Genomic DNA, 43,075 nt, shown 5'->3' with positions numbered 1-43,075 from the left:
TTTTAAATTAAGGTTATATCAGGTAGGAGGTTTGATTCATTCGATTCCATAGGAGCGGATCAAACAAAGCATAAAAGCCAGCGTTTCTAACGCTGGCTTTTATGCTTTGTGATATATTAACTTTATATTTAAACTTAATATTATAACTTTATATTTCAATTTATACTAATTTAGATAATTTTTATTAGCCAAATAGAGTTAGATTCTTCTTACTTTTCTTTCAACATACGAAAGGATTCCATATAATGCTGTTGCAACGATGCATAGTATAACAATACTCATAATAACCCAATCTAGTTTAAAGACTTGTGAACCGTAGACAATGAGATATCCTAAACCAGCCTTCGCTGCAAGGAATTCTCCTATGATAACACCAACGAGAGACAGGCCAATATTGACTTTCATACAGCTAATAATTGAAGGAAGGTTACCTGGAAGAACTACTTTAAATAGGACATCTTTTTTGGTACCCCCCAAGGTATAAATGAGTTTGTATTTATCTTGCTCTGTAGAGTTGAAGTTGGTATATAACGTTATAATTGTACCAAAGACTGCGACCGTTACCGCTGCTACAATAATTGTCTTCATATTATTCCCGAGCCAAACAATAAAAACTGGTGCAAGAGCCGACTTTGGAAGGCTATTAAGAACCACAAGATAAGGTTCTAGCACCTTAGCAACACTTTCATTCCACCATAATAAGACTGCGACGAGGAGCCCGATTCCTATAACTAAACCAAAACTTATGAAGGTTTCAAAAAGTGTAATACCGATATGGTAAAATACTGTTCCGTCTTGTGCCATTGTAGCAAAACACTTCACAACTCTGGAAGGGCTACTGAATATAAATGAATTTAGCCATCCCAACCTTGTCGATAACTCCCATAAAATTAAAAAGGATAAAAATATGATCCATTGCGAGATACGAATTTTCGTTACTCTTTTTTGATATCGTTTCAGATACGCTTGGTGGATTGCAGAGGCAGATAAGAAATCCTCTTTTTTAATACGATGCATCATAGGGACGTCAACTCCTTCCAGATTAAATTAAAATAGGTACTGAATTCAGGAGCTAAACGCTTTTGCAATGGAGACTCATCCTTCGAGGTTAAGCTAATCTCAAATTCCTTTTTTATGGAAGCTGGTCGATTCGAAAGCACAATCACCTTATCCGCTGTACTGATTGCTTCCGCTATATCGTGAGTGATTAGTACGGCAGTCTTATTTTCCTTGCGGATAATTTTACAGATGTCATCCGAAACTTCAAGACGTGTTTGATAGTCTAGCGCTGAAAATGGTTCATCTAATAGCAGGATATCTGGTTGTAAAAGCAGTGTACGTATTAACGCAGCACGCTGTCTCATTCCTCCAGATAATTCTGTTGGCTTTGAATCAATAAATGAGATTAGCCCATAAGTCTCTAGCAGATGATTAATTATTACCATGCTTTGGTCTGAGTATTTATGTTGAATCTCCAGACCAAGTGCGACATTTCGCAATGTGCTTCTCCAATCCAGAAGATGGTCTTTTTGCAACATATAACCAATATTTAAGCCTGAATTTTTGGTATCCTTCCCTTTAATATAAATACTTCCAGTATCAGGTTTTATTAATCCTGCAATTAGAGATAGTAAAGTTGATTTACCACATCCGCTGGGCCCTACTATTGCAAGAAATTGACCCTCTGATACATGGAAGCTGACATCCTTCAATGCAGTAGTCTCTCCAGCTAAGGTGTGATACGAGTAGCTTAAATGATCTACATGGAGAAATTCATTTGTAGTAGTATTTGAATCCATGATTGGCCTCCATAATAATGCTATAATGTATTATATGTGGGAAGTACTTGGTCGGCGATAAATTTTGACCTATTATTCTTCCTAAATATAAGATAATTCATCATACAAATTGTCGCATTCTGTCACATTATGTAAATCACCTACATTACAATCATGTCGAAAATGAAATGGCAGTGTTAAGATAAGGAGAGTGAGGGAGGATTCTTATATTAATCTCGATTCTTTAGAGGAAATTTGAGTTAATAAATTTATAAAAGTAAGAAACTAATAGAATGGATGGTATGATATTTACAAATTAAAATGTTAAATAAATATCATAAGAGAATTGCTTAAAATGGGCTTGACAATACTTTAGTACGGTAATACAATAATAAAGCAACAATGCAAAACAACATTGCATCATCATAAGAAAAAATGAACTAAATTTACTAAATCAAAAGAGGGTAATATACCTTTTCAAGTCAAAACTATGAAGTCTATATACGCATATCTAATACAAAGAAAATTGAGATTAAATAATATATTTAGATAATCACAGAATTTTTAGAATTCGATAATATAAAAACGAAGATTCTTATTAATAATTGAATAGTATAAAATGATGTAATTTTTTGTAGATAAGATTCTGTCATTAAAAATAAAAAGAATTAATAAGCTTGTTCATAAAGTAAAATATAGTTGCAATATTTTTATAAAAAGATATAAATGTTTGCATATTTAATTTTTAATCTATTCTAGTAGTAAAATACATAATCCAATATTCAATCAAAAGTAATTCCAATTCCAATATAAATAAAGCTAAAAGATTAAAGTAATTCCAATTCCAATATTTAAATAAAGCTAAAAGATTAAAGTATTTCCAATTCCAATATATAAATAAAGCTAAAAGATCAAAGTAATTCCAATATTTAAATAAAACTAAAAGATCAAAAGATCAAAATGAGTTATAACTAAATCAAAAGAGAATCAAAATCAAAGCAATAATCAAATTTGAAACATTTAATGCTTTGTAAGTTTAAATAATAAATGGAAAGGAGGATTCCGATCAAATTTACTAAGAAAAGCGTAAAATAAATATTTAAATGTTTAAAATAATTTTAAAATAAATGTTTATTTGAATACTAAAACATTAATATTTTGAACATAAAACAATGGTCGGGACAACAAAAGAAATCAAATTCATCAGCAAACAAATTATTGACTTTAATATCCAGTACTGCTATAATTTGGTATGCTTTAACAAAATTTACATAATAAATCTGCGAAGAAGCATTCCTATATTTGGTATGGGTTGGTTTCTATTTTTTTATTCGGAGGTTTTGGTTAATCTTGGGAGGAAACTATGTACAAATTGAAAAAGGGATTTATGATATTGGTATTAGCTACATCAACAATGTTACTTGGTGGCTGTAGTGTAGGAACTAGTTCTCTGTTTATACATCCGGCAGAACAGGGGTATGAGTACGAAGTTACATACGATACATTGGGCGGGAACATTAATCAAGTAGATAAACGTGTTGTATATTATGCAGGGAATTCTTTATTATTTGAGCCTAGTGGAACTGCCGGCATGCTTGTGCAACCTAAATTTGGTGATAAGTCATTAGTTGGATGGTACACAAAGTATACAACAGAAGAAAGTACGAATGGAACTAACTATCATTTTAACGAAGAAGATTTATGGGATTTCTCGGCGGACCGAGTTTCTGATGAAAATACCAGCGATAAAAAGTTGATTTTATATGCTAGATGGGCTGAGAATCCATCCATTAACTTTTTGGATGCAGCAAATCCTAAGGAAGACATCTTGTTAAAATGGACGATTAATGTTGGCAGCGAATTAAAACGCCCTACTTCAACAGAACCAAAGAAAAACGGATTTACCTTAATTGACTACTATAAGGATCCGGAGTGTACTGAAAAATTTGTATTTGATAAAGTGATTGAAGAGGATGATATTGATTACTCGAACGGCGGTAAAGCTCAAATAAATATTTATTGTAAGTTTATTGAAGGTGATATGATTCGAGTTAAAACAGCAAATCAACTAAAGGCAATTGCTGAAAAGCCAGATGGACATTATATATTAGCGAATGATATTGATTTATCAACTGAAGAATGGACACCAATTGAAACTTTTAGTGGTGTATTGGACGGTAATGGATATTCCATCAAAGATCTTAACTTAAATGTTAAAAATCGTGTTTCTGGAATTGCTGCTAAAACAGCGGGTGAAGTATCTTATGGATTATTTTCGAAGTTAGAAGGTGCTAAGATAAGAAATCTAACAATAAAGGATGCGAATATTGTAATTAATAAATCTTCCAATGTAAAACTTTGTGTTGGCGCATTAGCAGGACGTACCAAGAAAACAACGATAGAAAATTGTACCTTTGATGGTATAACGATAGCATCAGATGGTATGTGTAGCATTGATATTGTCGCATCCAGTTATGTTGCTGGTGATTATTCAACTAAGATAAACAATAGTGTATTTAATAATATCAATACAAACAAATTAACAACCTCTGGGAATTTAGAAATAATAGAGCAAAAATAAGGAATGATGAAACTATTTCTAATCTAAGGTTAACATCGCAACAAATATAGATAAGGCCAATATATTCATTGGTAATTAAGTCCTAAGACTATAATTATAATAAAGAAAACGGAGGAAAATTATGAAGAAAACAAAGAAATTGGTAGCGTTACTTCTTTGCATGACTATGATTCTTTCTTTAGCAGCTTGTGGTAAGGGAGAAAAAGATGTAAATAAGGATATTACGCCAACTGTAGCTCCAACTGAAGCTGCAGGCGATGACAAAGGGCAAGAAAAAACTGTAGAACCAGATGTTCCAGCAGGTAGAAGAGATGCATCCACACCTCGTTCTGCTGCAAACGCGAACAATCCGTTGGTTATTAGTACTTTAACACTGGATGGAAAGTTTACACCATTCTTCGGTACGAGTGAACCTGATCGTAAAATCTACGATAGTACTCAAATCACTTTAATTTACAACAATGAGTCAGCTGAGCCAGTAGCAGGTGTTAATGAACCAACTGCTGCATGGGATTTTAAGATGACAACAAACGAGGATCAATCAAAGTCTACCTACAAATTCTGGATTAAGAATGGTATTCAATTTAGTGATGGCCATGTATTAAATGCAGATGACGTATTATTTAACTTGTATGTATTCTTAGATCCTAAATATGATGGTTCCTCTACTTTATATTCAATGAACATTGAGGGATTAAAAGCTTATCAAGCTCAGATTTTAGATGAGAGCTCAGCAGAAGCAAAACTTGCAGAGTTCACTGAGGCAGCTAATAAGAAAGTTGATGCCGCACTTGCTGGTAATGGTGAGGCAGTAGTTACTGATAAATTATGGGAACTTGTGAAAGAGAGTGTTACAGCTGATAATAATGACTTAGTGAAAGGTCAATATACTCCAGAAAAGCTTGGATTAGTTGGACCAGAAGATTTCTTAACATCTGCACCTCAATCCATTATTCTTTATTACACATCAAGCTGTATTGGTAGAGATTTAATTACATACAAAAATGGTGCTTACGTTATTGATGAAGCTACAGGTTTAACAGTAGATAAAATGAGTACTTACACAGAGGAAGATTATATTAATGCTTCAGTGAAGTGCATTAAAGAAACAATTAATGCTGCAGAATTTGATGAAGCATTTGGCTATACTACAGTTGATGATGCTAAGGCATTCTTCGCAGGAGAAGAAAAATCTGTATATCTTGAAGCAAACAAAGGTACTGTCAAGAGTATTAGCGGTATCTCAAAGGGGAAGGAAGTTTGCTCTGATGGTGTAGAACGTGAGACAGTTACGGTAGTATTAAATGGTGTTGACCCTAAGGCAATCTGGAACTTTACGTTTGAAGTAGCACCTATGCATTACTATGCAGGTCAGGCAAGACATGATGCTGCAAATGGCGTTGATAATTTCGGTGTTGATTTTTCTAGCGCAGAATTTATGTTTGGTTTAAAAGAATTTAACGGTTTACCAATGGGTGCAGGTCCTTATAAGATGACAGATGCTAAAAACTCAGAGAATCCAACTTCAGATCAGTTTTATGATAATGGTATTTGTTATTTTGTAGCAAATGATTACTTTTTGCTTGGTGCTCCAAAGGTTAAATATTTAAGATACAAAACAATTAATGCTGGTTCTGAATTAGACTCTGTATTAACTGGCGATGTTCACTATTCTGATCCTAAGGCTAGTGCAACAACGATCAATAAGATCACTTCAGATTCTGCTTATTCTCATTTAAACTATGTATTAGTTGACAATTTAGGTTATGGTTATATCGGTATTAATGCAGAGCTTATACCTGATCTTAATGTAAGACGCGCACTTATGTCTGCTATGGATACCGCTCTAACATTAGGCGCTTATCCAGGAGGTTTAGCACAAGTTATTCATAGACCAGTTAGCCAGGTATCATGGGCATATCCTGAAGGATGTACAGCAATGTACCCATTCGATGAAACAGGTGCAGCTTCTAAAGAGTACTTCTTAAAAGCAGGTTATAAAGAGACAGCGGATGGTAAATTATTAGCACCAGACGGAAGCAAGCCATCCTTTAAATTTACAATTCCATCGAGTGCAGATGATCACCCAGCTGGTCAGGTGTTCTTAAAGACTCAAGAAGTACTTGAAAAGCTCGGTGTTGAAGTAATTATTGATGTTGATCAAAACCTTTTAAGTAAAATAAATGAGGGTGTTATTTCTGTCTGGGCAGCAGCTTGGGTGGCAACGATAGATCCTGATATGTTCCAGGTATATTATTCCGATCCTTCTAAGAATCAAGCTACTTCTCCAAAGGCTTCAGGACTTTATTATTTATTTGAAAATGGTACCGCAGAAGAGAAAGAGATCCTTGTACGTTTAAATGAATTGATTGAACAGGGACGTTCTACTCTTAATGTAGATGAAAGAAAACCAATTTATTCAGAAGCACTTGATAAGGCTATGGAAATAGCAGTTGAACTACCAACCTATCAGAGAAAGAACATGTTTGTTTATAACAAGAGTATCATTGATCCTACTAGCTTAACTCCAGCAGATAAGACTACACCTTACAGATCACCAATTTACGCACTCTGGGATATTAGCTTACTTGACAAATAGTTTTAAAATTTAAAAGTCTACAAGTAGAGAAACTCTACAATAAAACAATTCTTTTGAAATTATGAAAGGGGGCGTTGGCTTTCGCCCCCTTTCTACAATGTGGGGTAAAAACATGTTCAAATATTTAATAAAAAGACTTGCAGTTTCTATAATCATTTTATTTGGGGTATCTATTATAATTTATTTTATCGTTCGAATGATGCCAGCTGATTATATTGACCAGCATACCGCAGCGCAGGTTGCTCAAGGTCAGTTAACAAAAGAAGATGTTCAAAGAATGAAAGAGTTGTATGGTATAGGAGACAATTCCATAGGTGGTATTTTAAAAAGTTACGGACAGTGGTTATCCAAGGCTGCTCGTGCTGATTTTGGTGTGTCATTTGTATATGGACGTCCTGTTCATGAAGTAATTGGAAAATATATGTGGATTTCATTTGGTATATCGCTAGTGGCATTGATATTAAATATATTAATTTCGATACCACTTGGTATCGTAGCGGCAACGAAGCAATATGGTGCAGCTGACTATATAGTTACAATACTAGCTATGATAGGTATCTCGCTACCTTCATTTTTCTTAGGTGCATTATTGTTACGTATATTCTCTATAGGGCTTGGATGGTTTCCATTACAGGGACTGTCTGATGCGACACAAATAATAAAAGGTTTTAAACAAGTTCTTGATAAAATTCATCATTTAGTACTTCCAATGACAACTCTTGTTATTTTAAACATTGGTGGTTTGATGCGTTATACAAGAACCAACATGTTAGAAGTATTGAATTCTGATTATATCCGTACTGCAAGGGCAAAAGGGTTGTCCGAGAAGGCGGTTATTTATAAACATGCATTCCGCAACACTCTAATACCTATTGTAACTATGCTAGGTGGAAGTATTCCAGGTTTATTTGGCGGTGCATTGATAACAGAAACGGTATTTGCAATTCCTGGTATTGGGTCGACTTCTTATAAAGCAATATTGCAGGGGGATATTCCATTTGTTATGGGATATATGATGTTTATAGCTATATTAACCGTATTAGGTACCATACTTGCAGATATATCGTATGCAATTGTGGATCCTCGTGTGAAACTGCAATAAGGAGGTCTGAAGATGAGTGAAGAAAATAATACAAATGTTCAGGCTATAGAGTTAGAGCATGAGAGCTTGAGCGATAGCGTACGTGCGCTGTCTCCAACACGTTTAGTTATGAAACGTTTTTTCAGAAGCCGTTTATCTGTGGTAGGCTTAGTTATTATTGTGTTTTTATTTTTGTTTAGTTATTTGGGACCGTTGTTTATTCCATATGGAGAAACACAAGTGTTTCCGATTCCTACTGAGGTAAAAGTTACTTCTTCTGAATCATTTACGGGAGCAGATGGTCAGAAATATACGTTTTTTGATGTATCAACAGGTTATGATAATTACAGAGCAGCACCATCTAAGGAGCATTGGCTAGGAACAGATACGAATGGAATGGATGTATTAGTCCGTTTAATGTATGGCGGAAGGATTTCGTTAACGATCAGCTTCTTAGTTATATTCTTAGAATCAATGATAGGAATAGTGTTTGGCGGAATTTCTGGATACTTTGGTGGAAAGATTGATATGCTAATCATGCGTTTGGTAGATATCTTAAACAGTATCCCGACATTACCGGTATTGATCGTATTATCGTCAGTATTACAAGCGACACCAGTATCAATTATCCCGGTAGGTAGTCGTATTTATTATTTAATGGCCTTTCTTACTATTATTGGATGGGCTGGTACAGCTCGTATGGTAAGAGGACAGATTTTATCGTTACGTGAACAAGAGTATATGGTTGCTGCTGAAGCAACTGGTATCTCTGCCAAAGCTAAAATTTTTAGGCACTTAGTTCCAAATGTTATGCCACAATTAATTGTACAGATGACATTAGGACTTGGTTCTATTATCTTATTTGAATCAACGTTATCCTTCTTAGGCCTTGGAGTACAAATACCAAAAGCAGCATGGGGAACGATGATTTCCCTTGCGGATCCATCGAAGGGACAAAGTATCTTACAGTATTATCCAAATCTTTGGATTCCACCTGGAATATTAATTGTACTTGCAGTTTTGGGATTTAACTTTGTTGGTGATGGATTGCGAGATGCAATTGATCCTAAGATGAAGAGATAGGGGGATAATGCTATGGCGAAAGCAAAGAAAGATAACGGGCATTATATTACCCGTCAAGAAGAAAGAGCTATAACAAAATATAATCGGAAAACAACAAGGGAATTAGAAGCTAAGAAACACAAAAAAAATATAAGTGAAGATACGTATATAACAACAATGAAGGATTCTAAAAACATTGTTGAGTTTGAAGACTTACATACCTATTTCTTTACGGATGCAGGTACTGTGAAAGCAGTAGATGGTGTAACATTTAGTATTCCTGCTAATAGTACTGTTGGTGTAGTTGGAGAGTCTGGATGTGGGAAGAGTGTAACAAGTTTATCTTTGATGCAGTTAGTACAATCTCCTCAGGGTCAGATTGTCAGTGGTTCCATTCGTTATAATGATGGTGAAAAGTGCTATGATATAGCAAAGATGCCGATTGAAGCGATGAGAAAAATACGTGGTAAAGATATTGCAATGATATTTCAGGAACCAATGACAAGCTTAAATCCAGTGTTTACAATTGGTTACCAACTAGATGAGGTTACATTACTTCATAACCCGGGTGCAAGCAAAGAAGCTGCAAAGAAGAAATCAATTGAAATGCTAAAGCAGGTTGGAATTGCTCGCCCAGAAGGTGTTTATGATAATTTTCCACATGAATTGTCAGGTGGTATGCGACAACGTGTAATGATAGCGATGGCACTTGTTTGTAATCCTAAATTAATTATTGCAGATGAGCCAACAACAGCACTAGATGTTACGATTCAAGCACAGATACTAGACTTACTTCGTTCCGTGCGTGAAAAAATAAATGGTAGTATTATGTTAATTACACATGATCTTGGTGTAGTAGCAGAGATGGCAGATTTTGTTGTTGTAATGTATGCAGGTAGAATTATTGAGATGGGAACTGCAAAAGAGATATTCTTATCACCAAAGCATCCATATACGGTTGGTTTAATGAAGAGTAAACCAGTAGTAAATAAAAAGGTGGATCGCTTATACAGTATTCCTGGTCAGGTTCCAAATCCAATTAATATGCCTCAAACATGTTATTTTAAGGATCGTTGCGACCGTTGTCATGCTGCTTGTGAAGGCCCATATCCAAGCGTAAGAAAATTTAGTAATACGCATCTTGTATCATGTTATTTATATAATGATACAAAGCATGAAGAGAATGAAAGTACGGAGGTGGTAAAGGATGAGTGAGATATGCTTATCAGTTCAACATCTTAAAAAATATTTTACCATCGGAACAGATTTATTGGGTCGTCCTACACAATATTTAAAAGCAGTGGATGACGTATCTTTTGATATTCCTCAAGGAACTACAATGGGATTGGTTGGCGAATCTGGCTGCGGTAAAACAACCATCGGAAGAGCTATTTTACGCCTTCATGAATTAACAGATGGAAAAGTTATATTTAATGGTCAAGATTTAGCGAAGTTATCCCAAAGACAACTTAGAAATTTAAGACCGCAAATTCAAATAATATTTCAAGATCCTTACTCTTCCTTAAGCCCAAGACTTACCGTAGGATCCATTATTGGAGAAGCAGTCAGCGCACATAACATTGTTCCAAGGAGTGCTTTAAAAGAATATGTATTACGAGTAATGAAAGATTGTGGATTACAGCCTCATTACTATGAACGCTACCCACACGAATTCTCAGGTGGGCAAAGACAAAGAATTTGTATCGCACGAGCAATTGCACTTCGTCCTAGATTTATTGTTTGTGACGAGCCGGTATCTGCACTTGATGTTTCCATTCAAGCACAGATTATAAACTTATTAAAAGACCTTCAAGATAAATATGATTATACTTATTTGTTTATTTCACATGACTTATCTGTAGTTGAACATATTTCGAATACTGTTGGTGTTATGTATCTTGGTAATATGGTAGAGTATGGTGCAAATGAGGATATTTTTAATAACCCACTTCACCCATATACGAAAGCACTCTTTAGTGCGGTGCCTATGCCTGACCCAACTGTTAAAATGAAACGTGTTATATTACAAGGAGATTTACCATCTCCAGCAAATCCTCCAAAAGGATGTAAGTTCTGTACTCGTTGTCCAGAATGTATGGAAATTTGTAAGACACAAGCTCCAGAGTTTAAGGAAATAACGGAAGGGCATAAAGTTGCTTGTCATTTATATAAATAATGAAAGAACATTATTATTCATGGCAAGGAAAAGTTCGAAAAGCGTGTTTTTCCTTGTAAGAGTTAGAATTAAAAATAAGTACTGCAAAGCAATTGCTGAACAGTACTTATTTTTTGATTTATAGGAAATTGTATCTCAATTCTATAAATCAAAAACTCTCCGAGGGATGCGCACCCACCCTACGGGTTTCAGCTGGCGAAGTATCTTCGCCTAGACACAGTGACTTCGCCACAAAGATTGAGACTTGATAAGCATAATCGTATAAAGCAACTAAAAAGGCTATTTAGTAGACATATGGCGAAATATAAAGTAATATAGAGAACAGATATATATTATATATAGAAGAAAGGATGTTCTTAATGAGCGATTTTAAGAAGGTTGGACAAATCATCGAACGCAACAAAGTGGAGAATGAGAAAGATAGCAAAGACGCTACGAAAAAGAAACCGACCTTTGTGGATGATGGTAGGTCGATAACCGATATGAATATAGAGGGATTTTCATGGTATATGCCTAAAAAATATTCCACTGAACGACAAAAATTATCTGATTTAAAATTGACGACAAAAGAAAGAGTTGCAATGATATTTGGAGCATTACAAGCGATTTTACCAGTTGCTATCACAATGTTTATATTATTATTTGGCGTCTTCTTACTTATAGCACTTTGGTTAAGTTAAATTTAGTTTAATTGATACATAGTATTTTAGTAAATGAAATACAGACGATTAAAGTGCTTCCAAGATGATGCACTTTTTTTATTATTTTGTTACACATGGCATACCTATATAGGTGAGAGTCTATAACACACACACGGGTACAGCATAAACAAAACGTATTAAACATTACCATAAATCTCCTATGTTATTTACTTATAATATAGAGTAGATTATAACATGTATGCCTGTTAGTGATTATTTAAGATGTTTAAACAACAAATTTTATATAAAGGATGAAGTTTGATGAAAAGAAAAAGAGCTTATGTAAATGATTACGATATTAACACAGAAGTTACGAAAGAAGGAAATAAGTATAAAGAAAAGAAGAATATAACCTACCATGGTAAATATTATCGTATCCAAATGGATAATAAAAAAATAAAAAAAGCGAAATGGATCAATGTCATCTATGGCTTAGTTTTTTTTATACTGTTTACCTTTCTAGGTTTTTTAAATAATGAAAGTTCTAGAATGCTCTATGTTGTGTTACCTTATGTATTTTTGTTTCTTCCTATATTCTATACAAATATGGGGACAATAAAATTACTAAATATTACAGGTGATATGACAGTTAAAGAATATGAGTTAACGATTCAAAGAATGAGAAAAACTACATTATCCATGTTGATTCTCGCCATTGCCTGTACGATAGGTGAGATTCTATATTTGGTACGGAATAAAATCACAGATTTTACTTCTAAGGACTATGTTTTCTTAAGCGGTATTTTGGTAATTACAGTCTTATCAATATTATTCATGCAACATCAAAAAACGATTAACAAAAATATTATTGAAATAGAATAAAATGTTGTGAAAAATAGATATAAAAAAAGGATAAAAATGTTATTTAATAGTGATTTAACGTGGTAAAGCACACGGATATTGTAAAAAATTCCATAATAAGAGATTTTTATGGGTTTTTATCGCATTGACAAAAGTAGTTAATCATGTTAATATTCTCAATATTCTAGGACATAATTTTATGACCCGAAAAAAGGAGAGAGAGACTATGAGAAAAAACAAGTTTAAAAAAGCATTGTCTGTTTTTCTTGTTTTATCCATGTGCGTTGCATTAGCAGCTTGTGGAAAGAAAAATAGTGGCAATCAGTCAGGGGAAAACCCGAACGGAGGAGACACTACTGGTAATTCTAGTGATAAACCTTTAGTAGTTGGTACCTTACAGTTTAGCGAAAAATTTAGTCCATTTTTTGCTACTACTGGTTACGATAAAGATCTCGCTGACTTAACACAAGTTCAGATGTTAACTACAGATAGAACTGGTGGTCTAATTTTAAATTCAATTGAAGGTGAAACTGTTCCTTACAATGGTACGGATTACCTTTATAAAGGTGTAAGTGATATTACAGTAAACCGTGATGAAGCTGCTGATACCACCACTTATAATATTAAGATTCGTGATGACATTAAGTTTAGTGATGGCCATGTAATGGACGCTGACGATATTATCTTCTCTTATTACGTATTATCTGATACAACTTATGATGGAAGTTCTACATTATACTCAACACCAATCGTTGGTATGTTAAATTATCGTAAGAACAATTCTAATGCAGAGAACACTGTAGTAACTGAGGATGAAATTGCTAAAGAACTTGCTTCTTTAAGTGATGCATCCAAAGAAGCAATCAATAAAGAAATAATTGCTCCAACATTAACTTCAGAGCTTGACTGGGCAAAAGGTCTCTATGGTAAAGATTCTTATAAAGAGTACACAGAAAAATATCCTGTAACAAAAGATTTATTTGCTCACTTCTATAGCGTAGATGAAAGTTATGATTCTTCTAAGGTAGAAGATGAAGCTAAAGTTTTAGCAGATATTATTGAAGCTTATGGTGCTAATTACCAAGCTCTTGGTGAAGCGTATGCAGGAGATGAAACTTACTTTGCTGACCAGGTTAAAGAAGTAGTTTCTAATGTATTATTAGAAGAGAAACTTTCAAAAGGCGGAGATGAGGTTGCTAATATTGCTGGTATTAAGAAAATCAGCCAGACTGAAGTTGAAGTAACAACAAAGGGTTTTGATGCATCTGCTATCTACAATATTTGTGGTATTTCTATTTCTCCAATGCACTACTATGGAGATGAGTCTAAATATGACTATGATAATAATAGCTTTGGTTTTACTAGAGGTGATTTATCTATTGTAAAAGAAAAGACTACAAAGCCTATGGGCGCAGGTCCTTATAAATTCGTAAAATATGATAACAAAGTTGTTTACCTTGAAGCAAATGAAAATTACTACAAGGGACAGCCTAAGACAAAGTATATTCAGTATAAAGAAACAGCAGAAGCTGATAAGATCTCTGGTGTTGGTACAGGTACAATCGATATTGCAGATCCATCCGGTAGTGTTGCAGCTTTTGATGAAATTGCAAACTACAATTCAAATAAAGAATTATCCGGTGATAAGATTATTACAAATACAGTAGATAATCTTGGTTATGGATACATTGGTATTAATGCGGATACTGTTAAAGTTGGTAGTGATCCAGCTTCTGAACAATCTAAGAATTTAAGAAAAGGAATTGCTACTATATTTACAGTATATCGTGATGTAGCTATTGATAGCTACTATGGTGAAGTAGCAAGTGTTATTAACTACCCTATCTCTAATACTTCTTGGGCAGCACCACAGAAATCTGATGAAGATTACAAAGTTGCTTACGCTCAGACAGTAGATGGTAACGATATCTATACAGCAGATATGACAGCTGACCAGAAATATGAAGCAGCTTTAAATGCTTCCATAGAATATTTCAAAGCAGCAGGATATACTTTTGATGAAGCAACAGGAAAATTCACAAAAGCTCCAGAAGGTGCTAAATTAGATTATGAGATTTTAATTGGCGCAGATGGAAAAGGAGATCACCCATCCTTCGCAATTCTTGCAAAGGCAAAGGAAGATCTTGCTAAGATCGGTATTACAATAACAATTAATGATCCATCTGATTCTAATGTAATGTGGGATAAAATAGAAGCAGGAACACAGGAAATGTTTGTTGCCGCTTGGAGTGCAACTATTGATCCAGATATGTACCAGGTATATTACAGTACAAACATTCTTGGTAAAGGTGGTTCTGATTCCAATCACTGTCATATTGCAGATGATCAGTTAGACCAGTTAATTATGGATGCTAGAAAAAGTGCTGATCAAGCTTACAGAAAAGCGACATATAAGACTTGTCTTGACATTATCCTTGATTGGGGTGTTGAAATTCCTGTATACCAGAGACAGAACTGTATTATATTTGCTAACGACCGTGTAAACACAGATACAGTTACTCCTGATATAACAACCTTCTGGAAATGGACTAACGATATTGAAAAGATTGAAATGAAATAAGGCTCTTTTCTTCACGTAAGGTGAAGAGCTTACTAATTCAACTTGTTTTGTATTCGGACAAAGGTCAAATTTGTACACATACGTTTACGGACGCAAAACGTCCTAGACGTTTGATGAGTTGTGCAGTTTTGGCCTTTGTCTAAAATAAGCTATCCACTTCATTTTCGTTAAGTCAGAGGAAGTAAGGGTAACCAAAATAGTACAAATCTTAGTTATGGTTAGGTTACAGGTGAGCAAAACATAAAAGTAGATAGTGAGAGGTTTATTATGTGGAAATATATTGTAAAAAGAGTTTTAACTAGTATAGTGATCTTGTTCTTTGTATCATTGATCATTTATACAATCATCCGCTGTATTCCAACTTCCTACATCGAAAAACTAGCGAGAGAAAGAGCCTCTCTTCCAGGAGCCAAAAGCTATACTGAATGGTTAGATCAATTAAGAACTATGTATGGTATGGATTGTGGAATTATAGAAGGTTTTTTCCGTTGGTTAGCATCCGCGGTTCGTGGTGAATTCGGTGATTCTTGGTATTTTAATATACCAGTTACTGCGAAGTTTTCCAGTGTTATTTGGGACTCCTTTTATCTAGGAGTAGTATCTTTTATTTTAGAGATTGTTATAGCAATACCGCTTGGTATTCTTTCTGCAAGAAAACAATACAGTAAAACAGATTATGCAGTTACAGTATTTGCATTAATTGGTATCTCCTTACCAGGATTTTTCTTTGCAACAATTCTTAAATTAATCTTTTCTATTCACCTTGGTTGGTTTGATTTATATGGAAAAGTTGGACGTTTATACGACCAGTTAGATACATGGGGGAAATTCCTCGATGTCGCGGCTCATTTTGTATTGCCGATTGCTACATTAGTAATTATTAGTGTTGGTAGTTTGATGCGTTATACAAGAACCAATATGTTAGAAGTATTAAATTCGGATTTTATCCGAACAGCAAGAGCTAAGGGGCTCTCTGAAAGTACAGTAATCAACAAGCATGCTTTTAGAAATACTCTGATACCAATTGTAACAATCATTGGTGGAACACTCCCTGGATTATTTGCGGGTGCTATGATTACTGAAACTTTGTTCCAGATTCCAGGTATCGGTTATACCTCTTATTTAGCCATGACAAATGGTGATATTCCATTTTTCATGTTTTACATGACATTTATGGCAGCTTTAACATTGATGGGTAACTTAATATCTGATATTTTGTACGCAGTGGTAGATCCTCGTGTACGTGTTGGATGATAATTAAAATAGTTATAAAATAAGAATAAAGATGAGTCAGATTATTTCTTACTTGTCATCAATTAAAGGCAGAGGGAGCACTTATGGAGAATAAAAATGAAAATAACAAGCAGAATCAAAGCAATGCTTCTCTTGTTCAGAATAATCAACCTGCCAAAAATGAGAAAACTATGAATCAATCAGCAGAGAAAAAGACAGTACTTGATGAAGATCAAAGAGTAAAAGTTCTGTCTCCTTCCATGTTAGTATTTAAAAGATTTATTCGTAATAAACTTGCAATTATTGGTTCATTTATCATTGTTGGTATGTTTCTATTTGCATTCGTAGGCGGGGTTGTAAGCCCATATGGCGAAAGTCAGGTATTTATGGGATACGAAACTATGTCAAAAGAATACGCTAGCGTTACTAAGAATAAAGAATTTCGTTATACAACAGCAGACGGAAAAAACTTTCCATCCGCTGTGAAGGCAGAAGTAATCCTTGCAGTGAGTTCAGGTAAAAGTGAATTTACTTCTATGGGAAAAGTATATGCATTAACAAAAGAAGGGGAGAATCTTTACCGAATTTCCCTTATGGATAAGTATGCAACTGCTACAATGATTCGTGGTATTGCAGATGTTAAGGCTGTAGATGGAAAAAAATTATCAGAAGAAGTTAAGAACGGTTTTTTAGCAGCAATTGATGCGAAAGAAACTAGCTTTACTGTGGATGGGGTTACCTATCAAGTTTCCAATCAAGGAAAAGAGTACTCTTTAGGCGTACTTGATGATGTTGCATTAGCGTCTCATAAGATTTTTGATGCTTATGACGCAGCTACAAAACTTAGCATAGAATTTAAAATCCAAGCGGAAAAAGCTTTTAATGAAGGAAAAACTAGCTTTGAAGTGGAAGGTGTCACTTATTATATTGAGCCAGAAGGAAGCTCTGGAACAATTTATTATAATGAAAATGGTAATCAAGTAAACTATGCTCAGCTTTCTGATTTTGTTGTAGCACCTATAGGAAATGACGTTTTCCTTGACGTTGAATTTAAGTCATTAATTCAACAAGCAATCAACGATGGTGAAACATCCGTTACTCAGACAGATGCTGAAGGAAATGAAATAGTATATAAAATCGAGCGTAAAAACGAGCAGTATACAGTGAAAGCAGACTCTGCAACTCAGTTAATTCGTATTTATGAAAAACCAAGTAAGGAACACTGGCTTGGAACTGATGGAAATGGTATGGATATTATGACACGTTTGATGTATGGTGGTCGTATTTCCTTAATGATAGGATTTATTGTAGTATCAATACAGACATTCCTTGGAGTTGTCTTAGGTGGTATTGCAGGTTACTTTGGTAAGTGGGTGGATAATCTTATCATGCGAATTGTAGATATCTTTTATTGTATTCCATCCATGCCACTGATCATAATTTTAGGTTCTGTAATGGATTCCTTAAAAGCAAGTCCACAGGTTCGAATTTATTCCTTAATGGCTATTATGGGATTACTTGGATGGCCTGGTATAGCACGTATGGTACGTGGTCAGATTCTTTCTCTTCGTGAACAAGAATTTATGACGGCTACCGAAGCGATGGGTATATCAATTCCAAGAAGAATTTTCCGTCACTTAATACCTAATGTAATTCCACAGTTAATCGTTATGGCAACTATGGGTCTTGGTAGCATTATCTTAACAGAATCTACATTAAGTTTCTTAGGTATTGGTGTTAGGTTCCCATTTGCTTCTTGGGGTAATATTATTACATCAGTATCCAATGTTCATGTTATGACTAATTATTGGTTTGTTTGGATTCCAGCTGGTATCTGTATTCTCTTAACCGTATTAGCATTTAACTTTATTGGTGATGGTTTACGTGATGCGTTTGACCCTAAGATGAAAAGGTAGGTGAAGCAAATGTCAAAAGAGAAGAATAGTGCAAAAAAAGCGAATTATATTTCTGGAAAAGAATCTAGAAAAATCTCACGTGAGAATAGAAAGATTACGAATCAATTTGAAAAGAAACGTAATCGTAGAAATATACCAAAGGAAGAGTATATGACTCAGATGAAGGACAACAATAATGTTGTCGAATTTGATAATCTTCATACTTATTTCTTTACAGATATTGGAACGGTAAAATCAGTAAATGGTGTATCTTTTGATATTCCAATTGGTAAGACCGTAGGTGTCGTTGGAGAATCTGGTTGTGGAAAAAGTGTAACAAGTCTTTCTCTAATGCAATTAGTACAACGACCACAGGGACAGATAGTTGACGGTGCAATTCGTTTTAATACAGGAAAAGATGTATATGATGTTGCAAAAACTCCTACTGCAGAGATGCGTAAATTAAGAGGAAATCAGATTTCAATGATTTTCCAGGAGCCAATGACTAGCTTAAACCCTGTATTTCGTATCGGACCTCAAATTGATGAAGTAATAGAGCTTCACAATAAGAGTATGAGCAAAAATGAAGTAAAAACTCGTTCCGTAGATATGTTAAAGCTTGTTGGTATTGCAAATGCTGAGGGTGTATATAAGATGTATCCTCATGAACTATCTGGTGGTATGAGACAGAGAGTTATGATAGCAATGGCACTAGCATGTAATCCTAGATTAATTATTGCGGATGAACCAACAACAGCCTTAGACGTAACAATACAAGCACAGATTCTTGATATCTTACGTAACCTTAAGAATAAAATTAATAGCTCTATTATGCTTATTACTCATGATTTAGGAGTAATTGCTGAGATGGCAGACTATGTTGTTGTTATGTACGCCGGTAGAGTAATTGAAAAAGGTACGGTTGCTGAAATTTTCGATAATCCTAGCCATCCTTATACCATTGGTTTAATGAATTCGAAACCAGTAGTAAATAAGATAGTAGATCGTTTATACAGTATACCTGGTAAAGTACCTAATCCAGTTAATATGCCAAATTATTGCTATTTTAAAGATCGTTGTGATCGTTGTGTTGCAGCATGTGAAGGTGTATATCCAGGGGAAGTAAAATTATCAGATACTCATGTTGTATCCTGTTATCGCTATTCCGAAAATGAAGGAGGGGAGGCATAATATGGACAAACAATCTAATAAAAATACAGTAAATCAAGGAAAAGGTAACGAAGATTATATCCTTGAAGTACGTGATTTAAAAAAATATTATCCAATTAAGTCTGGTGTATTAGGCGGAGCTAAAAATTATGTAAAAGCTGTTGATGGTGTAAGCTTTAACATTAAGCGTGGTACTACGATGGGACTTGTTGGTGAGTCTGGTTGTGGTAAGACAACAATTGGACGTACCATCTTAAAACTTCAAGATAAATCTGGTGGAGAGGTTATCTTTAATGGACAAGATATACACAAGCTTTCTAAGAAAGATTTACGTGCACTTCGTCCAAAGATGCAAATTATCTTCCAAGATCCTTATTCTTCTCTCTCTCCGAGATTACCAGTTGGTGAAATCATCGGTGAGGCGGTAAGACAGCATAAAATTGTACCAAAGGAAGAGTTAAACTCTTACGTTGATAAAATTATGGCATCTTGTGGTTTACAAAGTTTCCATGCAGACCGTTATCCACATGAGTTTTCCGGTGGACAAAGACAGAGAATTTGTATTGCAAGAACACTTGCCCTAAATCCTGATTTTGTTATCTGTGATGAGCCGGTATCTGCTCTTGACGTTTCCATTCAGGCGCAGATTATTAATCTTCTAAAGGATCTTCAGAAGGAATATAATTTAACTTATCTTTTTATTAGCCATGACTTATCCGTTGTTGAGCATATTTCCGATACAATCGGTGTTATGTATCTTGGTACCATGGTTGAGTACGGTGATAAGGTTGATATCTTTAAGGAACCATTGCATCCGTATACAAAGGCGTTATTTAGCGCGATTCCTATGCCAGATCCTCATGCTAAGATGAATCGTATTATCCTTCAGGGAAATATACCTTCTCCTGCAAATCCTCCATCAGGATGTAAGTTCCATACTCGTTGTAGTGAGTGTATGGAAATTTGTAAGACGGAAGTACCACAGCCAAATGAGGTTGGAGATGGCCATATCGTTCGTTGCCATCTATATAATTCAAAGCAAGAAGGAATAAATTAATTCTTTATATTATGAAAGACCCAGTACAAGTAAGAGGAAACAAGAACTTATTTGTACTGGTTTTTTGTTTCATATTAATTTTTATGACTAGGATGGTTTGCGAGGCTGATTCTTCTAGTTCATGACAAGTAAAGGTTGCAAAGCATACTAATTATTGTATGACTTTTCTTACATGTTTTAGTAAATAAGAGAGAATACTAAAGTTAGTGAAATAACTCTTATTTTCATGTATAATCAATAAGTAGATATTGTACCTGCGCAATGAAGTCGCAGGCTTTTGAATGGAGATAACTATGGGTAAGAAAGAAGAGATGGGAATTGGTATTAAAGGAAATGAGTTCTCAATCGGAATGCCAGAAAATGTAGGCTTAGATCATTTAAATACAAACGAAGTTTTTTTCTCTCAGAACTTTGATATTATGGACGAATCAAATATTGCAGATAAACCTTACTATATGGATGGAACTTCAAATGTAGGAGCCACAACTGGCGTATCTCCTGATATCTTAGATAAGGATATCCAGAAAGAAGTCGAAGACAGAAGAGCTTATGATGAGTTCACGGCTTCTAAAGAAGAAGTTTCTTTTACGCGAGGTGAATTTGTTGATGATGGCAGGAAAGTAGCTGACATGAACATTGAAGGACTGCCATGGTATCAAAAAGAGTTAGAAGAAGTGGAGCTAAAAAGACGTCAAAATTTACCTGAGTTAAATGGACGAGAGACACGCAAACTTATATATAGTTCCTTGCTAGCAGCATTGCTTGTCGCTGGTGCTTTTATCGGTGCTTTCGCATTATTTTTATTATTTTGTATTAATGTTTGGTTTAAGTAGGGTTCTTTTCCTTACTATGAACAAGAAAAGCTCTCTTTAAGATAAATAGTTAGCTGTTTATCTTAAAGAGAGCTTTTTAAATTATATTGGTTATAGATCTGCCGCTTTTTTTACCGGAATCCAAACTTCATATCTGGTATTTAACGGATTAGGGTCTATGTAGACTTCAATGTCAGGAGCATCTGCATATATCCTTTTTTTCAATTCGATAAGTCATTTCTACATCTCCTTTAATTGATATGGTGAAACGAAGTGGAGGAAATGCTTTGAATACATGAAAATACTGGCTGAGAATAGGTTGCAATCTTTTGGAGATAATGATATAATAAATATCGAACATAAGTTCGAATATTAAAATTTCCTTGAGAGGTTTTTATGATTATACAGGAATCGATGACAATGGAACAGAAGCTATCTATACTTTCTGACGCTGCTAAGTATGATGTTGCATGTACTTCTAGCGGTGTTGCTCGGGATGGAAAAGATGGTAGCATTGGAAATACAGCGGCATGTGGAATTTGTCATGCTTTCTCAGCGGATGGAAGATGTATAAGTTTATTAAAAATTTTATTTACAAACGAATGTATTTACGATTGTAAGTATTGTATTAATCGTGTGTCGAATGATGTTCCTAGAACAACATTTACACCCGAAGAGGTGTGCAGCCTTACGATGGAATTTTATCGAAGAAATTATATAGAAGGATTATTTTTAAGTTCTGGTATCATAAAAACCCCAAATTATACGATGGAACTCATAGGCAGAACTCTTAAGATGCTACGTACAGAATATCATTTTAATGGTTACATTCATTGTAAAGCAGTTCCCGGTGCTGATGCAGAGTTAATTGAAACAATAGGTTGGTTTGCTGACCGTATGAGTGTAAACCTTGAACTACCTACCGCAGATGGATTAAAATTATTAGCACCTCATAAAAACCGAAAGAATATACTAAATCCAATCCGCCAGATACAGGCTGGTATTGAAGAAAGTAGAGAAAATTTTGGTATGATGGGCGGTAATAAGGGTGCTTATTGGCATACGAGAAGAAAGGTTGATCAGAAATCAATTGCTCAGAAAAGAGAAGAGGATGCCTTACTTCATATTGGACATAAAGATCAGATACGGCGAGTTATAGAGAGTAAATCAGATAAAGGAGTTGGTTTTTCTAATCGTATTCTTACCGGATGGGAAGAGGAGAAGGACTCTAAGATACTAACTCCGAATCATCGAATTTATCATAGCAACCAAGAAATAACGAGTACTATAGAATCACCTTCCGTTATTTCAAAACCTCAAGGACTAACTATGTGGAACCAATTCGGAGGAAATCGTGGATTTGTACCGGCAGGCCAGAGTACGCAGATGATTGTTGGTGCAACCGGAGAGACTGACTATGAGATTGTTAATGTAACAGAGGCCTTATATCAGAAGTTTGACTTAAAGAGAGTTTTCTTCTCTGCGTTTATACGGGTGAATGAGGATAATGCATTACCAGTATTGCCAGGGGGACCTCCATTATTAAGAGAACACCGCTTATATCAAGCTGATTGGTTATTAAGGTTTTATGGGTTTGAAGCGACAGAGCTTTTAACGAAAGAGAGACCTAATTTTAATGTATTCTTTGACCCTAAGTGCAACTGGGCGATTGGGAATTTAGAGCAGTTCCCAGTTGAAGTCAATTCCGCAGATTACTACACTTTACTTAGAGTTCCTGGTATTGGTCCAAAGTCAGCAGGGCGTATCGTAAAGGCAAGACAGATGTCAAAGCTTAGATTTGAAGATTTAAAAAAGATTGGTGTAGTATTAAAACGAGCACTTTATTTTATTACCTGCAGTGGGAAGATGATGTATCCAACTAAGATAGAAGAGAATTATATCACCAATCAGATGCTTCAACTAGACGAAAAGTTACCAAGTCATATCACGAATGGCGGAATTACTTATCAGCAATTGTCGTTGTTTGACGATCCTCAGATGCTTAGTAATGGTTAGAATAACAAAGACTAGTGAAAGAAAAGTTTATAATCTGATTATGCGCTGGAGGTCAGCCTCGTACTTTATTAGAAAGAATTAGTGCATCGGAATAGAGGTTATTATGAAGGAAAAACGTATTTATCAATGTGAAGATAGTTTAGAAGGAATCTTTTCCGCTGTCTATATAGCATGGGCATCAAGATACGGACATGATAATATAGAACTTGAAGTATTAGGTATGGAAGAAGAGTATAATTTAAAGCTGTTTTCAGAATATATCATAGTCGAAAATAATCCAGAGAATGCTTCTAAAGTAGCGAATTCAATCAAAAAAAAGATATCTCATCATGCTTATCAAATGGTTGTGAGAGCAGTATTAAGTAATGATAAGAGAAAAGCAAATGCAATTTATCATTTCTTAGTACGTGGTTTTGCATTTGGTTCAAAAGTAGAAGATCATCTATCGGATCCATATGTTCAAATTATTTTTGAATTAAATCGATATGTAGGAAATGATGCTCACTTATATACTGGATTTGTTCGATTTACCGAGCTTGATAATGGAATACTATTTGCTAAGATAGAACCAAAAAATAATGTTCTTGAAATAATTACGCCTCACTTTGCAGATCGGCTCTCTCAGGAAAATTTTATGATATTGGATGTAAAACGCAAAATTGCAACCGTTCATAAAAGTAACTCTGCATGGATTTTAACTACTATTTCAGAGGAAGAATTAGCCACGTTACTTTCTGTTACAGAAAAAAAAGAAAGGTATGAAAGGCTTTGGAAAACTTTTTTTGAGAGTATTGCAATTAAAGAGCGTGAAAATAAAACATGTCAAAGAAACCATGTTGCGATGCATTATCGTAAGTATATGACAGAATTCATGGATGATTCGGAACATAAAAGTGATGCCTTAAGGGGAAAATTAGGAAGAAATCAGGAAGAAGTGTAAAAGAGAATTACTAAGGTGTTAAAAGACGCCGCCTAAGAAATTCTAAAACTTCACACTAGTTTCATGCATTAATTGTGCTGCGTCATCCCTGGAACAAATATCCAGCCTAATAAGCAAACGAGTTTTTAAAGTATGAATAAGGAAGATAAAGTATGAATAGAGAAATCCAATCCTATTCTTATGTTAATGATAAGAATAGATTAAAAAAAGAAGAATTAGATGAAGATTGGTCTAATGTTATATTTGAAAAGAACGCATATCAATCTTTTTTAGATTATTTATGTAGTTTAAAAGAGCAAAAGTATAAGGATTTCGTGAATAAATTAATTCCTCAAGTAAATAATATGATTGGGATTCGTCTTCCTATCTTACAGGAAATTGCAAAACAAGTAGCCAAAGGTGATTTTGAGGGTTTTTTATCTCATGGAAAAACTCAGTACTTTGAAGAAGTTATGATACATGGATTTGTGATTGGAAAATTAAAGAATATTTCTATAGAGGTAATACAAGAATTTATCCGCTATCATGTGCCAAAATTAGATAATTGGTCAACATGTGATTCTTTTTGCGCGTCTTTAAAAATTGCAAAAAAGTATCCTAAAGAGATGTTTGATTTTATTTTGCCATATGCTTATTCTAATGATTGCTATGAGATAAGATTTTTTATTGTTATGTGCCTAAATTACTACATAAATGAAGAATATGTAAGTATTGTAGATGAAATCTTACAATCAATTAACAGTGATGAATATTATGTTAACATGGCAATTTGTTGGGCTTATACTGTAATGTTTCAAATAGATTCAAATCGAGTGCTACAGTTCTTAAATAGTTTAAAATCACAATTAGAAACAAAGCAAAATAATAGAAATCTATTTATTTTACAGAAAACAATTTCAAAAATATGTGATTCAAGGAAGATAACGGCTGAAAAGAAAGCCATTGTTCGTTCTTATCATGTATAAACCTTTCATAGAGTGGAATACTAAGCAAGTAAAGAAATATTACTTGATAGGAGGAGACTCATGAAAAAGAAATTGTATATCTTAATGGCCGTTGCTATGTTAAGTATGTTCGCGATGACAGCTTGTTCAAACACTAGTGGTACTGGTAATAAGACTACAGTTACACCAGCGCCTACAACTGGTACAACACTAGTTCCTACAACTACAGCACCTACAACAGCCCCTACAACTGTACCAACAACTGTACCAACAACTATGCCAACAACTATGCCAACAACTGTACCAACAACACAACCAACGAAAACACCATAAATGCATTAATTTATATAAAAAGTCTGTTTTAGAAAACTAAAACAGACTTTTTATTTTTTATTCTATATTTGGATTCTCTATGACATATAAATCACAATTTCTACCTTTATGATAAATTTCAGCATCGAATTTCATACCAACATGCATTGCAACCTTTGCAGAACGAGAATTTTTCTTGTCTATGACAGCAACAATGCGAGGAATTTGAAGTTCATAGAAAGCATATTCTAAGACACTTTTTGTACATTCCAAAGCATATCCGTAACCCCAATGGTCTATGTTAAGTAAATATCCAAGTTCAATTTCAAAGCGGCCATTAATTTCAGAATTCTGAATTCCACAGCGACCAATTAATTCACCTGTTTCTCTACTGAAGATACCCCAGAATCCATATCCATAAAAATTGTAAACATTTTTGATGTATGCTTTATGCTTTTCAATTTCCTCTTGGAGATAATCATCGATATCATCAACAAATTCACGAACTTCTGGTTGCTGATAGATATGATACATAGAGACGATATCCTCGACACTCATTTCACGAATGATAAGACGCGCTGTTGTTGCAATCGTAACAGGTTCTCCATGAGATCGAAGATATACATTTTTTAAAAATGAAAATGTAATCTCATCAAAACCCTCTATAATTATATCTGCACCACTTAAATCTTGATTACCAGAATTCTCATTATAATAACCTACACAAGTCATTCCTGCTGCTTTGGCTGCAGTAACACCATTAAACGAATCCTCTATTACCAAACATTCATCCGGTGAGACACCAAGTAAACTTGCAGCTTTTAAAAAGATATCCGGAGCTGGTTTCGAATGTTTTAAGTCCATTCCGGAAACATATTCATGAAAATAGGAAGTAAGGCTTAAATCTTTTGCAGTTCGTTCAATCTGTTCCATTGGTGAGGAACTTGCTATAGCTAATTTAATTGGATGCTTTGAAAGATTTTTAATTAAATCAACTACATAAGGAACTGCAGGATAACGTTCTTCTAACTCAAGCTGGTTTAAAACTTCTTGTTTTGTTCGAATTACTTCTTCTGAAGTATTAGGTAGGTTAAAATCTTTAACCAGTACATCTACCATATAGCGATCTGTATTTCCTATAAATTGGTAACAATATTCTTTAGATAAATCCAGACCAAACTGCTTCATAGCCTTCTGGAACGCTTTACAATGTAAAGGTTCACTATCTATAATAACTCCATCCATGTCAAACAATATCGCTTTTAACATTGAGATAACTCCAATCTTTTTAAATTATACATAGCTTACCATTTTTCTTGGTTCTTTGCAAGTTATTGGGAATCATATTGTTTAGATAGGATAAGGAGTAGAGAGACTATTTAGTAGAAAAACTATGTTGTAGAAAAACTATGTTGTAGAAAGATTATATGGTGGAAAGACTATGTAGTAGGACTATGTAGTAGGACTATGTAGTAGAAAGACTATGTGGGTAGAATGACTATGTGGGTAGAATGACTATGTGGGTAGAAAAACTATAGATAATTAGGGAGCGATTTGATATAATAGAAAGAAAATTCAGAGTATAAATGAATAAGGAAAGGAGCTATAAATATGCCATTTATTAATTCTAAAGTGAGCGTGAAATTAACAAAAGAACAAGAGGAATCAATAAAGCAAAAGCTTGGTAAGGCGATTGAGCTTATTCCAGGGAAAAGTGAAGCGTGGTTGATGGTAGGGTTTGAGGATGAATACTCTCTCTATTTTAAAGGGCAGGCGTTTGAAAAAACTGCATTTGTTGAGATTAAAATATTTGGTAAGGCAGATAGAGCAGCATACGATAACTTAACTGCTGCTATCTGCGAAATTTATCATGATGTTTTACAGATTCCTTCTGATAAGGTTTATGTTACCTATCAGGAAGTGCAACATTGGGGATGGAATGGAATGAATTTTTAAATTACTTTGAATTGTGGCTTAGTAGTTTTTCAAAATACAATCCAGCTAGGAACCAAGCAGGAAGATAGTCAAAACGAATAACTCCTTTAAAATTAAGTTTGGCCTTGCTGTAGTCCCATGGACAAGCTTTTAATTTCTTTAATAGGGTGCCAGTAAGATATTCCATTGATATAATACCTAACGCATAGATGGAGCCACGACAAAATGCACAACGCTTTTTAATTACTTTGCTTACAGGAGAAATTAAGGCAGCAAGTCCATAGATTGGAAACATCCAAATGGAAGTATGGCAGGATAAGGTTTTGTCTTTTCGTTCAATTGAGCTTAGACCTGTCCAAAAGCATTCCATACACCAACCACTAAGGCCACATAAGATAAAGTCGGTAAAAAAATTCTTTTTCATAAGTATTTGCCTCCTTTCTGCTTGTTCCTCTGATGCTAATATCAACTCATAGGCAATATAAATAGTAAAAGAAAAATGTTTTAAAATTTTATTTCATAGAAGAAATAATGGGGTAATAATAGAAATAATAATTACAAAAATGGATTACGTATTCTATAGTATCTGTAAAACCTAAGGAAGGTATGCACTTTTGCTTCGACATTCCAAAGTTTTCAGTACTATCCTGAAGGTGTATTCTTATTATAAAAATTAGAAGAATTCATTGCGTATTCACGTATTTGATTCATTTGAACAAATAAATTAAAAGGAGAAATTAAGTGGAAATTGAGCGTAAATTTAAAATCAGCAAACTTCCTGATAACTTAGAACAATATGAGAAAAGGGAAATCAAACAGGGTTACCTATGCACACAGCCAGTAGTAAGGATTCGTAAAAGTAATGAGAACTACATTCTAACGTATAAAAATAAATTAAACTATAATCAAGAACATGCTGTGATAAACGAAGAAGTCGAGTTACCTTTAACGAAAGAGGCATTTGAGCATTTACTTTCAAAGGTAGACTATAGTGTTATTGAAAAAACGAGATATCTGATTCCGCTCTCACAAGAGCATATCGCCGAATTTGATGTGTTCCATGGAAAATTAAGTGGGCTTATGTTTGTTGAAGTTGAATTCTCAAGTGAAAAAGATGCAATAGATTTTATAAAACCAGATTGGTTTGGAAAAGACGTATCGAATGATAAACGATATCGCAATTCTTACTTAGTATCAGTATCAAGTTTTGAAGAACTTCATTTGGATATAGAGGAATAAAGAAGTAAAATGATTAAAGGTTATAAAAAGGGAAAATTTAGTACTTTAATGAAGTGCTACTTAAAAGTTTTATCACTTTAATAAAGAAAACTATTGACAATTCTCAATTCCTTGTCATATAATAAATCCTAAGCAAAAACAATGGGGTAGTTGTGTTTCATAACTATACCCATTTTTATTTTGCCCTTTTATATTATTACATAACAGAAAACGTGTTGTTTGGATACAATATGTTAGAGGGCTGTTATAGATTAGAATGAAAAGGAGAGAACAGACATGAGATATGTTGATGAAGTAATCGAAAGAGCGATTGCCAAAAACCCTGGAGAACCAGAGTTTATTCAAGCAGTAAAGGAGGTTCTTAACTCCTTAAGACCAGTAGTGGATGCGAATGAGGATTTGTTTAGAAAAGAGGCACTTTTAGAACGTTTAATTGAGCCTGATAGACAATTTAAGTTTAGAGTACCTTGGGTTGATGACAAAGGTCAGGTACAGGTTAATGTCGGATATCGTGTTCAGTTTAACAATTCTATAGGACCTTACAAAGGTGGCTTACGTTTACACCCATCTGTAAACATTGGTATTATTAAATTCTTAGGGTTTGAGCAAATCTTTAAAAACTCCTTAACTAGCTTACCTATCGGTGGTGGTAAGGGAGGATCTGATTTTGATCCTAAGGGCAAATCGGACCGTGAAGTAATGGCATTTTGCCAAAGTTTTATGACTGAGCTTTGTAAATATATCGGGGCAGACGTTGACGTTCCAGCTGGTGATATCGGTACAGGAGCAAGGGAAATCGGTTATATGTACGGTCAATATAAGAGAATTCGTGGTATGTATGAAGGTGTATTAACAGGAAAAGGTCTAGCTTATGGTGGTTCCTTAGTTCGTACAGAAGCGACAGGATATGGTTTATTATATTTAACAGATGAGATGCTTAAGTGTAATGGTATCGATATTGCTGAAAAAACTATTTGCATTTCTGGTTCTGGTAATGTTGCAATTTATGCTACACAAAAAGCGCAGCAGCTAGGTGCTAAGGTAGTTACATTAAGTGATTCTACAGGTTGGGTTTATGATCCGGACGGAATTGACTTAGAAGCAATTAAAGAAATCAAAGAAGTGAAGCGTGCTCGTTTAACTGAGTACAAGAACTACAGACCAAACAGCGAATACCATGAAGGTAGAGGAGTATGGACTGTAAAATGTGATATTGCACTTCCTTGCGCAACACAAAATGAATTATTGTTAGAGGATGCAAAAGCACTTGTTGCAAATGGATGCAAAGCAGTTGCAGAAGGAGCTAATATGCCTACTACATTAGAGGCTACCGAGTATTTGCAGGAAAATGGCGTATTATTTGCTCCAGGTAAAGCAGCAAATGCAGGTGGTGTTGCTACCTCAGCACTCGAGATGAGCCAGAATTCTGAAAGACTTAGCTGGAGCTTTGAAGAAGTAGATGCTAAATTAAAGAGTATTATGATAAATATTTTCCATAACATGGATGATGCATCGAAACGTTATGGCTTCGGAGGAAACTATGTTGTTGGAGCCAACATCGCTGGCTTTGAGAAGGTCGCAACTGCGATGATTGCGCATGGAGTTTGTTAAGTAGTTGAGTATAGGGAAATAATTCTATATAAAGATATAACTTATACAAACGTTTAAAATAGAGAGGCTGTCCACCTGGTTACCAAGTTGAACAGCCTCTTTTTCTATTTTTTATAATCATTCATAATTTACTTTCTATCTAAAAGTAAATTTATTTCTATTATCCCTATATCTTATTCTATTATCCCTATATCTTATTCTATTGACAATATAACTTTTCTATTAATCATATAACTTTTTTATCTAATTAATCCTTTAACTTTCTAAGCATAAACCCTTTTCTACTCCATGTTTTTTATCCCTCATCTTCACTTGAAATTCTCTTCACTTTTCTTACTTCTGGTAATACGCTTGATAAAACAAACAATTCCCAGTAAGGTAGGTAAAACATATTGAAAAATCAAATTAATAGGCATCATATAGGATAAAAAAAATTCATCGAGTTCGTATTGGGTGATCTTTCGTAAATAAATATAACAACAGCAAACTAGTACCAATGGGGCACCAAGGCCTAATAAAAGTGTAGTTTTTCTTGATGGAGAAACAATATCAAGTGGTGCATTAGAATCTTCATTTGGTTGTTCTTGCTCCTTTTTCTCAAACACAAAGCTAAAGCAAGTAACACTAATAAGTGCAAAGACACAAACTGCTGTGAAGTCAGATACAATGCAGATTAAAGTTATAAAAGCGTCAAATCTTTCAAACGTACTTAGGATGGAGACTCCCTTGACCGATTGATAAATAGGATAGGTGAAGTTTTCTGTTAGTTTTGGCCCGTTGATACAAAGTGATAATAGAATGGAGGCAAAGCATAGTAAAGTAAAAAGTAAGATGCATCGGTATAATCTTGATTGAAAGGTTTTATGTCTTTTTTGTTTGTACCTAGTATCATGGGCATTATTGGCTTTAATATTATGTGGTAACTCTGGTCCTCGTTCAATATTACCTAGAAAGAAAAGTAATAACATTAAATTTCCACCAATTGATGCGATGCTAGGAATTCTTCTCAGATTATCGGTTAAGGAGCTAATGCTAATCGTTTTTAGATATTCTGTATGAAAACTAGGTACCGCAAATAGAAATAAGATTCCTAGGAAAATCACTGCTGGTAGGAATAAAAATTCAGAAAAACGTAGTATTGTTTTACTTCCTTTTGAGAAAGCGTATACACAAAGTAAAAATAAAAACCCAAGTAAAATATCTGCGGATATGGTCGGAAGTAGTGTGGTTTGTAATAGAGTGGAATAGGAACCAATCTTAAATAAGATTACTAAGAGACTCCAAACTGCATAGACAAGAAGAATAAACTTAGCAATTACTACTCCAACTAAATCGCTTAGAACCTCTAAAAATGAGTATCCTCGATAAACATATAACACTTGATACATAAGCCAAGCAAAGACACAACCAATTACGCCATAATACAATACCGCAACATACCCGGTAGAATCCCCAGATGGAGCTAGTAAGCTCGGCAATCTAGAAAAAATCGGAGTAATAGATAACAAAAGAAAAGTGTATGTGATTTGCCTGAGAGTTACTTTATTTTCCATAAGATGCACCTGTTTCTATCATATAATTTTTACCTAATTGTGAATCTGCGGTATATCGAAATCTCACCGTCTCGATTTGAAAATCTGGGATATCTTCTTCCGTTATTCCTTGCTCTTTGTACCTTTGGTTGATACGATTCTGTATTTCGAACAGGTCTACATTATGAGTCTTCATATAGCCTGTCAGGGCAGCAAATTGACTTTGCATATATTGATTTTGTCTAGCAGTTAATTCTCTTATTTCCTCCGTCTCGTAAAGGGAAGGTTGGTTGGTAGCCTCTTTTATATCGGTATCAAATTCAAGCTTTATGTCAGTAATAATTTCATTTCCTTGATTCGTGACATCAATATTACATTTGTAGTTGGTAATTTCTAATGCAATCGTAGAATTCACTTGGTTTGTGAATGCTTGTAGACTATCGTTTTCTTCTAAACCCTTCATCTGATCCGCTTGATGATAAGAAAGGTAGATTGGATAGGAACGAACTCGATTTCTAGCTAAATCTAGTAAAGAGGACATGGAGGTACTTAAGTATTGATATAGGGAATCCCCTTTAAAAACTGCATAGCCTGTAATATAAAGAGATTGGGTATCTTCTGTTAGATAAGGTAATAGTAGATTTCTTTTATTATCGGATAGAGCATTTAAAACATCAAGCAATGTGTTGTCTGTCTTTTTTAGTAACTGCTTTTGCTTCATATCGAGAGCTTGTAGTTCCGATATCATGTCCCTTTTCTCTTCTAAACCTCCTAAGATATAATCATGAATATTAGGGAGGGGGAGAAGATAAACGGAAGCATTCGTCTTAGTGGTATGCTCTCGAACAATATAATCAAGTCCCTTAAGCAGCCCATCCTTGCAAACAGTATCACTAACCAAATAATAGTTTGTGTGTGCAATAGTTATCGGATTTCGATTTTTTAATTTTAAGTCCTCAAAAGCTGCATAGATGGTGCTACCACTACCGGTTTCGGAGAGTGATATCGTGCTATCGCCAGAACCAGCGGCATCGCTATAGATCGCAGTGACAGTATAGTTCGTGGAAGACTTATCAATAGCAATGATTCGAACCAAATCCACGTTGCTAATTTCTTGGCGATTCATATTGATGTAGCATAAATATAATAGTAGCAGAATAGCGAAAAAACCTAGTATTTTAAGATGATGATAGGTGCGGTAATTTGATTTATTCATATAGCAATAGTTCCCATAATTACGGGAGGCGCCTCCTTACTGTATTTTTTGTTTCCGGCGATTTTTTTTCGCAATATTATTGGGGCGTAACTTAAAGTCTTTTATTGGATATCGGAGAAATGTATCTTGGAGTACATTTTCATAGTTATCTACAAATGGAGTTAAATATGCGACCCCAAAACTATCTAGGCTACACAAATGTAGACAGATGAAGATGATACCAATTATTACACCGAAAAATCCAGCAAATGCAGCTAGGATGCCCAGAACAAATCGGGATATACGCAGTGCTATGGCGAGGTCCTGATTTGGTACCGTAAACCCTGCAATACCAGTAAGTGCAACAATGATTACAACTACAGGAGATATAATATTTGCAGAAACAGCAGCCTGTCCAACGACTAAGCCACCAACAATAGACATCGCTTGACCAACGGGCTTTGGTAAACGAAGACCTGCTTCAATTAAAATCTCGAAGGAGAATAATAATCCTAAAACTTCAATCCATGAGGAAAATGGTACTTTTGCTTTTGCCTCCTGTATAGAAAGTATCATCTGGACTGGTAGCAGTTGATTATGAAAGGTAGTAATTGCAATATAAAATGCAGGCAATAGTAGTGAGACTAATACCGTAACATACCGCAATAATCGGAAGGCAGAACTTGCTATAAAGTTTGTCGAATAATCTTCTGGTGATTGTAATAACATAGGAAATTGACATGGCAAAACATATACAAAAGGAATACCATCCACCACAATTGCAATTCTTCCATCGGTGAGATTAGAACAACATCGATCCGGACGTTGAGTATACATAATTTGTGGCATCAAGGTTTGCTTCGGTGGAACTAGATATTCCTCGATAAAAGATGATGCAGCAATATTATCAATATCAATGGATTGTAATTGCGTCCTGATTTTATCTACAAGAGTTAAATCACAGATATCATTAAGATAAACTAAAGCTACATCAGTTTTTGATTGACTTCCGACATACATTTGCTCGATAACTAGATAAGGAGATCTTATACGCCTTCGTATTAAAGCTGTGTTAGTTCGTAATGCTTCGATAAAGGAATCTTTTGCTCCCTTCATAACGCCTTCTTCCGCTGGTTCGGAAATGGAACGTTTATCGAAGGCTCGAACGTCAAATAAAATAGCTTTTTGCAAATCATCAAAGATTAATCCAACCATACCGCTCATGACACAAGTCAACAGTGAATCCATATCTGAGGTTTCCGAGGCGAAAGCATGATAAGTACCGCCATTATTATAGAAAAACTCGAAAAGAGCTGCTTGAGTAGGGCATTGCTTTGCGCCTTCCTCTATTGCCAAAGGCTTAAGAATAGTAAGGTCAATTAAATGACTACTTGTCAATCCATCAACGCAGAATATGGTAAGAGTAAGATCATAATCACTTTTTATATGAATCGGGCGTACTAAAATATCAGTACTTTTTTTAAACATTTCTTTTATTGTAGTAGAATTAATTACCTGGCTCATATGAATAACCACGCCTTTCCTTAGCAAGAATACTTCGGGCCGCACAATATTTACAGTAAATTGCAAGCAACTCACTATACTAACTCTAATAAAACATGATTGCGTTACAAAGTATTGCTATCATTTCATGATAACGGTAGTATTTACATTCTTAGGTAAGATTATGTATGAAGGTAACAAAAAAGTGGTTAGAATAGGTAAGTTCAGTACGAAATTTAATACTTTAATTGCCTATTCTAACCACTAATTTTATAGTTTACTTAAACTATTTATTATAAGCATGGTTGTTATGCTTTTACTTTTAATCAGATACAAATTATTCCATTAATTTAGGATTTTATTAATTTCATTTTCTAAAGTAGATTCACTCATAGCACCTTTTTTAATCGTTGCAATACTTCCATCTGCATTTATAAATAAAGTAGTAGGATAGGAAGTTATGCTATAAGCGTAAGATGCGCTTTGTTTTGTATCATAAAATACTGGAAAACTAAATCCATTTTTTGCTATAAAGCTTTGTCCAGTTTCTTTTGTTTCACGATTACCATCTACCATGTCTACCATTAAGAAAGTAACACTTCCTTTGTATTGTTGGTACATGCTATCAAAGCCTGGCATTTCACTTTTACATGGTCCACACCAGCTAGCCCAGAAATTCACAACAATTGGTTTACCAAAGTAATCACTCAACGATACAGCATTTCCGTTACTATCGTATACGGTAAAGTTAGTAGCTGTGTTTTTATTGACTGGTATCGTTGGAATAGGAGTACTAGTTGGAACAGGAGTATTCGTTGGTACAGGTGAATTCGTTGCCTGAGGAGCTTTCGTTGGTTGTACTGCATTACCTTGTTTTACTGGAGCCTTAGTAGGTACATTATTAGCTACTTTATCTGTTGCTGCTTTTTCAGGTATATTTGTAGAATTATTATTTGATTTTTCTGTAATGTTCGATTTTGATTTATCGTTTGATTTATCAATAACTGCCTCGGATGCCTTTTCTACCGAATTATTATTTGGTAAAACAGTTGGGTCAATTGCTTTCGTTGTGGAATCCTCGTTCTCCCCCGTAGTAAATGGAACATCCGATTCTTCACTTGCAAGCTCTGATTCAGACTGAGGTGTGAAGGCTTCTTCATTCTCATAACCTTTGGCAAGTTGTTTGTAAAGTAATGCAGATATTAATAATAATGCGGTAAATACACCGGCGATTATATAAGTCTTTTTCTTATTCATATGTTATCCTTTCCCAGCAATGAAAAAAAGCTATCGAATACTTAGTAACGCGAGTAATCTTCCATAGGTTCCAGTAATCATAAGAAGTCCAATGACGATTAGTAGGATACCTGCAATCATATTAATTACCTTATAGTGCCTCTTAATAAAGTCAAACGTTGATTTTAACTGATTTATCAATAGGGCACTGAAAAGGAAGGGGATACCCAGACCTAAGGTATAGGCGCTTAACATAAAGAACCCTTTTAAAGCACTTCCCGACTGAGCAGCCATTACGAGTGCGGAGCCTAAGAAAGTACCAACGCATGGTGTCCATCCTACAGAAAAGATAATACCGAGTAAGACAGAAGGAAAAAAACCATGTGATTGATGCTCGGAATTTAGTTTTAGAGCTCCGTTAAAGAGCTTAATCCGAAATACTCCAAGGTAACTAAGACCAAAGAATATGATGATGGAGCCAGATACGATATTAATGATCTGTCCATAGCGTATAATGAAACGCCCTAATGTTCCTGCAAAGACACCTAAGCTTATAAAGGTTAATGAAAATCCGGATATAAAACCAAGTGCTGCATACAATGTACCATGCTTTGTTCGCTCCGAAGGTCTGCCTGCGATATATGTTAAATACAGCGGTAGCATAGGCAGAAGGCAAGGCGACAAAAATGTAATAATTCCTTCTAGAAATGTAATAATGTATTCCAAACGAAACTCCTTTCTTAAAAATTAAGTTATCGTGGAAACTGCTTTTAGGCTAACGTAAATCTTTTACAAAATCAAATGTAAGTTATTGAAGAGATGTAAATAATAGGATATAAAATATGCGATTTGCATAGAAATCTGCATAATATTGGGTAAAATCACAGCAAATATTAGGATGTTAGAGGAAAGAAATATACCTAATTCAAGGGAAATAGTACAAGAAAGTTAAGATGGTGGAGATACTTAGATCCATTAAAAAAGGAGCCCTTGCTGATAGCTGATTGTACGTCAGCCATTTAGCAAAAGCTCCTTTTCAGTTACAAAAAGTGTAAAGGTATGTTATTAACTCTCTAAATATTGTTACATATCCAGTCCTTTACCAATGCAAAAAATTCACGCACATAGTACTGGGGAGTAGTAAGTAAAAGTTCATGAGCAGAAGAAAGGGATAGATTTTTATAACCAAGTTTCATTGCAATTCGTGAAGCGCGGTAGATATGAAAGTTGCTTGTGATAACAACAACACTACTCTTAGGATCATCAATAAATGATTGGCTAAAAGTTAGATTTTCTACGGTATTGGTGGAATGTTCCTCCAGTAGTATTCTTTCTTCTTTTACTCCTCGTGCCATGAGCCCCTGCTTTATGGCATAAGCTTCCGTGATATCTTCTCCCTCACCTTGTCCTCCAGAACAAATTGCTTTTGAGTTTGGATTTTTTATTAAATAGTCGGCAGCAGTATTAATACGGGCATTTAATGTAAGAGAAGGGGTTTTACCTCTAACTTGAGCACCTAAGATTATAACGTAATCCGCATTAGGAACGGGGGTTTGAAGACTTTTTGCTACTAAAAATCCCTCTGTTAATAAAAATATCGATAGACCAATCCACACACCATATTGTATAACGATTCGTAAGGAGTTATTAAAGGTACTTGGATGTTTCAAAAGGTAAGTAAGAACAAAGGAGGCACTAAAAAGACTGAGGGCTAGCGCTATCCAAAACCATAGAAACGATGTTTTCGGACCGGAATAAAACAATACAATTAAAAAATAAAGAACGGAAAGGACGGAAACAGTCCGCAACATATAGATTGTGAAACGCATTTTAACCTCTATTCTAGCACAGCACGCTTTTTTCTTTAGTGTGCCTAACGAAGCGGGAACACACTAACTGTGGTTAGCGTATCATAGGTTTTTTAATATAGCAAGTAAGAAGTATGAAAGAAATTATAAATTTTCTTTCACACGGATCTTTGTGCCTGCGTCGTAGTGGCAATGAGGTTATGAAAGTACTGTACGCGGATTACGTATATCCTCTTTAGTAAGAAAGATTTAGAATGTACAAAGATTGATTGATAAATTAGATCATAAAAAGTGGAGTAATCAAAATCTTCTCAGTAAAGCGAAACTCTTTACAGTGAATGATTGGTTACTCCACAAAATATTGCTACATGATATCTCTAAGTGCTTTTAATAAAACGAATTAACGCCAAGGACCACGCCAAGGACCACGCCAAGGACCTCTCCAAGGGCCAGGGCCAAACCATGGACCAGGACCAAACCAAGGACCAGGGCCAAACCAAGGACCAAATGGAGGTCTACCACCACAACAAGGTCTAGACATATATGAGTGCTCCTTTCTTATTCTTACTACATTATATGAATTGCTTCAACAAAATTTACCAATAGTACAAGGAAGAATGTTAGAAATTGAAAAAAAAATATATATTATCAAATATATTGTCCACCAAACTAGTAGAAATAAGAAATACTTCAGTGAAAAATAAGAAATTAGTGCCTCATGACGTTAAGAGAAACTTCCCCAAATGAGTAATTAGCCAGGAAAACTTTATAATATACAAAGATATTGTTTATAATGACAAAAAACGATAAAAAACTCTGTGAAAATACACAATGAAATAAAGATTTACAATATATTACATATTGATTATAATAAGAATATCACATATGGGGGGTCATACAGTGAACGTGAAATAATTAATAGGAGGAGTTTTATGTGAAAGTTGCCTTTTTTAGTACAGAAGGCTCATGCGGCGCTACAAGTAGTATGGCTGCAATAAGCATAGCAGCAGTCCTTAGTGAAAAACTGCGTATATTGACATTAGAAAATCATTGGAACGAAAGCACAATTGCAGAATGCTATTTTTATGAAAATAGCACCAATATCATAAAGCAAGGATGTGTTCATTACTTAGAACATGGTATGCTTGATAATTTGGTAAGGCATTTCGCTACAATGACCAACAAAAGACGAGAGGGAATCATGACAGTAGAAGTGATTGAAGATAGTCTCTACTATATGCCTCAGAATGCATTTAGCCATGATTTGTTTGACTATGAATTTTCTTGTAATATGTTACCAATGCTAAAAATTCTTGAAACTTCTTATCCTTTTCTTTTCATCGATACAAAAAATCAAACCTTAAGTTCTAAAATAATTTTAGATGAAGCAGACTTTGTAGTTTTAAATCTACCTCAAAATGAATTATTAATTGAAGATATCATGAAATCTTATTCTTCAATTCTAAACAAATCGCTCTTTTTAATGTGTGATTATCGTGAACAATCTTCTATCTCTATTCCACGTATTATGAACGAGTATCAGATTTTACCCGAACAATTAGCAATTCTTCCTCATTCCGTTCCATTTGAGACTGCCATACAGGAAGGTAGTGCAATTAATTTTATTTATAGTAATTATGATTGCGATGTGAACCATGTAAATTATACCTTTATGAAGGAGCTTAAGAGAACAACGAGGCTAATTTTACAAGGTGCTCAATTAAAAATGTGTACGATTGGAGGTAATAGGAATGAAGCGAAAGCAAATTGTTACGCGTTTTGAGAGAATGAGAAGAGTGAAATTTGTTTTATTTTCTTGTTTCATTGCTATTGTTTCGATGGTAATTGGTGCAGGCAGTATTTTTCTTTACTTAGAAAAGCAAAAAATAGACTCTGATAAGAGGATAGAGGAACGTAAAAAATATGTCTACCTTGCAAAGAATAATATCAATCCCGGTGAGATTTTGAGTGATGATAACCTTAAAAAGGTATACCTAGAGTGCAACATGCCGACAGAATATTACATAACAGAGGGGCAATTAGGAACTATGGCAATTATTCCAATTGAGGTTGATGTGCCAATATTAAGAACGATGTGTTCCAAAGGAGCATTTTCGGATGAACTTAGAGAAGTTGCTTGTGAGGTGGTAAGCTTAAGTGATAATTTGATGCAAAATGATTATGTAGACATTAGACTTCGATATCCTAACGGGGAAGATTATGTTGTATTATCGAAAAAAAGTGTTCATAACTTATCATCACTTGAAAGGCAAAAGCAAGGGGAAGAAACATGTTATCTTTGGTTAAAGGAAGAGGAAATTCTAAATTTTTCAGCTGCTATAGTGGATGCTTATCTGTACAGCGGTTCAAGCTTTTATACTGTAAAATATCTAGAACCACAATTGCAAGAAGCCTCAGCCGTTACTTATATTCCAAGACTAGAAACTCTAGATATGATCAAACAATATCCTGAAATTATAGGAACTGCCAAACTAACCTTAAAAGAAAGGTTGCGGAAAGAGTTAGAGAACCGCCTTCATTATTTTATTACCCAAGAAATACGTGAAATTGATTGGCCAATGGAAAAGGGATTAGGAGAGGAAAGAAAAGAGGATATCAATACAAATCCAAACGTAGATGCGAATTCATATGAAGGGACTGAGGAAACTGGGTGGGAGGAGATTCCATGATAGCTTTTGTTGGAAATGAAACATCTGATATTATGCTATATTTGGCGATAACTCTGAAGCAACAAAAAAGACGTGTCTTAATACTTGATGAAATGAGACGTGAAACGATTCCGTGTTTTTTGGAGGATGGATATGCAACTGATCAATATAAATATGAAGACGTTAAGAAAAGTATAGAACAACATAGAGAAATAGACTATTTGTTTGGATACAAGCTTTCTTCCTTTGATAGCAGTTGTTTTGAAAAATTAAAAGAGGAATATGATGATATTTTTCTAAGGGTAGAGCGAGAATATGATGAAACATGGGTTTCTCATTGCAAATCGATGCTATTTTTATCCGATTTGCAGAAGGACTCCGTAGAGTATTTAAAAATTATTTCTGAAATAAGGCAACCTGACATCATATTGTTGCGAAATATTATAAATTGTAAGATTAAGCCAAAATATGTTCTTCGGCAATTAAGAAAGAAGGAAAAACAAACAAAGATAATCCTTGTTCCATACCGGAAGAAGGATAGGAGATATCAGATTGAAAATCAATATAATCATATGGTCCGATTTAATAAATTATCTTCTAAACTTCGGAGGGGGATACTAGAAATTCTTTATTTTTTAGTACCGGAGTTAGAAAAAAAGGAGATAAAGAAGGCCTTTGAGGTGGCAGGAAAGGGGATTTAGTTATGAAAGTTTTATTTTGGAGTAATACGCGTGGACAGGCAGGAACAAGTGCCAATATGATAGCAGTAGCGATGATGAACGATTTACTTTATCAGAAAAAAAGCATATTATTGCAAACGCATTTTGACTTAAATCAACTTGAGGCTTGGCTGTTAGAAAGAAAAAAACGTGAGTTAGTTTGTGATTATCGAGTTGGAATTGACCAATTGATTCAAGGTATATTATCTGGAATGAATACGAGGCAGTTGCTTATGGATTGCTGCTTATCCGTAACAGAAGAATGTATTGATTTTCTACCTGGTACAAATGCAAAACATCGAGAAGTATATGAACAAGGATTACAGGAGGCCTATCATACGATACTAAATCTTGCACAACAGTGTTATGAAGATGTGTTTATTGATGCATGTACAGGAATGAATCCATTTATGGAGAAACTATGGGATGAGGCGGATTATGTTGTTGTTTGTTTAAGTCAAAATATTAGAATACTGAATGACTTTTTTCAGAACTATACTTATGATCGAAAGAAGACTCTATTCTTAATTGGTAATTATGATAAGCGCTCAGAGCTAAATCTAAAGAATCTTTTCAAACGTTATAAATCATTAAACTATCAAAATACCATGGTTATCCCTTATAATGTTGAATTTCGTGATGCGATGTCTTTAGCAAAAATAAAAGATTTTTTCTATCAAAACATCCACTGTGATAAAGAGGATAGTAATTTTGAATTTATTGATCAAGTGAAAGGATTTGCTTCCCTTTTATATCGCTTATCTGAAGAAAAACAGTTAAAGATACCGGATGAATACCATAATCGGACTGCATTAGGAGGAGCTTCTAGTGTTCTTTAATCTTTTATTATTTGGTGTATTACTAGTACTTCTTATCATCTTTATACTATTCATTTGTTATGATGGAAGGAGTAAGGAAGAAAAGAGGGTGGAGGACAACCCTTATCAGTTGTCAAACCTTCAGGATAAATTAAAGCAGTATTTTTATGATAATGTCAATGAAGAGTTTCCCTCTAAACATCTAACGAGACAGGAATTACAAAAACTGAAACATCAGAAAATATATCTTCGTAAAGCGTTACACGAATGCAACGTAGGATCTGCTGTTGCAAAACGTTTTGTGAAGGAGCAAATCAAAGAGTGGTTACAAAGTGCCAACAAGATAGCCCCTGAGAACATTAATTTTGTAATTCCTTTTCACGATGTAATAGCTTTAAGCTGCCAAGACAAATTTGAAATTTTATTATATTACTATAAGACTGAATATGGAGCAGAGGCATTTTATAAATTATTAACGGACTATAATTTGTGGAATCCAAAACAGAGAGAGGATACTCCATACGAGATCACACAAGACCAGATACATAGAATATTTGATATTGCGGGTATTCGTCTTAGTTTTACGGATAAGTTAGAAATCATTGCTCAGAGATTATATCAGAATTATAAGGGGCATGGACCTGTGGATGAACTAAGGGACATGAATATTGATGGAGTCTCTGGCGGGGTATCGGGTTCTTTATCAGAAAAGGTTGACGGGATGATGAGAGATGCTACGGATGGAAACACAAATTTTAAGAATAGCATTTGGGTATTCTTTCGTGGGCTTATGATTCATCTAAGTTTTCTCTCCTTCTCGTCAGAAGGAGAGCTTCAAAAAATATGTCGAAACATCTATCGTTATGGAAAGCCTGGGCAATTATCTGCGGTTCGGGGGTATATTGTTAATGAAATGATGGATGGCTCACGTGTTGTTGTCGTTCGGCCGCCATTTGCAGAAAGTTGGTCATTTTTTGTTCGAAAGTTTGACTACCTGGGAGTATCAAAGTTAACTGAATTAATAACAGATGTTGATGCGTCTCTTGTAATAACTTTATTACGCCTTTTGAT

General features: G+C 34.6%; 36 protein-coding genes and 1 pseudogene. 26 read left to right on the top strand and 11 right to left on the bottom strand.

Translation table 11 applies throughout. The features are described 5' to 3' along the window. Positions 1–198: 198 nt before the first annotated feature. Entirely contained in the window at positions 199–1,020 is an 822-nt protein-coding gene (locus RTP52_RS05900) for an ABC transporter permease (protein WP_312104310.1), read from the bottom strand. Beyond that, entirely contained in the window at positions 1,017–1,799 is a 783-nt protein-coding gene (locus RTP52_RS05895) for an ABC transporter ATP-binding protein (protein WP_312104313.1), read from the bottom strand. The genes RTP52_RS05900 and RTP52_RS05895 overlap by 4 nt, the downstream gene beginning before the upstream one ends. A gap of 1,342 nt (positions 1,800–3,141) precedes the next feature. Between RTP52_RS05895 and RTP52_RS05890 the strand changes: the two genes are divergently transcribed. The 18 genes from RTP52_RS05890 to RTP52_RS05805 all read left to right on the top strand — a co-directional run bounded on the left by RTP52_RS05890 (position 3,142) and on the right by RTP52_RS05805 (position 25,760). Continuing rightward, on the top strand, positions 3,142–4,359 hold the full coding sequence (locus RTP52_RS05890) for a hypothetical protein (protein WP_312369833.1): 1,218 nt from the start codon (positions 3,142–3,144) through the stop codon (positions 4,357–4,359). A gap of 121 nt (positions 4,360–4,480) precedes the next feature. Beyond that, complete coding sequence (locus RTP52_RS05885) at positions 4,481–6,958, top strand: ABC transporter substrate-binding protein (protein WP_312369831.1); 2,478 nt, start codon at positions 4,481–4,483, stop codon at positions 6,956–6,958. A 112-nt stretch (positions 6,959–7,070) separates the two neighbouring features. Beyond that, positions 7,071–8,060, top strand: coding sequence for an ABC transporter permease (locus tag RTP52_RS05880; protein WP_312104321.1), 990 nt, complete (start codon positions 7,071–7,073; stop codon positions 8,058–8,060). Between the two features lie 12 nt (positions 8,061–8,072). Beyond that, complete coding sequence (locus RTP52_RS05875) at positions 8,073–9,122, top strand: ABC transporter permease (RefSeq protein WP_312104323.1); 1,050 nt, start codon at positions 8,073–8,075, stop codon at positions 9,120–9,122. Positions 9,123–9,134: 12 nt separating this feature from the next. Beyond that, positions 9,135–10,316, top strand: a complete 1,182-nt coding sequence (locus RTP52_RS05870; protein WP_312369828.1) for an ABC transporter ATP-binding protein — start codon at positions 9,135–9,137, stop codon at positions 10,314–10,316. Continuing rightward, positions 10,309–11,277 (top strand): ABC transporter ATP-binding protein, encoded by a 969-nt coding sequence (locus tag RTP52_RS05865; protein WP_312104328.1) that lies wholly within the window; start codon positions 10,309–10,311, stop codon positions 11,275–11,277. The genes RTP52_RS05870 and RTP52_RS05865 overlap by 8 nt, the downstream gene beginning before the upstream one ends. A 359-nt stretch (positions 11,278–11,636) precedes the next feature. Continuing rightward, positions 11,637–11,957 carry a hypothetical protein gene (locus tag RTP52_RS05860; protein WP_312104330.1) on the top strand — a complete coding sequence of 107 codons (321 nt, stop codon included), beginning with the start codon at positions 11,637–11,639 and terminating at the stop codon, positions 11,955–11,957. A 282-nt stretch (positions 11,958–12,239) separates the two neighbouring features. Next, entirely contained in the window at positions 12,240–12,800 is a 561-nt protein-coding gene (locus tag RTP52_RS05855) for a hypothetical protein (protein WP_312369825.1), read from the top strand. 205 nt (positions 12,801–13,005) lie between these two features. After that, entirely contained in the window at positions 13,006–15,360 is a 2,355-nt protein-coding gene (locus tag RTP52_RS05850; RefSeq protein ID WP_312369823.1) for an ABC transporter substrate-binding protein, read from the top strand. Positions 15,361–15,627: 267 nt separating this feature from the next. Further along, on the top strand, positions 15,628–16,614 hold the full coding sequence (locus RTP52_RS05845) for an ABC transporter permease (protein ID WP_312101499.1): 987 nt from the start codon (positions 15,628–15,630) through the stop codon (positions 16,612–16,614). Positions 16,615–16,697: 83 nt separating this feature from the next. Beyond that, positions 16,698–18,509 (top strand): ABC transporter permease, encoded by a 1,812-nt coding sequence (locus RTP52_RS05840; RefSeq protein ID WP_312369821.1) that lies wholly within the window; start codon positions 16,698–16,700, stop codon positions 18,507–18,509. Positions 18,510–18,518: 9 nt separating this feature from the next. Then, positions 18,519–19,679, top strand: a complete 1,161-nt coding sequence (locus tag RTP52_RS05835; protein ID WP_312101495.1) for an ABC transporter ATP-binding protein — start codon at positions 18,519–18,521, stop codon at positions 19,677–19,679. 1 nt (position 19,680) lies between these two features. Next, complete coding sequence (locus tag RTP52_RS05830) at positions 19,681–20,715, top strand: ABC transporter ATP-binding protein (protein WP_312369820.1); 1,035 nt, start codon at positions 19,681–19,683, stop codon at positions 20,713–20,715. Between the two features lie 293 nt (positions 20,716–21,008). Then, positions 21,009–21,548 carry a hypothetical protein gene (locus RTP52_RS05825; RefSeq protein WP_312369819.1) on the top strand — a complete coding sequence of 180 codons (540 nt, stop codon included), beginning with the start codon at positions 21,009–21,011 and terminating at the stop codon, positions 21,546–21,548. A 375-nt stretch (positions 21,549–21,923) separates the two neighbouring features. After that, complete coding sequence (locus RTP52_RS05820; RefSeq protein ID WP_312369818.1) at positions 21,924–23,543, top strand: putative DNA modification/repair radical SAM protein; 1,620 nt, start codon at positions 21,924–21,926, stop codon at positions 23,541–23,543. A 103-nt stretch (positions 23,544–23,646) separates the two neighbouring features. Then, the gene (locus RTP52_RS05815; RefSeq protein ID WP_312369816.1) at positions 23,647–24,483 is read left to right on the top strand and encodes a TIGR03915 family putative DNA repair protein; all 837 of its coding nucleotides are present in this window, start codon (positions 23,647–23,649) and stop codon (positions 24,481–24,483) included. 152 nt (positions 24,484–24,635) lie between these two features. After that, entirely contained in the window at positions 24,636–25,448 is an 813-nt protein-coding gene (locus RTP52_RS05810; protein WP_312369814.1) for a DNA alkylation repair protein, read from the top strand. Between the two features lie 60 nt (positions 25,449–25,508). Then, a complete protein-coding gene (locus tag RTP52_RS05805) occupies positions 25,509–25,760 on the top strand; it encodes a hypothetical protein (RefSeq protein WP_312101482.1) in 252 nt (83 codons plus the stop codon). A 57-nt stretch (positions 25,761–25,817) separates the two neighbouring features. Here the strand turns inward: RTP52_RS05805 and RTP52_RS05800 are convergent, their stop codons facing one another. Next, complete coding sequence (locus tag RTP52_RS05800) at positions 25,818–27,008, bottom strand: GNAT family N-acetyltransferase (protein WP_312101479.1); 1,191 nt, start codon at positions 27,006–27,008, stop codon at positions 25,818–25,820. A gap of 342 nt (positions 27,009–27,350) precedes the next feature. On the opposite strand from RTP52_RS05800, the gene RTP52_RS05795 reads away from it, so the two are divergent. Next, the gene (locus RTP52_RS05795; protein WP_312101477.1) at positions 27,351–27,695 is read left to right on the top strand and encodes a phenylpyruvate tautomerase MIF-related protein; all 345 of its coding nucleotides are present in this window, start codon (positions 27,351–27,353) and stop codon (positions 27,693–27,695) included. Position 27,696: 1 nt separating this feature from the next. Here RTP52_RS05795 and RTP52_RS05790 read toward each other — a convergent pair whose 3' ends face one another. Then, positions 27,697–28,098 carry a putative ABC transporter permease gene (locus RTP52_RS05790; protein WP_312101474.1) on the bottom strand — a complete coding sequence of 134 codons (402 nt, stop codon included), beginning with the start codon at positions 28,096–28,098 and terminating at the stop codon, positions 27,697–27,699. 317 nt (positions 28,099–28,415) lie between these two features. On the opposite strand from RTP52_RS05790, the gene RTP52_RS05785 reads away from it, so the two are divergent. Then, positions 28,416–28,913 (top strand): CYTH domain-containing protein, encoded by a 498-nt coding sequence (locus tag RTP52_RS05785; protein WP_312101472.1) that lies wholly within the window; start codon positions 28,416–28,418, stop codon positions 28,911–28,913. Between the two features lie 276 nt (positions 28,914–29,189). After that, complete coding sequence (gdhA, locus tag RTP52_RS05780) at positions 29,190–30,524, top strand: NADP-specific glutamate dehydrogenase (RefSeq protein WP_312101470.1); 1,335 nt, start codon at positions 29,190–29,192, stop codon at positions 30,522–30,524. A gap of 308 nt (positions 30,525–30,832) precedes the next feature. Here gdhA and RTP52_RS05775 read toward each other — a convergent pair whose 3' ends face one another. From RTP52_RS05775 to RTP52_RS05745, 7 genes are all read right to left on the bottom strand, one after another. Further along, positions 30,833–32,077 carry a GerAB/ArcD/ProY family transporter gene (locus RTP52_RS05775; protein ID WP_312369811.1) on the bottom strand — a complete coding sequence of 415 codons (1,245 nt, stop codon included), beginning with the start codon at positions 32,075–32,077 and terminating at the stop codon, positions 30,833–30,835. Next, positions 32,067–33,272, bottom strand: coding sequence for a Ger(x)C family spore germination protein (locus RTP52_RS05770; protein WP_312101466.1), 1,206 nt, complete (start codon positions 33,270–33,272; stop codon positions 32,067–32,069). Before RTP52_RS05770 ends, RTP52_RS05775 begins: the two co-directional genes overlap by 11 nt. Positions 33,273–33,308: 36 nt before the next feature. Next, positions 33,309–34,775: a spore germination protein gene (locus RTP52_RS05765; RefSeq protein ID WP_312101464.1), complete on the bottom strand. Its 1,467-nt coding sequence runs from the start codon at positions 34,773–34,775 to the stop codon at positions 33,309–33,311. Between the two features lie 324 nt (positions 34,776–35,099). Next, positions 35,100–36,011 carry a TlpA family protein disulfide reductase gene (locus RTP52_RS05760; RefSeq protein ID WP_312101462.1) on the bottom strand — a complete coding sequence of 304 codons (912 nt, stop codon included), beginning with the start codon at positions 36,009–36,011 and terminating at the stop codon, positions 35,100–35,102. 30 nt (positions 36,012–36,041) lie between these two features. After that, positions 36,042–36,716, bottom strand: a complete 675-nt coding sequence (locus tag RTP52_RS05755; RefSeq protein WP_312369808.1) for a cytochrome c biogenesis CcdA family protein — start codon at positions 36,714–36,716, stop codon at positions 36,042–36,044. Positions 36,717–37,063: 347 nt separating this feature from the next. After that, the gene (locus RTP52_RS05750) at positions 37,064–37,819 is read right to left on the bottom strand and encodes a YdcF family protein (RefSeq protein ID WP_312369806.1); all 756 of its coding nucleotides are present in this window, start codon (positions 37,817–37,819) and stop codon (positions 37,064–37,066) included. A 379-nt stretch (positions 37,820–38,198) separates the two neighbouring features. After that, on the bottom strand, positions 38,199–38,339 hold the full coding sequence (locus RTP52_RS05745; protein WP_312101455.1) for a hypothetical protein: 141 nt from the start codon (positions 38,337–38,339) through the stop codon (positions 38,199–38,201). A 393-nt stretch (positions 38,340–38,732) separates the two neighbouring features. On the opposite strand from RTP52_RS05745, the gene RTP52_RS05740 reads away from it, so the two are divergent. The 5 genes and pseudogenes from RTP52_RS05740 to RTP52_RS05720 form a co-directional block, all read left to right on the top strand. Continuing rightward, positions 38,733–39,581, top strand: a complete 849-nt coding sequence (locus RTP52_RS05740) for a hypothetical protein (protein ID WP_312369804.1) — start codon at positions 38,733–38,735, stop codon at positions 39,579–39,581. Beyond that, positions 39,550–40,488 carry a hypothetical protein gene (locus tag RTP52_RS05735; RefSeq protein WP_312101452.1) on the top strand — a complete coding sequence of 313 codons (939 nt, stop codon included), beginning with the start codon at positions 39,550–39,552 and terminating at the stop codon, positions 40,486–40,488. The genes RTP52_RS05740 and RTP52_RS05735 overlap by 32 nt, the downstream gene beginning before the upstream one ends. After that, positions 40,485–41,168, top strand: a complete 684-nt coding sequence (locus tag RTP52_RS05730) for a hypothetical protein (RefSeq protein ID WP_312369802.1) — start codon at positions 40,485–40,487, stop codon at positions 41,166–41,168. The genes RTP52_RS05735 and RTP52_RS05730 overlap by 4 nt, the downstream gene beginning before the upstream one ends. A gap of 2 nt (positions 41,169–41,170) precedes the next feature. Further along, positions 41,171–42,025: a hypothetical protein gene (locus RTP52_RS05725; protein WP_312101447.1), complete on the top strand. Its 855-nt coding sequence runs from the start codon at positions 41,171–41,173 to the stop codon at positions 42,023–42,025. Continuing rightward, positions 42,015–43,075: pseudogene (locus RTP52_RS05720) on the top strand (hypothetical protein); the annotation flags it as partial. The gene RTP52_RS05725 and the pseudogene RTP52_RS05720, both read left to right, overlap by 11 nt.

It is taken from the genome of Lachnoclostridium sp. (genome assembly GCF_031997925.1).
GTDB lineage: Bacteria > Bacillota > Clostridia > Lachnospirales > Lachnospiraceae > Lachnoclostridium.
This window is presented reverse-complemented; position numbering and strand designations above follow the sequence as displayed.

What these genes read in the sequence shown, in the direction of transcription:
- RTP52_RS05900 (WP_312104310.1), bottom strand. Translation starts at nt 1,020, where the DNA reads ATGATGCATCGTATTAAAAAAGAGGATTTCTTATCTGCCTCTGCAATC.
- RTP52_RS05895 (WP_312104313.1), bottom strand. Translation starts at nt 1,799, where the DNA reads ATGGATTCAAATACTACTACAAATGAATTTCTCCATGTAGATCATTTA.
- RTP52_RS05890 (WP_312369833.1), top strand. Translation starts at nt 3,142, where the DNA reads ATGTACAAATTGAAAAAGGGATTTATGATATTGGTATTAGCTACATCA.
- RTP52_RS05885 (WP_312369831.1), top strand. Translation starts at nt 4,481, where the DNA reads ATGAAGAAAACAAAGAAATTGGTAGCGTTACTTCTTTGCATGACTATG.
- RTP52_RS05880 (WP_312104321.1), top strand. Translation starts at nt 7,071, where the DNA reads ATGTTCAAATATTTAATAAAAAGACTTGCAGTTTCTATAATCATTTTA.
- RTP52_RS05875 (WP_312104323.1), top strand. Translation starts at nt 8,073, where the DNA reads ATGAGTGAAGAAAATAATACAAATGTTCAGGCTATAGAGTTAGAGCAT.
- RTP52_RS05870 (WP_312369828.1), top strand. Translation starts at nt 9,135, where the DNA reads ATGGCGAAAGCAAAGAAAGATAACGGGCATTATATTACCCGTCAAGAA.
- RTP52_RS05865 (WP_312104328.1), top strand. Translation starts at nt 10,309, where the DNA reads ATGAGTGAGATATGCTTATCAGTTCAACATCTTAAAAAATATTTTACC.
- RTP52_RS05860 (WP_312104330.1), top strand. Translation starts at nt 11,637, where the DNA reads ATGAGCGATTTTAAGAAGGTTGGACAAATCATCGAACGCAACAAAGTG.
- RTP52_RS05855 (WP_312369825.1), top strand. Translation starts at nt 12,240, where the DNA reads ATGAAAAGAAAAAGAGCTTATGTAAATGATTACGATATTAACACAGAA.
- RTP52_RS05850 (WP_312369823.1), top strand. Translation starts at nt 13,006, where the DNA reads ATGAGAAAAAACAAGTTTAAAAAAGCATTGTCTGTTTTTCTTGTTTTA.
- RTP52_RS05845 (WP_312101499.1), top strand. Translation starts at nt 15,628, where the DNA reads ATGTGGAAATATATTGTAAAAAGAGTTTTAACTAGTATAGTGATCTTG.
- RTP52_RS05840 (WP_312369821.1), top strand. Translation starts at nt 16,698, where the DNA reads ATGGAGAATAAAAATGAAAATAACAAGCAGAATCAAAGCAATGCTTCT.
- RTP52_RS05835 (WP_312101495.1), top strand. Translation starts at nt 18,519, where the DNA reads ATGTCAAAAGAGAAGAATAGTGCAAAAAAAGCGAATTATATTTCTGGA.
- RTP52_RS05830 (WP_312369820.1), top strand. Translation starts at nt 19,681, where the DNA reads ATGGACAAACAATCTAATAAAAATACAGTAAATCAAGGAAAAGGTAAC.
- RTP52_RS05825 (WP_312369819.1), top strand. Translation starts at nt 21,009, where the DNA reads ATGGGTAAGAAAGAAGAGATGGGAATTGGTATTAAAGGAAATGAGTTC.
- RTP52_RS05820 (WP_312369818.1), top strand. Translation starts at nt 21,924, where the DNA reads ATGATTATACAGGAATCGATGACAATGGAACAGAAGCTATCTATACTT.
- RTP52_RS05815 (WP_312369816.1), top strand. Translation starts at nt 23,647, where the DNA reads ATGAAGGAAAAACGTATTTATCAATGTGAAGATAGTTTAGAAGGAATC.
- RTP52_RS05810 (WP_312369814.1), top strand. Translation starts at nt 24,636, where the DNA reads ATGAATAGAGAAATCCAATCCTATTCTTATGTTAATGATAAGAATAGA.
- RTP52_RS05805 (WP_312101482.1), top strand. Translation starts at nt 25,509, where the DNA reads ATGAAAAAGAAATTGTATATCTTAATGGCCGTTGCTATGTTAAGTATG.
- RTP52_RS05800 (WP_312101479.1), bottom strand. Translation starts at nt 27,008, where the DNA reads ATGTTAAAAGCGATATTGTTTGACATGGATGGAGTTATTATAGATAGT.
- RTP52_RS05795 (WP_312101477.1), top strand. Translation starts at nt 27,351, where the DNA reads ATGCCATTTATTAATTCTAAAGTGAGCGTGAAATTAACAAAAGAACAA.
- RTP52_RS05790 (WP_312101474.1), bottom strand. Translation starts at nt 28,098, where the DNA reads ATGAAAAAGAATTTTTTTACCGACTTTATCTTATGTGGCCTTAGTGGT.
- gdhA (WP_312101470.1), top strand. Translation starts at nt 29,190, where the DNA reads ATGAGATATGTTGATGAAGTAATCGAAAGAGCGATTGCCAAAAACCCT.
- RTP52_RS05775 (WP_312369811.1), bottom strand. Translation starts at nt 32,077, where the DNA reads ATGGAAAATAAAGTAACTCTCAGGCAAATCACATACACTTTTCTTTTG.
- RTP52_RS05770 (WP_312101466.1), bottom strand. Translation starts at nt 33,272, where the DNA reads ATGAATAAATCAAATTACCGCACCTATCATCATCTTAAAATACTAGGT.
- RTP52_RS05765 (WP_312101464.1), bottom strand. Translation starts at nt 34,775, where the DNA reads ATGAGCCAGGTAATTAATTCTACTACAATAAAAGAAATGTTTAAAAAA.
- RTP52_RS05760 (WP_312101462.1), bottom strand. Translation starts at nt 36,011, where the DNA reads ATGAATAAGAAAAAGACTTATATAATCGCCGGTGTATTTACCGCATTA.
- RTP52_RS05750 (WP_312369806.1), bottom strand. Translation starts at nt 37,819, where the DNA reads ATGCGTTTCACAATCTATATGTTGCGGACTGTTTCCGTCCTTTCCGTT.
- RTP52_RS05745 (WP_312101455.1), bottom strand. Translation starts at nt 38,339, where the DNA reads ATGTCTAGACCTTGTTGTGGTGGTAGACCTCCATTTGGTCCTTGGTTT.
- RTP52_RS05735 (WP_312101452.1), top strand. Translation starts at nt 39,550, where the DNA reads ATGAAGCGAAAGCAAATTGTTACGCGTTTTGAGAGAATGAGAAGAGTG.
- RTP52_RS05730 (WP_312369802.1), top strand. Translation starts at nt 40,485, where the DNA reads ATGATAGCTTTTGTTGGAAATGAAACATCTGATATTATGCTATATTTG.
- RTP52_RS05725 (WP_312101447.1), top strand. Translation starts at nt 41,171, where the DNA reads ATGAAAGTTTTATTTTGGAGTAATACGCGTGGACAGGCAGGAACAAGT.